Annotated in this window: 50 protein-coding genes and 2 pseudogenes (1 of these 52 running past the window's edge); 30 read left to right on the forward strand and 22 right to left on the reverse strand. The window is 71.6% G+C overall.

What is annotated here, in order from left to right:
- The 5 genes and pseudogenes from PV342_RS32750 to PV342_RS32770 form a co-directional block, all read right to left on the reverse strand.
- Nucleotides 1-352 (reverse strand): annotated as a pseudogene (locus PV342_RS32750) (hypothetical protein); the annotation flags it as partial.
- Nucleotides 353-411: 59 nt separating this feature from the next.
- Complete coding sequence (locus PV342_RS32755; protein ID WP_361007392.1) at nt 412-1,098, reverse strand: class I SAM-dependent DNA methyltransferase; 687 nt, start codon at nt 1,096-1,098, stop codon at nt 412-414.
- A 127-nt stretch (nt 1,099-1,225) separates the two neighbouring features.
- On the reverse strand, nt 1,226-1,909 hold the full coding sequence (gene fomD, locus PV342_RS32760; RefSeq protein ID WP_400798787.1) for a cytidylyl-2-hydroxypropylphosphonate hydrolase: 684 nt from the start codon (nt 1,907-1,909) through the stop codon (nt 1,226-1,228).
- A gap of 116 nt (nt 1,910-2,025) precedes the next feature.
- Entirely contained in the window at nt 2,026-3,435 is a 1,410-nt protein-coding gene (locus tag PV342_RS32765) for a class II fumarate hydratase (protein WP_500319865.1), read from the reverse strand.
- Between the two features lie 170 nt (nt 3,436-3,605).
- Nucleotides 3,606-5,264, reverse strand: coding sequence for a fumarate hydratase (locus PV342_RS32770; protein WP_500319867.1), 1,659 nt, complete (start codon nt 5,262-5,264; stop codon nt 3,606-3,608).
- A 129-nt stretch (nt 5,265-5,393) separates the two neighbouring features.
- Between PV342_RS32770 and PV342_RS32775 the strand changes: the two genes are divergently transcribed.
- Complete coding sequence (locus tag PV342_RS32775) at nt 5,394-6,071, forward strand: DUF1707 SHOCT-like domain-containing protein (RefSeq protein WP_386994188.1); 678 nt, start codon at nt 5,394-5,396, stop codon at nt 6,069-6,071.
- Between the two features lie 230 nt (nt 6,072-6,301).
- Nucleotides 6,302-6,655: a WhiB family transcriptional regulator gene (locus PV342_RS32780; protein WP_018561404.1), complete on the forward strand. Its 354-nt coding sequence runs from the start codon at nt 6,302-6,304 to the stop codon at nt 6,653-6,655.
- An 82-nt stretch (nt 6,656-6,737) separates the two neighbouring features.
- On the opposite strand, the gene glpX is transcribed toward PV342_RS32780, so the two are convergent.
- The gene (gene glpX, locus PV342_RS32785; RefSeq protein WP_400798776.1) at nt 6,738-7,781 is read right to left on the reverse strand and encodes a class II fructose-bisphosphatase; all 1,044 of its coding nucleotides are present in this window, start codon (nt 7,779-7,781) and stop codon (nt 6,738-6,740) included.
- A gap of 163 nt (nt 7,782-7,944) precedes the next feature.
- Between glpX and PV342_RS32790 the strand changes: the two genes are divergently transcribed.
- Entirely contained in the window at nt 7,945-8,481 is a 537-nt protein-coding gene (locus PV342_RS32790) for a DUF4245 domain-containing protein (RefSeq protein ID WP_386994185.1), read from the forward strand.
- A 66-nt stretch (nt 8,482-8,547) separates the two neighbouring features.
- On the opposite strand, the gene PV342_RS32795 is transcribed toward PV342_RS32790, so the two are convergent.
- The 3 genes from PV342_RS32795 to xseA form a co-directional block, all read right to left on the reverse strand.
- Nucleotides 8,548-9,141, reverse strand: a complete 594-nt coding sequence (locus PV342_RS32795; protein WP_386994184.1) for a malonic semialdehyde reductase — start codon at nt 9,139-9,141, stop codon at nt 8,548-8,550.
- Between the two features lie 141 nt (nt 9,142-9,282).
- Entirely contained in the window at nt 9,283-9,522 is a 240-nt protein-coding gene (locus PV342_RS32800; protein WP_018561408.1) for an exodeoxyribonuclease VII small subunit, read from the reverse strand.
- A gap of 53 nt (nt 9,523-9,575) precedes the next feature.
- The gene (gene xseA, locus PV342_RS32805) at nt 9,576-10,784 is read right to left on the reverse strand and encodes an exodeoxyribonuclease VII large subunit (RefSeq protein ID WP_400798771.1); all 1,209 of its coding nucleotides are present in this window, start codon (nt 10,782-10,784) and stop codon (nt 9,576-9,578) included.
- A 485-nt stretch (nt 10,785-11,269) separates the two neighbouring features.
- Here xseA and PV342_RS32810 point away from each other — a divergent pair, with 485 nt between their 5' ends.
- Nucleotides 11,270-12,265, forward strand: coding sequence for a 4-hydroxy-3-methylbut-2-enyl diphosphate reductase (locus PV342_RS32810; protein WP_026251424.1), 996 nt, complete (start codon nt 11,270-11,272; stop codon nt 12,263-12,265).
- A 29-nt stretch (nt 12,266-12,294) separates the two neighbouring features.
- Nucleotides 12,295-13,038: a polyphosphate--glucose phosphotransferase gene (gene ppgK / locus PV342_RS32815; RefSeq protein ID WP_329185945.1), complete on the forward strand. Its 744-nt coding sequence runs from the start codon at nt 12,295-12,297 to the stop codon at nt 13,036-13,038.
- A gap of 85 nt (nt 13,039-13,123) precedes the next feature.
- Here the strand turns inward: ppgK and PV342_RS32820 are convergent, their stop codons facing one another.
- A complete protein-coding gene (locus tag PV342_RS32820) occupies nt 13,124-13,669 on the reverse strand; it encodes a DUF6542 domain-containing protein (RefSeq protein WP_361007409.1) in 546 nt (181 codons plus the stop codon).
- 191 nt (nt 13,670-13,860) lie between these two features.
- On the opposite strand from PV342_RS32820, the gene ychF reads away from it, so the two are divergent.
- The 3 genes and pseudogenes from ychF (at nt 13,861) to PV342_RS32835 (ending at nt 15,902) form a co-directional block, all read left to right on the forward strand.
- The gene (gene ychF / locus PV342_RS32825) at nt 13,861-14,949 is read left to right on the forward strand and encodes a redox-regulated ATPase YchF (protein WP_018561413.1); all 1,089 of its coding nucleotides are present in this window, start codon (nt 13,861-13,863) and stop codon (nt 14,947-14,949) included.
- A gap of 126 nt (nt 14,950-15,075) precedes the next feature.
- Nucleotides 15,076-15,316: pseudogene (locus PV342_RS32830) on the forward strand (DNA-binding protein); the annotation flags it as partial.
- A gap of 178 nt (nt 15,317-15,494) precedes the next feature.
- Complete coding sequence (locus PV342_RS32835; protein WP_500319873.1) at nt 15,495-15,902, forward strand: hypothetical protein; 408 nt, start codon at nt 15,495-15,497, stop codon at nt 15,900-15,902.
- Nucleotides 15,903-15,915: 13 nt separating this feature from the next.
- Here PV342_RS32835 and PV342_RS32840 read toward each other — a convergent pair whose 3' ends face one another.
- The gene (locus PV342_RS32840; protein WP_500319874.1) at nt 15,916-16,407 is read right to left on the reverse strand and encodes a hypothetical protein; all 492 of its coding nucleotides are present in this window, start codon (nt 16,405-16,407) and stop codon (nt 15,916-15,918) included.
- A gap of 211 nt (nt 16,408-16,618) precedes the next feature.
- Between PV342_RS32840 and PV342_RS32845 the strand changes: the two genes are divergently transcribed.
- Nucleotides 16,619-17,701 (forward strand): DUF4190 domain-containing protein, encoded by a 1,083-nt coding sequence (locus PV342_RS32845; protein WP_500319875.1) that lies wholly within the window; start codon nt 16,619-16,621, stop codon nt 17,699-17,701.
- On the opposite strand, the gene PV342_RS32850 is transcribed toward PV342_RS32845, so the two are convergent.
- Both PV342_RS32850 and PV342_RS32855 read right to left on the reverse strand, forming a co-directional pair.
- Nucleotides 17,640-18,344, reverse strand: a complete 705-nt coding sequence (locus tag PV342_RS32850; RefSeq protein ID WP_500319876.1) for a response regulator — start codon at nt 18,342-18,344, stop codon at nt 17,640-17,642. The two genes, PV342_RS32845 and PV342_RS32850, sit on opposite strands and share 62 nt — an antisense overlap.
- Entirely contained in the window at nt 18,341-19,546 is a 1,206-nt protein-coding gene (locus PV342_RS32855) for a sensor histidine kinase (protein ID WP_500319878.1), read from the reverse strand. Before PV342_RS32855 ends, PV342_RS32850 begins: the two co-directional genes overlap by 4 nt.
- A 212-nt stretch (nt 19,547-19,758) precedes the next feature.
- On the opposite strand from PV342_RS32855, the gene PV342_RS32860 reads away from it, so the two are divergent.
- The 9 genes from PV342_RS32860 to PV342_RS32900 all read left to right on the forward strand — a co-directional run bounded on the left by PV342_RS32860 (nt 19,759) and on the right by PV342_RS32900 (nt 31,417).
- Complete coding sequence (locus PV342_RS32860) at nt 19,759-20,787, forward strand: carboxymuconolactone decarboxylase family protein (protein ID WP_500319880.1); 1,029 nt, start codon at nt 19,759-19,761, stop codon at nt 20,785-20,787.
- Nucleotides 20,788-20,950: 163 nt separating this feature from the next.
- The gene (locus PV342_RS32865) at nt 20,951-21,916 is read left to right on the forward strand and encodes an LAETG motif-containing sortase-dependent surface protein (protein ID WP_400798752.1); all 966 of its coding nucleotides are present in this window, start codon (nt 20,951-20,953) and stop codon (nt 21,914-21,916) included.
- 217 nt (nt 21,917-22,133) lie between these two features.
- Complete coding sequence (locus PV342_RS32870) at nt 22,134-23,420, forward strand: M14 family zinc carboxypeptidase (RefSeq protein WP_400798749.1); 1,287 nt, start codon at nt 22,134-22,136, stop codon at nt 23,418-23,420.
- Between the two features lie 90 nt (nt 23,421-23,510).
- Complete coding sequence (locus PV342_RS32875; protein WP_018561422.1) at nt 23,511-24,266, forward strand: GntR family transcriptional regulator; 756 nt, start codon at nt 23,511-23,513, stop codon at nt 24,264-24,266.
- 290 nt (nt 24,267-24,556) lie between these two features.
- Complete coding sequence (locus tag PV342_RS32880; RefSeq protein ID WP_329185935.1) at nt 24,557-24,994, forward strand: RpiB/LacA/LacB family sugar-phosphate isomerase; 438 nt, start codon at nt 24,557-24,559, stop codon at nt 24,992-24,994.
- Nucleotides 24,991-25,158 carry an SPOR domain-containing protein gene (locus tag PV342_RS32885; protein WP_018561424.1) on the forward strand — a complete coding sequence of 56 codons (168 nt, stop codon included), beginning with the start codon at nt 24,991-24,993 and terminating at the stop codon, nt 25,156-25,158. Before PV342_RS32880 ends, PV342_RS32885 begins: the two co-directional genes overlap by 4 nt.
- Before the next feature lie 297 nt (nt 25,159-25,455).
- Nucleotides 25,456-25,875 carry a (deoxy)nucleoside triphosphate pyrophosphohydrolase gene (locus PV342_RS32890; RefSeq protein WP_400798743.1) on the forward strand — a complete coding sequence of 140 codons (420 nt, stop codon included), beginning with the start codon at nt 25,456-25,458 and terminating at the stop codon, nt 25,873-25,875.
- 144 nt (nt 25,876-26,019) lie between these two features.
- The gene (locus PV342_RS32895; protein ID WP_500319883.1) at nt 26,020-28,653 is read left to right on the forward strand and encodes a SpoIIE family protein phosphatase; all 2,634 of its coding nucleotides are present in this window, start codon (nt 26,020-26,022) and stop codon (nt 28,651-28,653) included.
- Between the two features lie 145 nt (nt 28,654-28,798).
- Complete coding sequence (locus tag PV342_RS32900; protein ID WP_386994167.1) at nt 28,799-31,417, forward strand: SpoIIE family protein phosphatase; 2,619 nt, start codon at nt 28,799-28,801, stop codon at nt 31,415-31,417.
- 45 nt (nt 31,418-31,462) lie between these two features.
- On the opposite strand, the gene PV342_RS32905 is transcribed toward PV342_RS32900, so the two are convergent.
- From PV342_RS32905 to PV342_RS32920, 4 genes are read right to left on the reverse strand one after another with little or no spacing between them, the layout of a single operon-like run.
- A complete protein-coding gene (locus tag PV342_RS32905) occupies nt 31,463-32,230 on the reverse strand; it encodes a succinate dehydrogenase/fumarate reductase iron-sulfur subunit (protein ID WP_400798737.1) in 768 nt (255 codons plus the stop codon).
- On the reverse strand, nt 32,227-34,182 hold the full coding sequence (locus PV342_RS32910) for a fumarate reductase/succinate dehydrogenase flavoprotein subunit (protein ID WP_386994163.1): 1,956 nt from the start codon (nt 34,180-34,182) through the stop codon (nt 32,227-32,229). Before PV342_RS32910 ends, PV342_RS32905 begins: the two co-directional genes overlap by 4 nt.
- Nucleotides 34,182-35,027: a succinate dehydrogenase subunit SdhC gene (gene sdhC, locus PV342_RS32915; protein WP_500319885.1), complete on the reverse strand. Its 846-nt coding sequence runs from the start codon at nt 35,025-35,027 to the stop codon at nt 34,182-34,184. Before sdhC ends, PV342_RS32910 begins: the two co-directional genes overlap by 1 nt.
- A 10-nt stretch (nt 35,028-35,037) precedes the next feature.
- Nucleotides 35,038-35,331 carry an Rv0250c family protein gene (locus tag PV342_RS32920; protein WP_018561431.1) on the reverse strand — a complete coding sequence of 98 codons (294 nt, stop codon included), beginning with the start codon at nt 35,329-35,331 and terminating at the stop codon, nt 35,038-35,040.
- 351 nt (nt 35,332-35,682) lie between these two features.
- Between PV342_RS32920 and PV342_RS32925 the strand changes: the two genes are divergently transcribed.
- The 7 genes from PV342_RS32925 to PV342_RS32955 all read left to right on the forward strand — a co-directional run bounded on the left by PV342_RS32925 (nt 35,683) and on the right by PV342_RS32955 (nt 46,264).
- Nucleotides 35,683-37,446, forward strand: coding sequence for an ABC transporter family substrate-binding protein (locus PV342_RS32925; protein ID WP_500319886.1), 1,764 nt, complete (start codon nt 35,683-35,685; stop codon nt 37,444-37,446).
- A 365-nt stretch (nt 37,447-37,811) separates the two neighbouring features.
- Nucleotides 37,812-39,707, forward strand: a complete 1,896-nt coding sequence (gene typA / locus PV342_RS32930; protein WP_018561433.1) for a translational GTPase TypA — start codon at nt 37,812-37,814, stop codon at nt 39,705-39,707.
- A gap of 708 nt (nt 39,708-40,415) precedes the next feature.
- Complete coding sequence (locus PV342_RS32935) at nt 40,416-42,050, forward strand: peptide ABC transporter substrate-binding protein (RefSeq protein ID WP_400798729.1); 1,635 nt, start codon at nt 40,416-40,418, stop codon at nt 42,048-42,050.
- A gap of 154 nt (nt 42,051-42,204) precedes the next feature.
- The gene (locus PV342_RS32940) at nt 42,205-43,137 is read left to right on the forward strand and encodes an ABC transporter permease (RefSeq protein ID WP_400798726.1); all 933 of its coding nucleotides are present in this window, start codon (nt 42,205-42,207) and stop codon (nt 43,135-43,137) included.
- Nucleotides 43,130-44,092, forward strand: a complete 963-nt coding sequence (locus PV342_RS32945) for an ABC transporter permease (RefSeq protein WP_500319889.1) — start codon at nt 43,130-43,132, stop codon at nt 44,090-44,092. The genes PV342_RS32940 and PV342_RS32945 overlap by 8 nt, the downstream gene beginning before the upstream one ends.
- 11 nt (nt 44,093-44,103) lie before the next feature.
- Nucleotides 44,104-45,159 carry an ABC transporter ATP-binding protein gene (locus PV342_RS32950; RefSeq protein ID WP_400798720.1) on the forward strand — a complete coding sequence of 352 codons (1,056 nt, stop codon included), beginning with the start codon at nt 44,104-44,106 and terminating at the stop codon, nt 45,157-45,159.
- The gene (locus PV342_RS32955; protein WP_018561438.1) at nt 45,152-46,264 is read left to right on the forward strand and encodes an ABC transporter ATP-binding protein; all 1,113 of its coding nucleotides are present in this window, start codon (nt 45,152-45,154) and stop codon (nt 46,262-46,264) included. Before PV342_RS32950 ends, PV342_RS32955 begins: the two co-directional genes overlap by 8 nt.
- 143 nt (nt 46,265-46,407) lie before the next feature.
- Here PV342_RS32955 and PV342_RS32960 read toward each other — a convergent pair whose 3' ends face one another.
- Nucleotides 46,408-46,866: an ABC transporter permease family protein gene (locus tag PV342_RS32960; protein WP_500319891.1), complete on the reverse strand. Its 459-nt coding sequence runs from the start codon at nt 46,864-46,866 to the stop codon at nt 46,408-46,410.
- A gap of 410 nt (nt 46,867-47,276) precedes the next feature.
- On the opposite strand from PV342_RS32960, the gene PV342_RS32965 reads away from it, so the two are divergent.
- From PV342_RS32965 to PV342_RS32985, 5 genes are read left to right on the forward strand one after another with little or no spacing between them, the layout of a single operon-like run.
- Nucleotides 47,277-48,902 carry a peptide ABC transporter substrate-binding protein gene (locus PV342_RS32965; protein WP_500319893.1) on the forward strand — a complete coding sequence of 542 codons (1,626 nt, stop codon included), beginning with the start codon at nt 47,277-47,279 and terminating at the stop codon, nt 48,900-48,902.
- Between the two features lie 5 nt (nt 48,903-48,907).
- Nucleotides 48,908-49,831 (forward strand): ABC transporter permease, encoded by a 924-nt coding sequence (locus PV342_RS32970; RefSeq protein WP_386994143.1) that lies wholly within the window; start codon nt 48,908-48,910, stop codon nt 49,829-49,831.
- Entirely contained in the window at nt 49,824-50,825 is a 1,002-nt protein-coding gene (locus tag PV342_RS32975) for an ABC transporter permease (RefSeq protein WP_400798703.1), read from the forward strand. Before PV342_RS32970 ends, PV342_RS32975 begins: the two co-directional genes overlap by 8 nt.
- On the forward strand, nt 50,825-51,853 hold the full coding sequence (locus PV342_RS32980; protein ID WP_400798700.1) for an ABC transporter ATP-binding protein: 1,029 nt from the start codon (nt 50,825-50,827) through the stop codon (nt 51,851-51,853). Before PV342_RS32975 ends, PV342_RS32980 begins: the two co-directional genes overlap by 1 nt.
- Nucleotides 51,837-52,886, forward strand: a complete 1,050-nt coding sequence (locus PV342_RS32985; protein WP_386994136.1) for an ABC transporter ATP-binding protein — start codon at nt 51,837-51,839, stop codon at nt 52,884-52,886. Before PV342_RS32980 ends, PV342_RS32985 begins: the two co-directional genes overlap by 17 nt.
- A 145-nt stretch (nt 52,887-53,031) precedes the next feature.
- On the opposite strand, the gene PV342_RS32990 is transcribed toward PV342_RS32985, so the two are convergent.
- From PV342_RS32990 to PV342_RS33005, 4 genes are all read right to left on the reverse strand, one after another.
- Nucleotides 53,032-54,102, reverse strand: coding sequence for an ABC transporter ATP-binding protein (locus PV342_RS32990; RefSeq protein WP_386994253.1), 1,071 nt, complete (start codon nt 54,100-54,102; stop codon nt 53,032-53,034).
- A 35-nt stretch (nt 54,103-54,137) separates the two neighbouring features.
- Nucleotides 54,138-55,229 (reverse strand): ABC transporter ATP-binding protein, encoded by a 1,092-nt coding sequence (locus PV342_RS32995; protein ID WP_391577561.1) that lies wholly within the window; start codon nt 55,227-55,229, stop codon nt 54,138-54,140.
- Between the two features lie 37 nt (nt 55,230-55,266).
- Nucleotides 55,267-56,244: an ABC transporter permease gene (locus PV342_RS33000; protein ID WP_018561446.1), complete on the reverse strand. Its 978-nt coding sequence runs from the start codon at nt 56,242-56,244 to the stop codon at nt 55,267-55,269.
- Between the two features lie 80 nt (nt 56,245-56,324).
- On the reverse strand, nt 56,325-57,245 hold the 3' portion of the coding sequence (locus tag PV342_RS33005) for an ABC transporter substrate-binding protein (RefSeq protein WP_329185908.1). 861 nt of this gene lie beyond the right edge of the window; the window shows 921 of its 1,782 coding nt (coding positions 862-1,782); the start codon falls outside the window, past its right edge; it ends in the stop codon at nt 56,325-56,327.

Here is a 57,245-nt window from a genome sequence, read left to right on the forward strand (position 1 = left end):
GCTGTGGCCCGATCTGGTCGAGCCGGACGAACTGGAATCGGCCTACGCCGTGGACGCGGGCGCGCAGGAACTGGTCTTCATCGGCAGCCCGCGCACCCGCACCCCCGTGGCGGCGGTCTGGCTGGCGGCGGGCGGCGCGCTGCTCCCGCGCCGCTTCCCGTGGCGGCCGGCGGCGGCAGCCGCGGCGGGCCGCCGCGGACGGGGGCGCGACCGCCTCGTCGCCCGGGGCGGGGTCCGCGGGCAGCCGGAAGCCGGCCCGTGGATCCGGTACCGGTTCGGTGTCGCCCGGACGTGCCGGGCCTGCCGTCGTCTCCTGGACGGCGGCCTGCTCAGAAATGCGCTCCGTGCTCACGCTGGTCGTTCCATCCGGTCGGGTGCGTCACATGCCGGGCACGTGGCGGGGCGGCCGCGTCAGGCGGGTCGTCGGCAGTGCAGGAAGAGCTGCTCCTCCGGCGGCACTTCGGTGGTGTGCGGCGCGTACGCGTACGAATCCTCCTCAAGGACCGTGAATCCCGCTTCGGCGACCACCTGGCGCAATTCGTCCCGTAGATAACCCGATACCCGGATGGTGTTACCAAGGAACGGAATCGCGAAGTCGTCCACGTCGGCTTCCACCATCGAAAGGGTGAACATACCGCCCGGGAGGAGGAGGTCGTGGACGCTTCGGAGGGCCAGCGGGATCTCCACCCGAGGCAGCATCAGCAGCGAGAAGAAGGCCACGACGGCGTCGAAGCGGCCCAGGTCCTCGGGGCCGCCCGGCCCGTAGCGGCCGCCGGTCCGCAGGTCCGCGATGTCGGCCCGGTGGAAGTCCGCCCTCGGCACGTGCCGGCGGGCGAGCGCGAGCATCCCCGCGGAGAGGTCCACACCCGTCACCTTGTGCCCGGCCTCGACCAGCTGACGGCTGGTCGGCAGCCCCGTGCCGCAGCCCAGGTCCAGGACCCGGGAGCCCGCGGGGAGTCGCGTCAGGAGCCGTTCACCCGCGGTGACCTGGCCCTCCTTGTGCGGGAAGGCCTCGTCGTAGCGGTCACCTATGGCGTCGAACCCCTCGGCCTGGCCGGTGCGGTCCAGCCGTATGTCCTCGTAGCCGCCGACTCCCACAGCCCGGGCCTCCCGTATGACCTTGGTGACGTAGCGTCAAACTCTAGTGTGAGCCTGTGTTTTGTGCAGCACTATGGGCCACGATCTTACGATTGGGGCAGGGGTCCCCGGCAAGCCGCTCACGCGGTCACCTTGCCGGACGATCCCAGTCAACCGGAAGGGCCGGTACCGGCCACGCCGGATTCGGACGCCAGTGCTCCCATCCGTCCCGGAAGGGCCGCCCCCAGGCGCCGATCACGTCGACCGCCCGGCGGCCGGCCTCCCGCACCCGCTCGGCCGTCGCGGCCGTCATCAGGCCGGCGGCCTGCGCCTGGGCGAACTCGTCCTCGTCCCGCCACTGCCAGTCCCGGTCGGGGGTGACGTGGATGTCCAGGAAGTGGTCCTCCGAGTCGACCCCGCCCGACCAGCGGCGCAGGGGCTCCTCCAGGTTCACGTACCAGTTCTTGAAGCGCCAGCCCTGCTCCCAGAACAGCCACACCGACCAGGGCTCGTCCGGCCGGGCCAGCTTGAGCACGCCCGCGCCCCACCAGCGGTCGACGCACGTCGTGCGCGGCCTGAGGTAGCGGGTCTCCAGCGGCTCGTGGTGGATCGGCGAGCCGTCCGCGAGGACCGGCTTGACGCACTCGGTGCCCGGCGCCATCCACACCGCGAGCAGTTCCGGGTCGTCGCGGACCACGGTCACCGGACGGCAGATGTGCACCGCGTCGCTGCCGTTGCCGCGGTAACGCCACAGCACCTGCTCGCCGGCGGCCCAGTGGCCCGTGCCACCGTCCCGGCCCGCTCCCTGGGAAAGAAGGATGTCCGCTGTCATGAACGGATCTTACGGACCCCGTGTTACGGAGGCGTCACCCTTGAGCCGAGCGTTCGTCACGCCGGACGTGCGTCACGCCGGACGCGGGACGGCCGGGGCGGCGGCGTGCCGCGCCGTCAGGGCCGGGTCATCCGCAGCACGTCCAGCGCCTCGTCCAGCTGCTCCAGGGTGAGCAGCCCGCGCTCCACGTAGCCGGTCTCCAGCACCACCTCGCGGATGGTCTTCCGCTCGGCCAGCGATCGCTTGGCGACCTTGGCCGCCTCCTCGTAGCCGATGTACTTGTTGAGGGGGGTGACGACCGACGGCGAGGACTCCGCGTACTCGCGGGCCCGCTCCACGTTCGCCGTGATCCCGTCGACCGTGCGGTCCGCCAGCAGCCGGGAGACGTTCGCGAGCAGCCGGACCGACTCCAGGACGTTCCGGGCGATCACCGGGAGCATGACGTTCAGCTCGAAGTTGCCCGCGGCGCCGGCCGTCGTGATCGTCACGTCGTTGCCGATGACCTGCGCGGACACCATCAGCACCGCCTCGGGGATCACCGGGTTCACCTTGCCCGGCATGATCGACGAACCGGGCTGCAGGTCCGGCAGGGCGATCTCGGCGAGACCGGTGCGCGGCCCGGAGCCCATCCAGCGCAGATCGTTGGCGATCTTGGTCAGGCCCACGGCGATCGTGCGCAGTTGCCCGGAGGTCTCCACGACGCCGTCGCGGGCGCCCTGCGCCTCGAAGTGGTCCCGCGCCTCGGTCAGCGGCAGCCCGGTCGTCCGCGCCACCTCGGCGATCACCGCCGCCGAGAAGCCGGGCGGGGTGTTGATCCCCGTGCCGACCGCGGTGCCGCCCAGCGGCAGCTCCGCCAGCCGGGGCAGCGAGGCCCGCAGCCGCTCCACCCCGTACCGGACCTGGGCCGCGTAGCCGCCGAACTCCTGGCCCAGCGTCACCGGCGTGGCGTCCATCAGATGCGTACGGCCGGACTTCACCACGGCACCGAACTCCGAGGCCTTGCGCTCCAGCGAGGCCGCCAGGTGCTCCAGCGCCGGGATCAGGTCGCCGGTCACCGCGGCGGTCGCGGCGATGTGCAGGGAGGAGGGGAAGACGTCGTTGGAGGACTGGCTCGCGTTGACGTGGTCGTTGGGGTGCACCGCGCGGCCGAGCCGCTCGCTCGCCAGGGTCGCGATGACCTCGTTGGTGTTCATGTTGGAGGAGGTGCCCGACCCGGTCTGGAACACGTCGATCGGGAAGTGCCCGTCCCAGTGCCCCTCGGCCACCTCGGCGGCGGCCTCCTGGATCGCCTCCGACACGTCCTTGTCCAGGACGCCCAGCTCCGCGTTGACCTTGGCCGCCGCCGCCTTGATCCGGGCGAGCGCCTCGATGTGGGCGCGCTCCAGCCCCCGTCCGCTGATGGGGAAGTTCTCCACCGCCCGCTGCGTCTGCGCGCGCCACTTGGCGTGGGCCGGGACGCGCACCTCGCCCATCGAGTCGTGCTCGGTGCGGTACTCGTGCTGGTCCCCTGCGTCCTGCTCGGGCATGGCCGGAATTCCTTCCATCGCGGACATCGTCGGGTGTACCGGGCACTTCCCAGTAGAACCCGGATCCCTCGGTAGGACAGCGGCGCGGGAGGTTTCATTCCCCCGGAGCGGGCCCGCGGAGACAGGACGGCCCGGCACCGCGCACGCGGTGCCGGGCCGTCCCGGAAGGGTCACGCCCCCGGGCGCACCGGGATGCTGGTGAACGTCGGCGCGGGTGCCGGATCGGTGAAGAAGTCGTTGCCCTTGTCGTCGACGACGATGAAGGCCGGGAAGTCCTCGACCTCGATCCTCCAGACCGCCTCCATGCCGAGCTCGGCGTACTCGACGACCTCGACCTTCTTGATGCAGTCCTGCGCCAGGCGCGCCGCCGGGCCGCCGATCGAGCCGAGGTAGAAGCCGCCGTGCGCGGCGCACGCGTCGGTGACCTGCTTCGAGCGGTTGCCCTTGGCGAGCATGACCTTGGAGCCGCCCGCGGCCTGGAACTGCTCGACGTAGGAGTCCATGCGGCCGGCGGTGGTGGGGCCGAAGGAGCCGGAGGCGTAGCCCTCGGGAGTCTTGGCCGGGCCCGCGTAGTAGACCGGGTGGTCGCGCAGGTACTGCGGCATCTCCTCGCCCGCGTCCAGCCGCTCCTTGATCTTCGCGTGCGCGATGTCGCGGGCGACGACCAGCGGGCCGGTCAGCGACAGCCGGGTCTTGACCGGGTACTTGGACAGCTCCGCCAGCACCTCGTCCATCGGGCGGTTGAGGTCGACGCGTACGACGTTGTCGTCCGACAGGTGCTCGTCGGTGGTCTCGGGCAGGTACCGGGCGGGGTCGGTCTCCAGCTGCTCCAGGAAGACGCCCTCGGCGGTGATCTTCGCGACGGCCTGGCGGTCGGCGGAGCAGGACACGGCGATGGCGACCGGCAGAGAGGCGCCGTGCCGGGGCAGCCGCACCACACGCACGTCGTGGCAGAAGTACTTGCCGCCGAACTGGGCGCCGATGCCGATCCGCTGCGTCAGCTCGAAGACCTTCTCCTCCAGCTCCTTGTCCCGGAAGCCGTGGCCGGTCGGGGAGCCCTCGCCGGGCAGCTCGTCCAGGTAGTGCGCGGAGGCGTACTTGGCGGTCTTCAGCGCGTACTCGGCGGAGGTGCCGCCGACCACGATCGCCAGGTGGTACGGCGGGCAGGCGGCCGTGCCGAGTGAACGGATCTTCTCCTCCAGGAACTTCATCATGGAGGCCTCGTTCAGGACCGCCTTGGTCTCCTGGTAGAGGAAGGACTTGTTGGCGGAGCCGCCGCCCTTGGCCATGAAGAGGAACTTGTAGGCGCCGCCGTCGGTCGCGTACAGCTCGATCTGCGCGGGCAGGTTGGAGCCGGTGTTCTTCTCCTCCCACATGGTGATCGGGGCCATCTGGGAGTAGCGCAGGTTGAGCTTGGTGTACGCGTCGAAGATGCCGTGCGACAGGGCTGCCTCGTCGCCGCCCTGGGTGAGCACGTTCTGACCGCGCTTGCCCATCACGATCGCGGTGCCGGTGTCCTGGCACATCGGCAGGACGCCGGCCGCGGCGATGTTGGCGTTCTTCAGCAGGTCCAGGGCGACGAAGCGGTCGTTGGGGGACGCCTCGGGGTCGTCGAGGATCCGGCGCAGCTGGGCGAGGTGCGCGGGCCGCAGGTAGTGGGAGATGTCGTGCATCGCCTCGGCGGCGAGCTTGCGCAGCGCCTCCGGCTCCACCTTGAGGAACGTCCGGCCGTCGGCCTCGAAGGTGCTGACGCCCTCGGAGGTGATCAGACGGTACGGAGTGGTGTCCTCACCGAGGGGGAGCAGATCCGTATAGGCGAACTCGGGCATAAGGGACATCCTCACTGGCGCTGCGTCATAGAAGCCCAACAAGCGTAGAACGTTCGCGGGGTGCCGGATGTGTGAGGTGACCCTCACCGGGCCTAGTCGCGATCTATCGCGTTTGTGTACGGTAGTCGGGTGGATGAGTCGTCGCTCCAGAAGCGTGAACAGCACCCCGTGCGCCCCGTGGCCGAAGCCGATCTCCGCGCGTCCGACGCGGACCGCGACCGGGTGGCCGACATCCTTCGCGATGCCCTGGCGGAGGGCCGCCTGACCACCGAGGAGCACTCCGAGCGTCTCGACGGGGTCTACGCGGCCAAGACCGTCGGCGAACTGGAGCCGTACGTCCGAGACCTCCCCGCGGGGCGCACCGCCGGCGCGCCCGCCCCGTCGCCGGGGGCGCACCACTGGGTGCCCGACGGCTCCGGGGAGAACCCCAACCTGATCGGCATCCTCGGCGGCGCCGAGCGCAAGGGCCGCTGGCGGGTCGGTTCGAGGATCAACGCCGTCGCCATCCTTGGCGGTGTCGTCATCGACCTGACCGAGGCCACCTTCACCAGCCCCGAGCTGGTCATCAACTGCACCGCCATCATGGGCGGCGTCGAGATCAAGGTCCCGGAGAACGTCACCCTGCACGGCGGCGGCGTCGTGGGGATCATGGGCGGTTCCGACGTGAAGGCGTACGAGGCGCCCGACCCGAACGCCCCGGTCATCAAGGTGCAGGGCTTCGCCTTCTGGGGCGGCGTCGAGGCCAAGCCGCGCCGCGGCAAGCGCGTGAAGAAGAAGGGGCTCGGCCCCGCCGAACTCGACGGCTGACCGCTCCGCGGGCCAACTCCCGTGCCGCGCAAGGGGATCGGCGGCACACGGCACCGGCCCGGCGGGCGTCGCGCCCGGCGCTGTGCGCATGAACGCGCGTACAGCGGGTAGGGCAAGGGGACACGTCGCTCGCCGCAGCCCTCCTCACGCCGACAGACCCGTGGAGACGCACCGGCACCGCAGCGACGGGCAAGGGTGACACCAAGCCGAGCCGTCGTCAGGAGTATCCCGTGCTTCAACCGATCGAGCCCCCGGCAGCCTCCAGGTCCTCCCTGAGTCACCCCCGGGACCTGGGCGGCCCATGGCACTCGGAGGCGGCGTGCCGCAGTGACGAGGCGGGTCTGTTCTTCGCGCCGTCCAAGGAGCCGACAGCGGCGCGGCTGTCCCGGGAGGAGGCCGCCAAGCGGGTGTGCGCGCGCTGCCCGGTGATGCTGGAGTGCCGCGAACACGCGCTGCTCCAGCCCGAGCCCTACGGCGTGTGGGGCGGGATGACCGCCGCGGAGCGCAGGGTCGTACTGGCCCGGCGCCGCCGCCGGGAGGCGGAACTGCAAAGGCCCGGGACGCGGATCGCCGCGGCGGGCTGAACGGACGCACGAGGACGGGGACCCCGCCGCGCGGCGGGGTCCCCGTCCTCGTGCGCCGGTGCGCGGCGCGGGCCGCGGCGGCTCAGCGCGCGCGGTCGAAGTCGATGGTGCTGTAGGCGCGCAGCTTCGACAGGCGGTGCGTGGAGTCGATCTGGCGGATCGTGCCGGACTTCGAGCGCATGACCAGCGACTGGGTGATGGCGGTCTCGGCGCGGTACCGCACTCCGCGCAGCAGTTCGCCGTCGGTGATGCCGGTGGCGACGAAGAACACGTTGTCGCCCCTGACCAGGTCGTCCGTGTGCAGGATCCGCTCCAGGTCGTGGCCCGCGTCCAGGGCGCGCCGCTTCTCCGCCTCGTCCTTCGGCCACAGCTTGCCCTGGATCGTGCCGCCGAGGCACTTGATGGCGCAGGCCGCGATGATGCCCTCGGGCGTTCCGCCCACGCCCATCAGCATGTCGACACCGGTGCCCTCGCGGACGGCCATGATCGCGCCGGCCACGTCGCCGTCGGAGATGAACTTGATGCGCGCGCCGGTCTCCCGGACCTCCTTGACGATGCCCTCGTGACGGGGACGGTCGAGGATGACGACCGTGACGTCCTCGGGGGCGCTGCCCTTCGCCTTGGCGACCCGGCGGATGTTGACCGAGGGCGGGGCGGTGATGTCGACGTAGTCGGCGGCCTCGGGGCCGGTGACCAGCTTGTCCATGTAGAAGACGGCCGAGGGGTCGTACATCGTGCCGCGGTCGGCGGCGGCGAGCACCGCGATGGCGTTGGGCATGCCCTTGGCGGTCAGGGTGGTGCCGTCGATCGGGTCCACGGCGATGTCGCACTCCGCGCCGTTCCCGTCGCCGATGCGCTCACCGTTGAAGAGCATCGGGGCCTCGTCCTTCTCCCCCTCGCCGATGACGACGACGCCGTTCATCGACACGGTGGAGACGAGGGTGCGCATGGCCTTGACGGCCGCGCCGTCCGCGCCGTTCTTGTCACCGCGCCCGACCCAGCGGCCGGCCGCCATGGCGGCGGCCTCGGTCACCCGGACGAGTTCCAGGGCGAGGTTGCGGTCGGGGGCCTCGGGATTCACCTCGAGCTGCGGCGGCAGACTGTGGTTTTCGTGCTGCTCGGTCATCTCAGCGCACCTTTCTGTACGAGGACGGCCGGGATAAGAGGGTGTTACGACCTTATCCGGACCCCGCCAGGATGAGCAGGGCGCCCGTCACATGAGCGGACTTCCCGCCGGGTGCGACCCCCGGGCGGCCGGACGGCCCGGGGCATGGGGGACCATAGGGGGCGTGGCAAAGAAGCGCGGCACGGAAACACTGCGGGACATGGTGCTCTCGATGGCGGCGATCGGGGTCGTCGCCGGGGGCATCTGGCTCTTCATCCCGCACGATGAGAACCACGACCCCGTCAAGCCCGTCGGCTACCGGGTCGAACTCGACCAGGCACGGCGCGACGCCCCCTACGGGGTGGCGGCTCCGGAGGGGCTCGGCAAGGACTGGCGGGCGACCTCGGTGACGTACGAGTCCACCGACCCGGAGGCCGTGCGGTGGCACCTGGGCTTCGTCGACCCGAAGAACGAGTACGCGGCCGTCGAGCAGAGCAACGAGGCCACGGAGAAGTTCGTCGCGATCAAGAGCCACCAGGCGAAGCGGGTCGGCACCCGCACCGTCGACGGTGAGACCTGGCAGCGCTACGAGGGCGACAAGTACGACGCGCTCGTGCGCGAGAAGGGTGGGGTCACCACGATGGTCACCGGCACGGCCCCGATGGCCCGGCTCGCGGAACTGGCGGCCGCGCTCGACGAGCGGGGCGGCCGGCAGGACTGAAGCGCGTCACCGCCGCCGGCCTCGGGCCGGCGGCGGTGACGGTTTCGGTGACGGCGGCGGGTCCCGTCAGACGGTGGTGACGACCTCGTCGTACGCCAGGCGCGGCCCGCGCTCGCGCCAGGCGTTCTCGCCCGGCTTGCCGATGTTGACCACGGCCAGCACGGAGTGGTCGCCGTCGGGGAAGAACTCCTTGTCGATGGCACCGGCGTCGTAACCGGTCATGGGGCCGGCGGCCAGGCCCGCGGCCCGCACGCCCAGGATGAAGTAGCCGACCTGCAGCGCGGCGTTGAAGCCCGCGGACGCCTCACGCGCCGGGCGCTCGCCGAAGAGCACCTCCTTGGCCTGCGGGAAGGCCGGGAACTGGGCCGGCAGCTCCTCGTGGAACTCGTTGTCGGCGGCCAGGACCGCGACCAGCGGCGCCGCGGCGGTCTTCGCGCGGTTGCCCTCGTTCATGTGGCGCACCAGGCGCTCGCGGGCCTCGGGGGAGCGCACCAGCACGATGCGCAGCGGCTGCTGGTTGTAGGCGGTGGGGGCGTACTTGACCAGGTCGTACACGTCCTGGACCTGCTCCTCGGTCACCGGCTCGTCGGTGAACGCGTTGGCGGTGCGCGCCTCGCGGAAGAGGAGGTTCTGGGCGGCGGGGTCCAGCTGGAGCGTCATGGGGTACCTCGGTGGGGGTGTGGAGCAGCGCCCTGGGGACAGGCGCGTCGGAACTCCCTCTCACTATAGATGAATTTTCAACCAAACTTTCAACTATCGCCCCGTGAAGCGGGTCACGCCGCCCGCGCCCCGCTCACCCGCTCACTCCTCAGCGGCGGCCTCCGGACCCTCCCCGGCCCCGCCGGACTCCTGCGCCAGGGCCGCGTCCAGCCGGGCGCGAGCGCCCTCCAGCCAGTCGCGGCACACCTTGGCGAGCTGCTCCCCCCGCTCCCACAGGGCGAGGGACTCCTCGAGCGTGGAGCCGCCGGCCTCCAGACGGCGAACGACGTCGACGAGCTCGTCGCGGGCCTGCTCGTACCCCAGCGTGTCCTGATCTGCCATGGCACCAGCCTAGGGCCGCCCTCCGACACGGCGGCCGGGCACGCGGCGCCCGGTCAGCGTGTGACGCGGACGGCGAACTCGCCCTCGGCCACCCGGGCGCGCAGCTTCTCCTCCTCGGCAACCTCGTCCGCGGCGCGCACCACCTGCCCGTCCTCGCGCTGCAGCACCGCGTACCCGCGCTGCAGCGTCGCGGCGGGGGAGAGCGCGAGGACGCGGGCCCGGGTGTGCGCCAGCTCGTCGTCCGCCCGCTCCAGCCGGTGCCGCAGATGGCGGCGGGACCGCTCCAGCAGGGCGGCGACCTGCTCCTCGCGCTCGTCCACCATCATGTGCGGCCGCGCCATGCACGGCCGGCTCACCGCGGCGGCCAGCCCCCGCTCCTCCCGGTCCAGCAGCCCGCGCATCACCCGCAGCGACCGCTGCCGCAACTGCTCGACCCGGGCCAGCTCCTCGCCCACGTCCGGCACGACACGCTTGGCGGCGTCGGTCGGCGTCGAGGCGCGCAGATCCGCCACCAGGTCCAGCAGCGGGGTGTCCGGCTCGTGCCCGATCGCCGACACCACGGGCGTACGGCACTCCGCCACCGCCCGCACCAGCCGCTCGTCCGAGAACGGCAGCAGATCCTCCACGCTGCCGCCGCCCCGCGCCACGATGATCACGTCGACCTCGGAGTGGGCGTCCAGGCCGCGCACCGCCTCGATCACCTGCGGCACCGCGTACGCCCCCTGGACGGGCACGTTGCGCACCTCGAAGCGGACCGCGGGCCAGCGCAGCCGGGCGTTCTCCAGCACGTCCCGCTCGGCGGCCGAGGCCCGGCCGCAGACCAGTCCGATCAGCTGCGGCAGGAACGGCAGCGGCCGCTTGCGCTCCAGCGCGAACAGGCCCTCGCCCGCCAGCCGCTTCTTGAGCTGCTCCAGCCGCAGCAGCAGGTCGCCGACGCCTATCGGGCGGATCTCCGCCGCGCGCAGCGACAGCTGGCCGCGCGGCGCGTACCACTCCGGCTTGGCGTTCACCACGACCCGGGCGCCCTCGCCGACCGCCCCGTCGAAGGCGTCGAAGACCGCCCGGCGGCACGTCACGCCGATCGAGATGTCGTGCGACGGATCGCGCAGCGTCAGGAACACCACGCCCGCCCCCGGGCGCCGTGACAACTGGGTGATCTGCCCCTCGACCCACACGGGGCCGAGCCGGTCGATCCAGCCGCCGATCAGCCGGGACACCTCGCCGACCGGGATCGGCGTCTCCGCGGACGTGTTCACAGCCATACGCCGAGACTAGCCCCCGCCACGGACAGTGACGCCCTCCCGTCCGACCCGAATGGCGCGCCCGGCTGTCCTCCCGGCGCGCCGCCGCGCAGGCTGGGCAGGAGTGTCGCCGGTGACGCCCGCGTCGCCGGCAGGTGTCCTGGGAGGTCCCATGCGCCGACCCGGCCGGCACGGCTGCCCGCCGTCCGAACGACCGCCGCGCGTCCACGCAGGGTTCCGCGTCGGCCGCTACGGTCCCGGCTGCGGCTGCTTCGCCTGCCTGCCCCTGGCGGGGGCCGCCCTCGCGGCCGGGTGGGTGCTCGCCGCCCGTCGTGCCGCCCGGGGCCCGCGGGGCTGCCGCTGAGCCCCGCGTCCCGCGCCCCGTCCGGCCCGTCCGGGCGGGTCCGTCGCGTGCGCCCCGGGACGCTCCGGCACCGCCCCCGCACCCCCGGCCGGGGCACCCGGGGCAGCGGTGGCGCCCCGTCCGGGCCCCGTACGATGGGCACATGACCGCTACGACTTCCCGCCGCGTCCTGCTCGCCGCCCCGCGAGGCTACTGCGCGGGTGTGGACCGTGCCGTGATCGCCGTCGAGAAAGCCCTTGAGCAGTACGGGGCCCCGATCTACGTCCGCCACGAGATCGTCCACAACAAGTACGTCGTGCAGACCCTGGAACGGAAGGGCGCGATCTTCGTCGAGCAGACGGAGGAGGTGCCGCCGGGGTCGATCGTCATGTTCTCCGCCCACGGCGTCGCCCCGGTCGTGCACGAGGAGGCCGCCAAGGGCCGGCTCGCCACCATCGACGCGACGTGCCCGCTGGTCACCAAGGTCCACAAGGAGGCCGTGCGGTTCGCGAACGAGGACTACGACATCCTCCTGATCGGCCACGAGGGCCACGAGGAGGTCATCGGCACCTCCGGTGAGGCCCCCGACCACATCACCCTGGTCGACGGCCCCGGCGACGTCGAGAAGGTCGAGGTCCGCGACCCGTCCAAGGTCGTCTGGCTCTCCCAGACCACGCTCTCCGTGGACGAGACCATGGAGACCGTCGACGCGCTCAAGGAGAAGTTCCCGCTGCTGATCTCGCCGCCGAGCGACGACATCTGCTACGCCACGCAGAACCGCCAGCTCGCCGTGAAGCAGATGGGGGCCGAGGCCGACCTGGTCATCGTCGTCGGCTCGCGCAACTCCTCCAACTCCGTGCGCCTGGTCGAGGTCGCCAAGCTGGCCGGCGCCCGCGCCTCGTACCTGGTGGACTTCGCCGACGAGATCGACCCGGCGTGGCTGGACGGCGTCTCCACGGTCGGCGTCACCTCCGGTGCCTCCGTGCCCGAGGTGCTCGTCGAGCAGGTGCTGGAGTGGCTGGCCGCCCGCGGCTTCGAGGACGTGGAGATCGTCAAGGCCGCCGAGGAGTCGATCACCTTCTCGCTGCCCAAGGAGCTCCGCCGGGACCTGCGCGCCGAGGCCGGCGAACTGATGCGGGGAGACACCTCCGAGGGGTGACCGACCGTGCCACGTCGTAGCGTTGGGGCATGAGCGTTTTCGGTGTGGACATCGGCGGATCGGGCATCAAGGGTGCCCCGGTCGACCTCGGGCGTGGTGAACTGGCGGAGGAGCGCTTCAAAGTGCTCACCCCCCATCCCGCGACCCCCGACGCCGTCGCGGAGTGCGTGAAGCAGGTCGTCGACCACTTCGGGTGGACGGGCCCGGTGGGGGCCACGTTCCCCGGAGTGGTGACGCACGGCATGACGCGTACGGCGGCGAACGTCGACAAGGGCTGGATCGACATGGACGCCGCGGGGCTCCTGTCCCAGAAGGTCGGCTGCGCGGTGACCCTGCTCAACGACGCGGACGCCGCGGGCATGGCCGAGATGGAGTACGGGGCGGGCCGCGGCCGCAAGGGCACGGTCATCGTGCTCACCCTCGGCACGGGCATCGGCAGCGCCGTCTTCGTCGACGGCAACCTGCTGCCCAACACGGAACTCGGCCATCTGGAACTGCACGGCCACGACGCCGAGAAGAAGGCCTCCACCAAGGCGAAGGACGACGAGGGCCTCACCTGGGAGCACTGGGCCAAGCGCCTGGACAAGTACCTGGCCCACGTCGAGATGCTCTTCTCGCCCGAGCTGTTCATCCTCGGCGGCGGGGTCAGCCGCAAGGCCGACAAGTTCCTGCCGCTGCTGACCGGCATCAGGGCCGAGATCGTGCCGGCCGCGCTGCAGAACAACGCGGGGATCGTGGGCGCGGGCATGGCGGCGGCCGCGGTCCGCTCCTGACCGCGGCGGCCGGCGGGAGACGGCCGGGGACCGGTGCCCTCTCGGGCGCCCCCCGGCCTCTCCGGGGCCGGGGGGCGGAGGGCGCTCAGCGGCGCCGTTCGCGCATCACATAGGCCACCTTCCGCCCGGCCGCGATCATCGCGGCACCGACCGTGCCCCCGTACAGCCAGCCCGTCAGGGTGGCGAGCCCGGTCAGCAGGCCCATCACATGGCCCGTGAAGCCCCCGCCCTCGCCGTCGGCCGTCACGGCCAGCGCGATGGTGAAGGCGATGGGCGCGCAGACCGGCGCCGCCGACAGGTCGTACGGCCGTACGAAGAGGCCGGCGGCGAGGCAGGCCAGCAGGAAGACGACCCCGAAGAGGGTGCCGGGCTCACCGGTGATCAGGGAGTCCGCGGCGCCTCCGGCGAGGGCGGCCAGCGTGATGAAGACCCCCGTCCCCAGTCCGGTCAGCCGGGGCTCCGTCCGGCGCAGCCGGGCGGCCCGCAGCAGCAGCGGCCCCCGGGGCAGACCGCCCCGGACGGCTGTCGCGCCCTGCGGGCGGCGCTGCGGGCGGGCCGGCCGCGGCAGCGGGGAGGCGGCGGTGGGGGCACCGCTGTTCTTGTGGGGTGTGCGCGCGCTGTGTTGCTCCACGCACCCAACGTAGGCGCCGGAGAGGGGGAAAACGGGGGCAGGACACGACTTTTCACCGCCTGAGGGGGCCGCTCGGGGCGCGGCCCGCCCGAGGGCCGGTGCGTTCCGTAGACTGGTGGATCGGTCCGCCGGTCGCCCCGCCCGGGCGCGGCGGCCCATTCCACCCACCTCTCGCCCTGGGAAGTCGTCACGTGTCGCTCACGATCGGAATCGTCGGCCTGCCGAACGTCGGCAAGTCGACCCTGTTCAACGCCCTGACCAAGAACGACGTGCTGGCGGCCAACTACCCGTTCGCCACGATCGAGCCCAACGTCGGCGTCGTCGGTGTCCCCGACCCCCGCCTGGACAAGCTCGCCGGGATCTTCGACTCGCAGCGCAAGCTCCCGGCGACCGTGGACTTCGTCGACATCGCCGGTATCGTCCGCGGCGCGAGCGAGGGCGCGGGCCTGGGCAACAAGTTCCTCGCGAACATCCGCGAGTCCGATGCCATCTGCCAGGTCATCCGGGCCTTCGTCGACCCGGACGTGGTGCACGTCGACGGCAAGGTGTCCCCCAAGGACGACATCGAGACGATCAACACGGAGCTGATCCTCGCCGACCTGCAGACCATCGAGAAGGTCCTGCCGCGGCTGACCAAGGACGCGCGGCTGCAGAAGGAGAAGGCGGCGGTGCTCGCCGCCGTCCAGGAGGCCCAGCAGATCCTCGAGGACGGCCGCACCCTGTTCTCCGCCGGCATCACCGCCGGCACGGAGAAGGCCGGCCTCCTGCACGAGCTGCACCTGCTGACCACCAAGCCCTTCCTCTACGTCTTCAACGTGGACGAGGACGAGCTGACCGACGAGGCGTTCAAGGCCGAGCAGCGCGCCCTGGTGGCGCCCGCCGAGGCGATCTTCCTCAACGCCAAGATCGAGTCCGAGCTGATCGAGCTGGACGACGAGGAGGCCCTGGAGCTGCTGCAGTCCATGGGGCAGGAGGAGCCGGGTCTGGCCACCCTCGCGCGCGTCGGCTTCGACACCCTCGGCCTGCAGACGTACCTCACTGCCGGGCCCAAGGAGGCCCGCGCCTGGACGATCAAGAAGGGCGCCACCGCGCCCGAGGCCGCCGGTGTCATCCACACCGACTTCCAGAAGGGCTTCATCAAGGCGGAGATCGTCTCCTTCGGCGACCTCGTCGAGTGCGGCTCCATCCCCGAGGCCCGCGCCAAGGGCAAGGCCCGCATGGAGGGCAAGGACTACGTCATGCAGGACGGCGACGTCGTGGAGTTCCGCTTCAACGTCTGATCGACTGACGTACCACCACGTCGCTGATCTGGTGGACACGAGGGTCAGGAAGGGCCCGACTCTTCGGAGTCGGGCCCTTTGCTCCTCCCCTGCCGGGTTGCGTGCCGCGTGGCGCGTCGCGGGCACATGGAAGCTCTCCATCATCGAGGCCGTCCCGCGCGTGCGAACACGTCCCGCCTGAACCGGTCCTCTCCGGATCGCGCGTCGTCCCGGTGGGCGACGAGGAGGCGAGGGCGGCCTCGAAGCTGCTGATGGACACCGGATTGCACCCGCGCTGCGACCGCACCGCCCTGTGGCCATGCCGACCTCCGACGTCGACGACATGGTCGAGTCTTGCGGCGATCGCGTCCGGCTCGTGGCGGTGTGATCTCCCTTGCGCCGCAGCACCGGAGCCCTGCTTCGGTGTGCCGAGATCGCCGGCGCGCCGATCCGCTCCGCCCTCAGCGGGGTGACGGTGCGTTGGGCGTCCTTCCGTAGGTCACAGCACGGCGACGGAAACAGCGCACCGGCGGGGGCCGGGCGTGCCGCGGGCCACCATGGCGGGCATGCGTACTCGCCTCAGCACCGCAGTGCTCCTCGCCGCCGTGCTCCTCGCGGTCCCCGCCTGCAGCTCCGGCACCGGCGACGCCGGCGGCAGGCCCGGGGGCGGCGCCACGCCGTCCACCGGGGCGCCCGGCTCGAAGGTGCCGGACATCAGCGAGGGCATCCCGGAGGAGCCGACCGGGGTCGAGCGCGCGGCGCTCCTCGCCGCGCTCAAGGCCGTCGACCCGGCCCTGGCCGCCGACGCGGACAAGGCCGTCGCCAACGCGCGCCAGCAGTGCGCCACCATCAACGGAGGCGGCAACGCGGTGGCCGCCGCGCAGTCGCGCTTCGGCAGTGCCGACCACCAGGTCACCGAGGAGCAGGCCAAGGCCGTCAACGAGGTGCTGAAGCGGACGCTCTGCACGTCCTGACTCCCCGTTCCGGTCACGGCGACGGGGCGGCGGCCACCGGGTTGACGCAGTCGAAGCAGACCAGCCCCCGGGACCGGGACAGGAAGAAGGAGCCGCTGTAGGCGTCCGCGGTGATCTCCGCGTCGAAGGAGCCGCCGTGCAGCCACCCCGCGTCCGCCGGGAGGAGGGTGGCGAGACGGCCCGGGAGCACGGGCGGGCCGGCAGGGCGGAAGTCCCGCCGGGCGGTGAGCGCGGCGACCCGGCCCTCGGCGAGGGCCGCGATGCCGACCACCCGGATGTCCGACGGACCGGGGACCGACCTGCCGTCGTTGCCCGCGACCAGGTCGTACGCCAGCCAGTGGGCACCGTGGAGCCGCCCCAGCAGCGGGAAGCGCCGCTGCAGCGGGGCGGTGTCCGTCCGCACCGGGCCCTCCGCGGCCTCACGCCGCTCCTGCGGCCTCCGCGAGGCGCATCCGGCCACGAGCAGCGCCGCCCCCGCGGCCACCACCGTCCGTCGAGTCGTCATGCGCCCGCCCCCTGACGGCTCGGGTCGATCGCGCGGCTGCGCGGTGTCGTCCGGAACGTGCCGGCCGCCTCAGGGGGCACAGTGCTTCTCCTTCGGGTGCCGGCGCCCGACCCGGAGAACCCTAGCGGTGGCCGCCGACGGCGCGGGCCCGGGGCCGGGATATATTCGCGCGGCCGTTCGCCACGTTCGCCCGTTCGTGAGGAGCCGTTCCGTGCAGCCTCCGCCGTATCCCCCGTACCCCCACCAGCCCGCGCTGCCGAACGCGTTGCCGCCCGCGCCGCGGCGGGCGCCGCTGAACGGGTTCGCCGTGGCCGCGCTGGTGACCGGGCTGCTGTGCATGGTGCCGGTGGTGGGGGTCGTGCTCGGGGCGATCGCGCTCGTGCAGATCGGGCGGACGGGCGCGCGCGGCAAGGGCATGGCCGTGACCGGGCTGGTGCTCTCGGCCGTCGGCACGCTGCTGTGCACGCTCGTGCTCGTCGGCGGCGTCGGCGCCTTCGTCGAGGGCGTCAAGGAGGGCGCCAGGGAAGGGGCCCGGGACGGCGGCGCCTTCTCGCTGCGCCGGGGCGAGTGCTTCGACACCCCCGGCGGCGGCCTGCAGGCCCCGGCCGCCGGCATGGACACCGTGCCCTGCGCGCGCAGGCACACCGCCGAGGTGGTCGGGACGTTCCGGTTGCCCGGGTCGCAGGCCTACCCGGGCGACGCGGCGCTCCGGGACCGCGTGGAGGAACGCTGCCAGCGGCTGGCCGACGGCTACGCCATGGACGCCTGGGCGGTGCCGGCGGACGTCAAGGTGTACTACTACGCCCCGGACCGGCAGACCTGGAAGCTCGGCGACCGCCAGGTCACCTGCGTGTTCGGCAAGGAGAAGGGCACGCTCGAGGGCTCCCTGCGGCAGGACGCGAGCACGCTCGACGCCCACCAGGTCGCCTATCTGGAGGCCGCCAACGCGCTCAACGAGGCCATGGCCGCCGGGCCGGAGGAGGAGTACGTGGAGGACGACCTGGAGGGCTACCGGAAGTGGGCCGGCGAGGTCACGGTGGCCCTCGCCGTGGAGGCCCGGGCGCTGCGGGCCCACGACTGGCCGGCCGGCGCCGCGGAACCGGTCGCCGCGCTCGCGGCGGAGGCCGGGAAGGCGCGCGCCCACTGGGCCAAGGCCGCCGAGGCGAAGGACGCGGACGCCTACTACGAGCACTACGAGGACGCGGACGCGCACAGCGGCCACGGGGAGGCGGTCAGGGCGCGGGAGGCGCTGGGGCTGGCCACGACGGTCGCTGCGGCGAACCCTTCGGTGTGATCAGCCCGGACTCGTAGGCGTAGACGACCAGTTGGGCGCGGTCGCGGGCACCCAGCTTGGTCATCGCCCGGCTGACGTGGGTCTTGGCGGTCAGCGGGCTGATGACCATCCGCCCGGCGATCTCGTCGTTGGCGAGCCCGCGGGCGACGAGCGCGAGCACCTCGCGCTCCCGGTTGGTCAGCGCCTCCAGGCCCGCCGCGTGCGTGGCGTCGGGCGGCCGCGATACGAACTCGCCGATCAGCCTGCGGGTGATCGCGGGGGAGAGCAGCGCGTCGCCGCGCCGGGCGACGTGGATGGCCTGGACGAGGTCGGCGGGTTCGGTGTCCTTCAGCAGGAAGCCGCTGGCTCCGGCGCGCAGCGCGTCGAAGACGTACTCGTCCAGGCCGTAGTTGGTGAGGATGACCACGTGCACCCCGGCCAGCCGGGGATCGGCGACGATCAGCCGGGTCGCGCCGATCCCGTCGAGCACGGGCATCTGGACGTCGAGGAGCACCACGTCGGGCACGTGCCGCCGGGCGAGTTCGACGCCCTGCTGCCCGTCGCCCGCCTCGGCCACCACCTCGATGCCCTCCTCGGCGTCGAGGAGGGCGCGGAAACCGGCCCTCATCAGCGCCTGGTCGTCCACGATCAGCACGCGGATCACGACACCTCCTCCAGCGACGCCCCGGCGGCCCCGGCCGCCGTCCCGGCGTCGGCCGAGGGCAGGGGGTCCAGGGGGAGTTCGGCCCGTACGGAGAAGCCGCCCCCGGACCGCGGCCCGGCCCGCAGCCGCCCGCCGAGCGCGGTCACCCGCTCCCGCATCCCGGTCAGCCCGACCCCGGGCACCAGGCCGTCGCCGGGGGCCGCCGTGCCGTCGTCGTCGACCTGCACCACCAGCTCCCGGTCGCCGTACTCGATGCGGACGGTGGCCCGGGACTCCGGCCCGGCGTGCCGGGCGACGTTGGTGAGCGCCTCCTGCACGATGCGGTACGCGGCCCGGTCGACCGCGTCGTCCAGCGGCCGTTCGCGTCCGCCGACCGTGACGCCGGTCGGCAGCCCGGCCGTTCGCGAGCGCTCGACCAGGTCCTCGATCCGGTCCAGCCCGTGGCCGCCCCCGGTGCCGCGCAGCACCTCCAGGGTCGCGCGCAGCTCCCGCATCGCCTCCCCGCTCGCCTCCTGGATCGCCAGCAGCGCGTCGGGCACCTCCTCGCCGCGCTTGCGGGCCAGATGGACGGCGACCCCGGCCTGCAGCTTGATGATCGAGATGCTGTGGGTGAGCGAGTCGTGCAGTTCCCGGGCGATCCGCAGCCGTTCCTCGCCGGCCCGGCGCAACGCCGCCTCCTCGCGGGTGCGTTCGGCGTCCAGCGCGCGCCGCTCCAGCTGCTCCAGGTAGGCCCGGCGGTGCCGGCCCACCACGGCCATGGCGACCGAGGCCAGGAACCAGCCGAGCAGCAGCGCGGTGGACTGCGCCGACGTGGGCGCGGGCTGCCCGGAGGCGAGATAGCCGGCGAGGAACGCCAGCGCCGACAACTGCACCGGCAGCCGCTTCCCGCCCGCCCTGACCGCCATGTGGATCGCGACCAGCACGGGGAACGCCGCCGAGGGGCCGGGGTGCACCCGCAGCGCGTAGGCCAGCATGCAGCCGGTGCACAGCAGCAGCGCCGCCGCGGGCCGGCGGCGGCTCCCCGCCACCGCCAGCGCGCCCACCAGGCCCAGCGCGAGGTCGAGGGCGTTCGCGGGGCGCGGCACCCCGGGCAGCAGCAGGACGTCGACGGCGAGGACGACGCCGATCACCGTGTCGAAGGCGACGCCCCGCCACCCCCGCAGCCCGGCCAACCCCTGACGCCCGATCAGCGTGCCACCCATGCCCGCACCCTACGCCGCCGCCCCGGGCGGCACGTCCTCCCCGAAGACGGCTCCGCGGCTACTCCCGGTGGAGTAGTCCCGCCCGCGGCCCCGGTGCCCGGAGCAGTGCCGGACCCCTTCCCCCGGACGACGACCGGACGGCCCCCGGGCGGCCACGATCGACCCGACGCGAACACCACCGTCCACGAGCCGTCCAGCGAGGAGGCCCGGCCATGGCCACGCCCTTCCGTCTCACCACTCCCGCGCCGCCCGGCGACGCCACCGGCCGGACCGCCGAGGTCTACGCCCAACTCGCCGCCGACTTCGGCGTGGGCCACGCCCCGACCTTCGTGGCGCTGTCGGCCGCCCCCGACCTGCTCGCGGCGGCCTGGGCGGTGCTGCGCGAGTCCCTGCTCGCCGGCCGGGTCCCGCGCACCGACAAGGAGTTGGTCGCCCTGGGGGTGTCGGCCGCGAACCGCTGCCCCTTCTGCGTGGACGCGCACACCGTCCTGCTGCACGCCACCGGCGACCACCGCCTCGCCGAGACCGTCGCCCGCGGCGGCACGCCCGACGACCCCCGCCGGGCCGCGCTGGTCGCCTGGGGCAGGGCGACCGCGGCCCCCGGCCGTCCGGCGGCCGCGGAGCGCCCCTTCGGCCCGCGGGACGCGCCGGAGTTCGTCGGCACCGCCCTCGCCTTCCACTTCGTCAACCGGATGGTGTCCGCGCTGCTGACCGAGGACCTGCTGCCCGGCGGGCTGCAGCGGCTGCGGCTGGTGCGCAGCCTCGGCGGCCGGGCCCTGGCCCGCACCGTCCGCAGGCCGCTGCCGCCCGGGGCCAGCCTGCCGCTGCTGCGCGGTCCGGCCGGGCCCGCGCCGCAGTGGGCCGAGGACGCCCCGGTGGGCACCGCCTTCGCCGCGCTGCGGCGGGCCGCCGCCGTGGGAGGGCGACGGCTCGGCGACGCCGCCCGGGAGGCGGTGGTGGCCGCCGTGGACGCCTGGGACGGTACGCCCGAGCCGCTCGGCGGCGACCGGACCGCCGCGGCGCTCGCCGGGGTGCCCGCCGCCGAACGGCCCGGCGCCCGGCTGGCGTTGCTCGCCGCCCTCGCCCCGTACCGGATCACCGAGGCGGACGCGGAGGCCTGGCGGATCGCCGATCCGGACCCCTACGACGCCGATCTGGTGCGGGTGCTGGCCTTCGGCGCCATGGCCGCGGTGCGCCGGATCGAGACCTCGGTCACGAGTCTTTGCGTCGCCCCAGGTTGACAGCCCATTGACAGAGCCACGACGATGCGTGGTGCCACTGGGGCCGATGAGCCCCGTGTGCACTTCGACCACTCGCCCGGTGACGCCTCGGCCTGCTCACATACGGGGAGAGCCGCCGTCAGCCGCGCCCGCCGGGCCACGCAACGCCAAGATTGGGTTCTGCATGTCCATATCGCGACGTGTCACCGTCGGACGGCTGCTGGGCGTGAGCGCCGCGGCCGTCGCCCTCTCCGCCATGGGGGCCACCTCCGCCTGGGCCGGCGACTGCCCTGGCGGCAAGGGCTGGGACAAGGGCGGCCACCACGGGTACCAGCCCGGCCACGGCGGTGGCACCAAGACCTCCACCGACCGCTGCGAGTTCTCGCTCGACGGCACGGCCTGGTACCCGTCGGTCAAGGTCGACGACGTCAACCTCAAGCCCGGCGAGGACGGCAAGGTCCACGTCAAGGTCCGGGTCGCGGACGGCTCCGCGTCCTGCACCGTGTCCCTCGCCTCCTACCGCACCCACGGTCCCACCTTCCAGACCTCGGGCAAGCAGGTGTTCCACGACTGGGACACCGTGAAGATCACCACCGGCACCGACACGCTCGACGTGGCCGTTCCGGACGTCACCTGCTTCGCGCAGGTCGACCTGTACTACGGCAACAAGAAGTACGACGGCGTCCTGGACGCCAACGACGGCTACGAGCACGGCGACCTGCCCGAGGGCCCGAACCACGCGGTCATCGGCGACAAGAAGATCGCCTGGTGGAACGGCGGCACGAAGGACTGCACCACGCAGACCGTCCCGTCCACCCCCGCCACCTCCACCCCGACCACCCCCTCGGGCGACGAGACCACCCCCGCCGGTGACGAGACCACTCCGGCCGGCGGCGAGGAGACCACCCCCGCCGCGACCGAGACCCCCTCGGCCACCGCCCCGGCCTCGGAGTCGGCGCCGGCCTCGGCCGCGCCGTCCGAGTCCGTCGAGGCCGAGACCTCCGAGTCCCCCAACGGCGGCTCGGGCGACCTCGCCGAGACCGGCAGCAGCAACGTGGGCATGCTCTCGGCCGCCGCGGCCGTGCTGCTGGCCGCCGGTGGCGGTGTGGTCCTCGCGACCCGTCGCCGTCAGGCCGCCCGCCGGCACTGACACGCGCCGAGCGCAGGAGGGGTACGGCCGCGTCGGCGGCCGTACCCCTCCGTCGTGCCGGGCCGGACCGCCGCCCGACGCGCTCGAGGCCCCCGTGGTCGAAGTGGCTCCCCCGGCCGCATGCCGGGGGAGCCACTTTGACGACAGGGCCTAGCCCCGGCTCCGTACGGATTGGAACAATCCGAACCTGACCACAGGGACCGATGCGGGGGGCTGCATGACATCTCCGGGGGAGACCGCTGTCGGCGAGCGCTACCCGACCGTGGACGAGGTCGCCGCGGCGGCCAGGGCCCTGGCGCTCCGCCGTCCCGACGTCTGCCGGCTGCGGACGGTGGGCCTGTCCCGTGCCGGGGAGCCGCTGCTGCTGCTCTCGGTCGGGCACGGTTCCCGCAACGTCCTGGTGGTGGCCGGCCCGCACGCCAACGAGATGGTCGGCGGCGCCACCGCGCTGGTGCTGGCCCGGCGGATCACCGCCGACCCCGTGCTGCGCGACGGCACCGACGCCGCCTGGCACTTCCTGCTGTGCGCGGACCCGGACGGCGCCCGGCTCAACGAGGCGGTCCCGGACGCCCGGTTCACCATGCTCGGCCACTACCGGCACTTCTTCCGCCCGCGCGCCGCGGAGCAGCCCGAGTGGCTGCCGGACGACGGCACGCTGGACGGGGCCCTGCCCGAGACCCGGGCGCTGATCGGGGTCATCGACGAGCTGCGGCCCGTGCTGCAGTGCTCGCTGCACGGCATCGACGTCGGCGGCACCTTCATCCAGGTGACCCGGGACATCCCGCGGCTCGCGGAGCGGATCGCCAAGTCCGCGGCCGAGTTCGACATCCCCCTGGAGGCCGGGTCCTCCGACGCCTTCCACTGGCCGAGCCCCGGCCCCGGCGTGTACGTGCTGCCGCCGCCGGGCGGCCCGCGCGAGGACGCCTCCAACTCCACCTGGACGTACGCCCACCGGTACGGCGGTGTCACCGCGATCGCCGAGGTGCCCATGTGGGCGTGCGACCGCGCCGCCGACACCTCGCCGCATCCGAGTGCCGAGCGCGCGCTGCGCACGGCGGGGGAGGCGCTGCGCAGTGCCAGCCTGCTGGTCGGCGGGCTCATCGGGCAGGTGCGGCCGCACCTGCCCGACGACGGCGGGCCGTTGCTGCGCGCCGCGCAGGAGATCGTCGCGGTCGGCCCGGTGCTCGCCGCGGACTGGGACCCGGCGCTGCGCACGGCGGCGGCTCCGCCGCTGCCCGCGATGACCCGGGCCCGGGTCAGCAGTGTCGAGATCTACGCGCAGCGACTGCCGTTGCGCGCCGCCGCGATGCTGCTGCGGGTGGTCCGTGCCGCCGAGCTCCCGCCCGTCCCGCTGGCCGCCGTCCGGGAACTGCTGGAGCGGCTGGTGGCGGAGTGGTGCGAGGCGTACGAGACGGCGCACCGGGCCCGCTGGATCCCGGTGCGTCAGCAGGCGGAGCAGCACGCGAGGGTGGTTCTGGCGGCCTTCGATCTGCTGCCCGGGTGACGCGACACGGGTAAAGCCTTGCGGAAGGCTTGCGGGTGGCAACCCTGAGTTGTCAAGCTGTTGCACACAGTCAACCCGAGGGAGGGGCACGTGCCTTTCGGTGAGCAGCCCGCGTACCTGCGCGTCGCCGAGGATCTCCGCCGGAAGATCCTCGACGGCAGCCTCCCTCCGCACACCCGCCTGCCGTCGCAGGCCCGCATCCGCGCGGAGTACGGGGTGTCGGACACCGTCGCCCTGGAAGCCCGCAAGGTGCTGATGGCCGAGGGCTTCGTCGAGGGCCGGTCCGGCTCCGGCACGTACGTGCGCGAGCGCCCCGACCCGCGGCTGGTCGTGCGCACGGGCTACCGGCCGGGGAGCGGCCAGGCGACGCCGTTCCGGCAGGAGCAGGCCGACGAGGGCTTCAAGGGCACCTGGGAGTCCAACAGCTTCCAGGACACGGCCACCGCGCGCATCGCCGACAGGCTGGGCATCAAGCCCGGCGACCGCGTGATGCGCACGCGCTACCTCTACCGGACGGAGGGCGAGCCGATGATGCTCGCCACCTCCTGGGAGCCGCTGTCGGTGACCGGCCGCTCGCCCGTCCTGCTGCCGGAGGAGGGCCCGTTGGCCGGGCAGGGAGTGGTGGAGCGCATGGCCGCGCTCGACGTCGTGGTCGACAACGTGGCCGAGGACGTCGGTGCCCGGCCCGGGCTCGCGGAGGAGACCGCGGTGCTGGGCGGGGTGCCCGGGCACGTGGTCATCGAGATCCGCCGTACCTACTACGCGTCCGGTCTGCCCGTCGAGACGGCGGACCTCGTCATCCCGGCCGACCGCTACCGGGTGTCGTACCGGATGCCGGTGAAGTGACCCCGCCCGGACGCCGGGCGGTTCCGGCGGGGTGGGGCGGCCTGGTCCGGGCCCGTACCGCGGGCCGCGCCCCTTGTGCGCCCTCGCCGGCAAGCCCGCTGGTGGGCCGGGTGCCGGCGCGGTGCCGGAGGTGCGCGGGCCGTGTGGGGCGGCGCCGGGGCGCACGCCGATGCGCGAACGGCGCGGACAAGAGCCCCTTCTGAGTCAACTCCCAATCGAACATGGCCCGATCGAGTCGAATACTGCCCGAACGTGTCCGGCGCGTCACGTTCGGGCGTAGGCTCCGGCATATGCGCATCGCCGTTTCCTCGGACATGGACGAGCCGGTTGCGCGGCTGCTCGTCGACGAACTGCGCCGCCGCGGCCACACCGTGATCGCCCACGGAGCCCTGCGCGCCGGCGACCGCGAGGACTGGGCCTGGAGCGCGGAGAGCGCCGCCCGGGACCTCGCGGAGGGCCGCGCCGACCAGGCCGTCGTGTGCTGCTGGACGGGCACGGGAGCGTCCATCGCCGCCAACAAGGTGCCCGGCGTCCGCGCCGCCCTCTGCGCCGACGCGTACTCCGCGGACGGCGCCCGCAAGTGGAACGACGCCAACGCCCTCGCCCTGAGCCTGCGTCTGACCAGCGAGCCCCTGCTCAGGGAGATCCTCGACGCCTGGTTCGCCGGCGCCCCGAGCGGCGAGGACGACGACCGGGCCAACGTGGCGCACCTGGAGGAGATCCGATGAGCGAGCTGGTCTGGGTCGTCATACGCCAGGACGACAACGGCAACCGCTACCGGGTCGGCCGCTACGCCACCCGGCAGGAGGCCGAACAGGTCGCCGACACCCTCGACGCGCGCGGCCACAAGCAGCTCTACCTCATCGAGCGCATCGACCGGCGCGCCTCTTAGGCCTTGTCGTCACATGAGCTCCCCCGGCTGACGCAGGTGCGGTGCATCGGAAGGCGGAGGATCGTCCTCGTAGGGGGCTCCTCGGACGATGCGACAACGCAGCGTTGGGGCACTTCCCAGCGGAGCTGGGGGAGTGCCGTGCCAGGCGCCGCTGAGTGGGGGCACCCCGGCCGAAGGCCGGGGGAGGGCATGTGACGACACGACCCAGCCGTCAGCCGCGCAAGCCCCCCCCGGGGCCGCCGGCGACGGCGGCCGCGGAAGCCGCCGGGGACGGCCGCCCCGGATAGGGTGCCGCCCATGACGACGCACGACGTGACGGTGGTGGTCGGCGCGGCCGTGCTCGACCGCGGCAGGCTGCTCGCGGCGCGGCGCAGCGCGCCGCCGGAGCTGGCGGGGCGCTGGGAGCTGCCCGGCGGCAAGCTCGAGGCGGGTGAGACGGCGCCGCAGGCGCTGATCCGGGAATTGCGCGAGGAACTGGGTGTGGAGGCCGAGGCGCTGGAGCGGGTCCCCGGCGAATGGCCGCTCAAGCCCGGTTACGTCCTGCAGGTGTGGACCGCGCGCATCCTCTCCGGGGAGCCCCGGCCCCTGGAGGACCACGACGAGCTGCGATGGCTCACCCCCGACCGCCTCGACGAGGTCGACTGGCTCGACCAGGACCGTCCCGCGGCCGCCTGGGCGGCGGCCCGGGCCGCCGCCCAGGACCCGGCCCGGGGCTGACCGCGGCGCGGACGGCCCGGGACCGCCCCCGCGGCACGCCAGGACGGATATGTGGCGCGGAATATCGGGTATGTGGGGATTGATCCGAAGACGGTCGCCCGGCCCCGAGCCGGCCGGCCCTGCACTGGTCTGGGGTCCCCACACGTGAGCGGGAGCGAGGACGGCACTGCGAAGGGCGAGGACCCGGGGCACCCCGAGTCCCCGGCCGCGCACGAGCGCGCCCACGCCTGGCTCCGGCCCGGATCCGCGGGACCGGCGCCGGGCGCGCCCACCGCCTCCGGCACCCTGATGGACACCCTGCGGCCGGCCGTCGTCGTCCTGGACACCTCGGGCAGGGTCCTGCTCTGGAGCCCCCTCGCGGAGGAGATGCTCGGCTGGTCGGGCGAGCACATCGTGGGCCGCCGGGTCTCCGCCCTGATCGACCCCGCCGAGGACGGCGTACGGGCGGGGCGGCCCGGGAAGGCCGCGCCCGCCGGGCGCCGGACGGCCTCCGCGCAGCGCCCCGGACCCGTCGAGCCGATCCTGGCCGAACTGCTGCGTACCGGACGCTGGGACGGCGTCCTCGGCGTCCGGCACCGCGACGGCCACCGGGTGCGGGTCGAGGCACGGGCCTCGCTCCTCGTGGACGGCGACGGCCGGTCCTTCGTCCTGGTGTCGATCGCCGAGACCAGCCGGATCCGCAGCATGGAGCACGACCTGGCGGCACTGGACTCGCTCTTCGACTCCTCGCCCCTGGGCGTCGCGATCTTCGACACCGAGCTGCGCTACGTCCGTGTCAACGACGCCCTGACGCGGATGAACGAGGTCCCCGCCGCGCAGACCCTCGGCCACCGCGTTGAGGAGATCGTGACCGCCGGAGCCGCCGACGAGCTCACCACCCTCCAGCGGCACGTGCTGGCCACCGGCCGCCCGGTCATCGACGTCGTCGTGCCCGGACCGTCCGGCGGCTGGCGCTCGGTGTCGTACCACCGGCTGGAGGACCGCGCGGGCCGGGTGCTGGGGATCAGCTGCAGCGTGATGGACGTGACGGAGCGCCAGCACAGCGCAGAGAAGATCGAGCGCACCCGGCGCCGGCTGGCACTGCTCAACGACGTCGGCTCGCGCCTGGCGGACCTGCTGGACGTACGGCGCATCGCCGAGCAGCTGGCCGAAACCGTCGTCCCGCGGTTCAGCGACTACAGCGGGGTGATCCTGCACGCGGCCGTGCCGGACGGCGGGGAGCTGCCCGGCGCCCCGTACGGGGAGCGCACGCGGATGCGCCAGCTCGGCATCGGGGCGATCGAGGAGGGCCCCCTGGTCGACCGGATGATCGGCATCGGCAAGGTCATCGAGGTGGACCGGGCGTCGGTCTTCGGCTCCGTGCTGCAGAGCGCGCGGCCCGCCCTGGTGCGCGGCGCGGACGAACTGCGCGACACCGTCGCCACCTTCCCCGGCGACCCCAAGGTGCAGGCCGCCCTGGACCTCGGCATCCACTCGCTGCTGGTCGCCCCGCTGCGCGCCCGCGGCATCGTCCTCGGGCTGCTGGTCGTCAGCCGCGCCGGCGGCCGGGACCCCTTCGACCAGGACGACGTCGAGCTCGCCATGGAACTGTGCGACCGCTCCGCGGCCGCCCTGGACAACGCCCGCCTCTACATCCGCGAACGCGAGGGCGCCCTGATGCTGCAGCGCAGCCTCCTGCCGCGCAGCGTGCCCGAGCCGCCCGGTGTCGACCTCGCCTTCCGCTACGTCCCCGGCAGCAGCGGGGCGGCGGCGGGCGGCGACTGGTTCGACGTCATCCCGCTCGCCGGCGGGCGGGTCGCCCTCGTCGTCGGGGACGTCGTCGGCCACGGGCTGCGCGCCGCCGCCACGATGGGCCGGCTGCGCACCGCCGTGCGGACCCTGGCCGCGCTGGAGATGGCGCCGGAGGAACTGCTGCGCCGCGTCGACGACCTCGGTGACGACCTCGCCGCGGGCACCGCCGAGGGCTGGACGGCCACCTGCGTGTACGCCGTCTACGACCCCTCCACCCGGCGGCTCGCCGTGGCCCGCGCCGGGCATCCGCCACCCGTCCTGGTGGAGCCCGCCATTCGCGGGGGCGGCCGGGCCCGGCTGCTGGAGTCCCCGGCCGGGGTGCCGCTGGGCGTCGGCGGCGTCGACTTCGAGTCCGTCGAGCTCGACGTGCCCGACTCCTCCGTCCTCGTGCTCTACACCGACGGGCTGGTCGAGGCGCGCGGCGAGGACATCGGGGTCGGCATGGACCGCCTGCGGTCGGTGCTCGCCCGCCGGCCGCTGCGCTCCCTGGAGCAGGCCTGCGACGACCTGCTGGCCACCCTCGCCCAGGGACGCGAGCCCGACGACGTGGCCCTGCTCGTGGCCCGCCTCGGCGGCCTCCCGGAGGGCAGCACGGCCCACTGGGTGTTCACGGCCGAGCCGAGCGCCGTACGCCGTGCCCGGCGCAACGTGACGGAGACCCTGGCGCAGTGGGGGCTGCGCGAGCTCACCGACGTCACCGCGCTGCTCGTCAGCGAACTCGTCACCAACTCCGCGCGGTACGCCCGCGGCCCCATCGGAGTGCGCATGGTGCGCGGCACCTCGCTCCTGGTCGAGGTCTCCGACCCGCTGCCCGACCCGCCCCGCCGGCGCGCCGCCGGCGAGGAGGACGAGGGCGGCCGCGGGCTGCACCTGGTCGCCCACACCTCCCGGCGCTGGGGCACCCGGTACGGCGCGCAGGGCAAGACGGTCTGGTTCGAGCTCGCGCTCCCCGCCGCGGCGAACGCCGCGGGCGGCCCCCGCGGATGACCGGTCACGCACGGTTCGGCGGGCCGGAGCAGGGTAGTTGAAGTGGGGCGTCGGCGGAATTCGTACGCCTCGAGATGATGCTGTGATCGACAAGTGCATGTGCGGAACGGGGGTAATGCTGAATACTCGGCACCAGCCGGTCCGTATGTGTGAGCTGGAGGGGTCGGGCGTGAGCGATGAGCCGTCGGGGGTTGTTGGGCCCCGGAACGCTGAGGCCGTGACACAGAGCGCCTGGCAGTCCAGTCCGCCCGGCTCCCTCTACGACTACATCCGGGTGGCCTCGTTCTCCCTCGGCCCCGACGGGCGGATCGAGCAGTGGAGCGAGCGCGCCGAGGAGTTCTTCGGCGTATCCGCGTCCGAGGCGCTCGGCCAGGACCCCATCACCGCCTTCGTCCCCGAGGACCAGCGCACCCGGGCGCACGAGCGGGTCGCGGAGATCCTCGACGGGCGCGAGTGGATCGGCACCGTGCCGTACCGCGACAAGGCCGGCCAGGAAGGCCTGGCCGAGGTCTACGTCATGCCCTCGCGGAGCGAGACGGGCCGGCGCGGGGCACTCTGCATCGCCGTGGACGTCCGCGTGCTGCGCCAGATCGAGACCGATCTCGCCTCCTCGCAGGCGGTGTTCGGCCAGTCGCCGATGGGCTTCATCCTCTTCGACACCAACCTCAAGCTGCTCCGCGTCAACCAGCGCTTCTCCACCGTCTTCGGCCGCAGCCCCGGCGACCACCGCGGCCGCACCCCGCACGACTTCCTCTCCCGCGTCGAGGCCGACCGGCTCACTGCCGCCCTCAAGCAGGTGCTGGACAGCGGCGACCCGGTCCTGGACATGACGATCGTCGGTACCGTCCCCTCGGGGTCCGGGACCAACAACCGCAGGCGCTGGGCGATCTCCCTGTACCGGCTGCACAGCGGCAGCGGACGGCCCATCGGCGTCGCCGGCGTCGCCCAGGACGTCACCGGACGCCAGCGCGCCGAGCGGGAGGCCGCGCACACCCGCCGCAACCTCGCCCTGCTCAACGAGGCCAGCCGGCGCATCGGCAGCTCCCTGGACCTGGAGACCACCGCCCGCGAGCTGCTCGACGTCGCCGTGCCGCACTTCTGCGACCTGGCCTCGGTCGACCTCTACCAGGCGCTCCTGGTCGGCGAGGAGGGCCCGGTCGGCACCGCCGACGGCAGCGGCGAGGTCCGCCGGGTCGCCTTCGCCAGCGCCGTCTCCGACGCGCCCGTCACCCCCCTGGACGGCGGCCACGCGGGCGGCCCGGTCTCGGTGGGCGCCGTCCACCGCTACCCCTTCAACTCGCCCTGGGCGGGCGCCCTGCGCACCGCCCAGACCCAGGTCATAGGCGCCGACGGCGGCGACGGGGAGGTGGAGCTCGGCGAACTCGGCGGTGGCCTGGTGCAGTCCACCCTCGCGGTGCCCGTCGTCGCCCGCGACACCGTGCTGGGCCTGGTCCAGTTCGCCCGCGCCAAGGGCAGTGAGCCCTTCTCCGAGCGCGACCGTATGCTCGCCGAGGAACTCGCCGCGCGCGCCGCCGTCTTCATCGACAACGCCCGGCTGTACCGGCGCGAGCACGAACGCGCCCTCATCCTGCAGCGCAGTCTGCTCCCGCCCGGCAACCCCGAGGCCGCCGGACTCGACATCGCCTGCCGCTATCTGCCCGGCAACATGGAGACCGAGGTCGGCGGCGACTGGTTCGACGTGATCGAACTCCCCGGCCACCGCACCGCGCTCGTCGTCGGCGACGTCATGGGCCGCGGTCTGCGCGCCGCCGTCGCGATGGGCGAACTGCGCACCGCCGTACGCACCCTGGCGCTGCTGGACATCGAACCCGCGGACGTGCTCTCCGCCCTCGACGAGGTCGCCCGCGGGCTCGGCGGCAGCGGCGACGGCCGCAGCAGCCGGCGCGGCAAGGGGGGCGACACCTCGGACCTGTCCGAGGTCTACCTCGCCACCTGCGTCTACGCCGTCTACGACGCCATCACCCGCCGGGTCACCATCGCCAACGCCGGCCACCTGCCGCCGGTCCTCGTCGAACCCGGCGAGCAGGCCATGATGCTGGAGGTGCCCACCGGCATGCCGCTGGGCGTCGGCGGAGAGCCCTTCGAGGAGGTCGAGGTCGACCTGCCGGACGGCGCCCTCCTCGCCCTCTACACCGACGGCCTCGTCGAGTCCCGCAACCACCCGCTCGACGAGGGCCTGCGCGCCTTCCGCGCCGCGCTCGACGAACCCCAGCGCCCGCTGGAGGACGTCTGCGACCACATACTCGCCCGGCTCGACACCGCCCACGGCGAGGACGACATCGCCCTGCTCATGGCCCGCGTCCACGGCCTGCCCGCCGACTCCGTCGGGGACTGGACGCTGGAGCCCAACCCCCGATCCGTGGCCCGCGCCCGCGAGCTCGCCCGCGACTGCCTGGTGTCCTGGGACCTGGGCGCGCTGGTCGACACCACCGAACTGCTCGTCAGCGAACTGGTCACCAACGCGCTGCGGCACGGCCAGGGCGACATCCGGCTGCGCCTGCTGCGCGACCGTACGCTGGTCTGCGAGGTATGGGACGACGCCCTCGCCCAGCCGCGCCGCCGAAGGGCCCGCGCCACCGACGAGGGCGGCCGCGGACTGCAACTGGTCTCCCTGCTCAGCACCCGCTGGGGCTCCCGCCGCACCCACCGCGGCAAGACCGTCTGGTTCGAGCTGGACCTGCCCTCGGACGGCGGGGGCAGCACGGGCGAGGACACGATAGAGGCGCTGCTCAGCCTCTTCTGAGGCCTCTTTCGAGCAGCGCCTCCACCACGCGGGAGAACCGGCGGCTCAGGTCCTGCGGCGGATCTTGTCGCCGAGCCAGACCAGCGGGTCGTACTTGCGGTCCACCGCGCGCTCCTTCAGCGGGATGAGCGCATTGTCGGTGATCTTGATGTGCTCGGGGCAGACCTCGGTACAGCACTTGGTGATGTTGCAGTAGCCGAGCCCGTGCTCGTCCTGGGCCGACCGCTTGCGGTCCAGGCCCCGCTCCTGCGCAGCGTCCAGCGGGTGCATGTCCAGCTCCGCCACCCGCATCAGGAAGCGCGGACCCGCGAACGCCTTCTTGTTCTCCTCGTGGTCACGGACCACATGGCAGGTGTCCTGGCACAGGAAGCACTCGATGCATTTGCGGAACTCCTGCGAGCGCTCCACGTCCTCCTGCAGCATCCGGTACTCACCCGGCGCCACGCCCTCGGGCGGGACGAAGGACGGCACCTCCCGCGCCTTGTCGTAGTTGAAGGACACGTCCGTCACCAGGTCCCGCACCACGGGGAAGGTCCGCATCGGCGTGACCGTGATGGTCTCGTCCCGGCCGAACACCGACATGCGGGTCATGCACATCAGCCGCGGCCTGCCGTTGACCTCCGCGCTGCACGAGCCGCACTTGCCGGCCTTGCAGTTCCAGCGCACCGCCAGGTCGCCCGCCTGGGTGGCCTGCAGTCGGTGGATGATGTCGAGGACCACCTCGCCGTCGTGGACCTCGACCCGGTAGTCCCGCAGCCCGCCGCCGTCCGCGTCGCCGCGCCAGACCCTGAAGTGCGCCGTGTACGTGCTCACCGGTCCAGCTCCTCGTCCGTCAGGTACTTGAGCAACTCGTCCTTCTCGAAAAGCGCGAGCAGGTCGGGCCGGATCGGGTCCATCTCGCGCCGCCCGACCGACACCTCGCCGAACGCGTCGGCCGGATCGGAGAGTTCGCAGACCAGGTTGAGCTTGCGCCAACGGCGGTCCATCTCCGGGTGGTCGTCCCGGGTGTGACCGCCCCGCGACTCCGTGCGCTCCAGCGCCGCCCGGGCCACGCACTCGCTCACCAGCAGCATGTTCCGCAGGTCGATGGCGAGGTGCCAGCCCGGGTTGAACTGCCGGTGCCCCTCGACGCCGGCCCGCCTGGCCCGCACCCGCAGCGCGTCCAGCCGGGTCAGCGCCTCCTCCATCTCGCCCTGCCGGCGGATGATGCCGACCAGGTCGTTCATCGTCTGCTGCAGCTCCTGGTGGAGCGTGTACGGGTTCTCCGGGACGCCGTCCGGCACGGCCCCGGCCTCCGCGCTGAACGGCCGCAGCGCCTCGGCGGCGGCGGCGTCGACCTGCCACTCCACGACGGCCGGACGCGCGCCGGCGAGCCCGGCCGCGTACTCGGCCGCGTGCAGGCCCGCCCGGCGCCCGAAGACCAGCAGGTCGGACAACGAGTTGCCGCCCAGCCGGTTGGAGCCGTGCATGCCGCCGGCCACCTCGCCCGCGGCGAACAGCCCCGGCACCCCGGTCGCCGCCGCCGTGTCCGGGTCGACGTCCACACCGCCCATCACGTAGTGGCAGGTGGGGCCGACCTCCATGGCCTCGGCGGTGATGTCGACGTCCGCCAGCTCCTTGAACTGGTGGTGCATCGACGGCAGTTTGCGCCGGATGACCTCGGCGGACAGCCGGGTCGACACATCCAGGAACACCCCGCCGTGCGGGGAGCCACGCCCGGCCTTGACCTCGGAGTTGATCGCGCGGGCCACCTCGTCCCGGGGGAGCAGCTCGGGCGGCCGGCGGTTGTTGTCCGGGTCCTCGTACCAGCGGTCGCCCTCCTCCTCGCTCTGCGCGTACTTCTCCTTGAAGACGTCCGGGACGTAGTCGAACATGAACCGCTTGCCCTCGGAGTTGCGCAGCACCCCGCCGTCGCCGCGGACCGACTCGGTGACGAGGATGCCCTTCACCGACGGCGGCCAGACCATACCCGTCGGGTGGAACTGCACGAACTCCATGTTGATCAGCGGGGCCCCGGCCAGCAGCGCCAGCGCGTGCCCGTCGCCGGTGTACTCCCAGGAGTTCGACGTCACCTTGAAGGACTTGCCGATGCCGCCGGTCGCCAGCACCACGGCGGGCGCCTCGATGACGAAGAAGCGGCCCGACTCCCGGACGTAGCCGAAGACGCCGGAGACCTTCCCCCCGCGCCCCCCGCCGGGGGACTCCTCCGTCCCGCTTCCCTCGTCCTCCTTGAGCACCCGGGTGACCGTGCACTCCTGGAAGACCTTCAGCCGTGCCTCGTAGTCCCCGTGCTCGCGGTGGTCCTCCTGCTGCAGCGAGACGATCTTCTGCTGGAGGGTGCGGATCAGCTCCAGGCCGGTGCGGTCGCCGACGTGCGCCAGGCGCGGGTACTCGTGGCCGCCGAAGTTGCGCTGGGAGATCCTCCCGTCCTTCGTGCGGTCGAAGAGCGCGCCCCAGGTCTCCAGCTCCCACACCCGGTCCGGCGCCTCACGGGCGTGCAGCTCCGCCATCCGCCACTGGTTGAGGAACTTCCCGCCGCGCATCGTGTCGCGGAAGTGGACCTGCCAGTTGTCGTGCGGATTGACGTTGGCCATGCTCGCGGCGATGCCGCCCTCGGCCATCACGGTGTGCGCCTTGCCGAAGAGCGACTTGCAGATCACGGCGGTACGCATGCCCTGCTCGCGCGCCTCGATGGCGGCGCGCAGCCCCGCCCCGCCCGCGCCGACCACGACGACGTCGTACGCGTGCCGTTCGACTTGTGCCATCAGAAGAACCTCGGATCGTCGAACGCCCCACTGGCGACCAGGTAGACATAGAGATCGGCGAGCGCCACGCTCACCAGCGACAGCCAGGCCAGCAGCATGTGGCGGGAGTTGAGCTTCCCCACCCAGGTCCACATGCGATACCGCACCGGGTGCTTGGAGAAGTGCCGCAGACGGCCGCCGACGATGTGCCGGCAGGAGTGGCACGAGAAGGTGTACGCCCAGATCAGGACGATGTTCACCAGCAGCACCAGGGTGCCCAGGCCCATGTGGCCCCACGCCCCGCGCTCGTCCCGGAAGGCGAGCACGACGTCGTAGGACAGGATCACGGCGACCGGGATGGCGAAGTAAAAGAAGTACCGGTGGATGTTCTGCAGGATCAGCGGGAACCGCGTCTCACCGGTGTACTTCTCGTGCGGCTCGGCCACCGCGCAGGCGGGCGGCGAGGCCCAGAAGCCGCGGTAGTACGCCTTGCGGTAGTAGTAGCAGGTCAGGCGGAAGCCCAGCGGGAAGATCAGCACCAGCAGGGCCGGGGACAGCCCCCACCACTCGCCGAAGAGCGGCCAGCGGGCGCCGAGGGGCATGTCCACGCAGTTCGAGCCCAGGCAGGGCGAGTAGAACGGCGAGACGTACGGCTCGGCGTAGTAGTGCGCGTTCGCGAAGGCCCGCCAGGTCGAGTAGACGACGAAGGCGCTCAGGCCGAGCGCGGTCAGCAGGGGCTGCAGCCACCAGCGGTCGGTGCGCAGATGTCGTGCCGCAATGGCCGCGCGCCCGGCGGAAAGGACGCCGTGGCGCGCGGGTGGAGCGGGTGGAGTCGGTGGAGCGGGGGGTTGTGTGTCGGTGGCCAAGGACTACTCCCTAGGGCGCTCGGCGGTCCGGCGCCCCCAGCCCTTCGTCTTCCGCGCCGGACCAGAGACTGGGGTCGTACGGCGTATCCGGGATCGTCACCATCTCCTGCCGCGGCTTCTGCCCGGCCGGGGTGGTGCCGACGCTGTCGCGCAGCAGCGCGAGATCGTCGCTGAGGTGCTTGGTGTCGGCACGCACACGCCTCATGTCCAGGCTGTCGCCGACGTGCTGCTCCAGCTTGGACACGGCCCGGCCCAGTTCATCCAGCCGGCGCTGTACCGAAGCAAGTTCGTCCTGCAGGGACATGGCTGTCCTCACCTCCGCCACGTTGCGGGTGCACGACGCTGGCGCCAAGCGAGTGTCGCGCGTCACAGTCGCGCTTGGGAAGAGATCTGCAGGGATTCTCCCACCTACGGGTGGCGCGCGCCCGGTGCGAACGCGCCGCGGCGCGCGATTCCCCCGAAGGCCGCGCACCCGTGCGGGGCGCTCTGCGGTGCTCGGGCGCGTGAGCCCGCGAAGGGCGTTGCGCCGGGCGGGTGGGAGGGCGGGGGCACGCGACGTGTCGAGGGCGTGCGGATCGCGAAATGGCTTTCAGTAGGTGCGATAAGCGGCAAATAGACCGCCCGTGATCATGGCCCCTCGCGGAGGTACGCACGCATGGCCCGCAGCGCCACCTTGATCCGCTCCGCGACCGCCGTGGCACTCGCCGCCGTGGTCGCCGCCTCCGCCGGGTGCACGGCCGGCAAGGACGACCCCCTCGCAGGGACCGACCTCGCCTCGGCGCCCCGGGACGGGGTACGCGACGGAGGCACCCTGCGCTGGGCCGTGGACGCGGCCCCCGGCACCCTGAACGCGTTCCAGGCCGGGGCGAACGAGACCACCTCCCTGGTCGCCGGGGCCACCCTGCCGGCCGCCTTCCGGCTGGACGGCCAGGGCCGCCCGCAGCTGGACACCGACCTGCTGCGGTCGGCGAAGGTGGTGCGCACCGAGCCGCAGCAGGTCGTGTCGTACCAACTGAACCCCAAGGCGGTCTGGAGTGACGGCCGCGCGATCGGCGCCGCCGACTTCACCGCCCAGTGGAAGGCGCTGCGCGGCGCCGACGACGCGTACTGGACCGCGCGCAACGCCGGGTACGACCGGATCTCCTCGGTCACGGCCGGCAAGGACGCGCACGAGGTGAAGGTCACCTTCAAGAAGCGGTACGCGGACTGGCAGTCGCTGTTCACCCCGCTCTACCCCAAGACCGTCACCGGCACCGCCAAGGCATTCAACGAGGGGGCGCGCCGCGCGCTGAAGGTGTCCGGCGGCCCCTTCTCCGTGCGCAGCGCGAGCGACAAGTCCGTCACGCTGGTCCGCAACACCAAGTGGTGGGGCGACCGCGCCAAGCTGTCGCAGCTGGTCCTCACCGCCACGCCCGCGCACCGGCGGGCCGCCGACCTGGCCTCCGGCGCGCTGGACGTGGCGGAGGTCGACCGCGACGTGAGCGGCAAGAACGTGGCGGTCTACCGGACGCGCGCCGCCTCCTACACACAGCTCGCGCTCAACGGCTCCACCGGGCCGCTCGCCGACGAGGAGGTGCGGCACGCCGTGGCCCGCGCGGTGGACCGGCGGGCCATCGCCAAGGCGGTGCTGGGGCCGCTCGGTCTGCCCGACGAGCCGCTCGGCAACCATCTGCTGCTGCTCACCCAGTCCGGGTACGCCGACCACAGCTCCGCTCTGGGCACCTCCGACACCAAGGCCGCGCGCGCCATGCTCGCCGCCGCGGGCTGGCAGCGCACCGCCCTGGACCCCGGTTCCGGGGCAGCGGCCGGCAGCGGCGCCGGGGCCGCGGAGCGCAACCAGGCGGCGCCCGCGCACAAGGTCGAGGTCAGTGTCGTCGAACCGGCCAAGACGGTGCTGCGCAAGGACGGCAAGGCGCTGACCCTGCGCTTCGTCCTTCCCAAGTCCTCGGCGACCCTCAATGCGGTCGGCGACCGGATCGCCACCATGCTCTCGGGCATCGGCGTCCGCACCGAGCTGCAGCGGGTCGCCGACGACAGCTTCTTCCGCGACCACGTCGCTGCCGGTGACTTCGACCTCGCCCTCTACGGCTGGCCCGGCACCCCCTTCCCGGCGACCGACACCCGCCCGATCTTCGCCAAGCCCGAGCCCGCGCCGGACGGCTCCCTGGTCGTCGAGCAGAACTACCCCCGGGTCGGCACCGACCTCATCAACCAGCTCTTCGACCAGGCCGCCGGCGAGCTCGACCCGGCCAAGGCCCGCGACTACGCCGCCCGCGCCGACGCCCGCATCTGGTCGGCCGCCGGCTCCATCCCCCTCTACCAGCGCCCCGAGCTGGTGGCGCTGCGCAACGACGTCCTCAACGCGGGCGCCTTCGGCTTCGCGACGCCGCGCTTCCAGGACATCGGCTTCAGGAAGTGAGCGGAGCGCCGTGGGGCGCGGCACAGGGCCGGGGCCGTGACGACGACGTCACGGCCCCGGCCCTGTGCCGCGCCCCACGCCTGTGACCTCCGTCATGGGCGTCATGGCCGGGACCGGCCCGGGACGATCCGTGCGGTGGACGGACGCGGACGCCGTCGAGCGGACGGGCCGACGGCCACTGGCCCTCCACGCCCGGGCGAGGGCCTCACGGACCGTGGCCGGAAGCCGGACGATCATGCCCGGGCAGTCCTTGCCGCGCGGGCCCCGTACCATGGGGTGAGGCCGCGGCTTGACTCGCCCGGCGGGCTAGGTGTGCCGACGAGGGCACGCCGCCCCACCTACCTACCCGGGAGAAGCGCCCCAGTATGCCCACGCGTAACGACATTCGTAATGTCGCCATCGTCGCCCACGTCGACCACGGCAAGACGACGCTGGTGGACGCCATGCTCAAGCAGGCCGGAGCCTTCGCCGCGCACCAGCATCTGGACGACCGGATGATGGACTCCAACGACCTGGAGCGCGAGAAGGGCATCACCATTCTCGCGAAGAACACGGCCGTGAAGTACCACCCCAAGGGTGGCGGCGAACCCATCACGATCAACATCATCGACACCCCCGGCCACGCCGACTTCGGCGGCGAGGTCGAGCGCGGCCTGTCGATGGTCGACGCGGTCGTGCTGCTGGTGGACGCCTCCGAGGGCCCGCTGCCGCAGACCCGCTTCGTGCTGCGCAAGGCGCTGTCCGCGAAGCTGCCCGTCATCCTCTGCATCAACAAGACCGACCGCCCGGACTCCCGGATCGACGAGGTCGTCAACGAGACGTACGACCTGTTCCTGGACCTGGACGCGGACGAGGACCAGATCGAGTTCCCGATCGTCTACGCCTGCGCGCGTGACGGCGTGGCCTCGCTGACCAAGCCGGAGAACGGCACCGTCCCGGCCGACAGCGACAGCCTGGAGCCGTTCTTCTCCACGCTGCTGGAGCACGTCCCGGCCCCGGTGTACGACGAGGCCGCCCCGCTGCAGGCGCACGTCACCAACCTGGACGCCGACAACTTCCTGGGCCGTATCGCGCTGCTCCGCGTCGAGCAGGGCGAGCTCAAGAAGGGCCAGACCGTCGCGTGGATCAAGCGCGACGGCTCGATCGCGAACGTCCGCATCACCGAGCTGATGATGACCGAGGCGCTCACCCGCAAGCCCGCCGAGAAGGCCGGCCCGGGCGACATCTGCGCGGTGGCCGGTATCGCCGACATCACCATCGGCGAGACGCTGGCGGACCCGGAGAACCCGATCGCGCTGCCGCTGATCACGGTGGACGAGCCGGCGATCTCCATGACCATCGGCGCGAACACCTCGCCGCTGGTCGGCCGGGGCCCCGGCGGCAAGGGCGCCGACAAGTCGGCGGTCAAGGACCGCAAGGTCACCGCCCGCCTGGTCAAGGACCGTCTGGAGCGCGAGCTGATCGGTAACGTCAGCCTCCGCGTGCTGCCGACCGAGCGCCCCGACACCTGGGAGGTGCAGGGCCGCGGTGAGCTGGCGCTGGCCATCCTGGTGGAGACCATGCGCCGGGAGGGCTTCGAGCTGACCGTCGGCAAGCCGCAGGTGGTCACCCGCGAGGTCGACGGCAAGGTCCACGAGCCGGTCGAGCGCATCACGATCGACGTGCCCGAGGAGCACATGGGCGCCGTGACGCAGCTCATGGGCACCCGAAAGGGCCGGATGGACAACATGTCCAACCACGGCTCCGGCTGGGTCCGCATGGAGTTCGTCGTGCCCTCCCGCGGTCTGATCGGCTTCCGCACCGAGTTCCTGACCGGCACCCGCGGCACGGGCATCGCCCACTCCATCCACGAGGGCCACGAGCCGTGGTTCGGCCCCCTGGTGACCCGCAACAACGGCTCCCTGGTCGCCGACCGCGCCGGTGCCGTCACCGCCTTCGCGATGACGAACCTGCAGGAGCGCGGCGTGCTCTTCACCGAGCCGGGCACCGAGGTGTACGAGGGCATGATCGTCGGCGAGAACTCCCGCGCCGACGACATGGACGTCAACATCACCAAGGAGAAGAAGCTCACGAACATGCGGTCCTCGTCGGCCGACTCGTTCGAGGCGATCGTCCCGCCGCGCAAGCTCTCCCTGGAGCAGTCGCTGGAGTTCTGCCGCGACGACGAGTGCGTCGAGGTGACCCCGGAGACCGTCCGTATCCGCAAGGTCGTCCTGGACCAGAAGGAGCGCGGCCGCACCGCGTCCCGCGCCAAGCGCTGAGGCGGTCCCGGTCCGCGCCCGGCCGGGCGCGGACCGGGCTCCCGGCGGTGGAGACACCGGCCCGGCCGTCCCCGGTCCCACGGGGGCGGCCGGGCCGCTTCACGGCCGCTCACGGTCAGTGGTGACGGATGTACGACATGGCGGCACATCTGTGGTGATTCCGGAGCGGCCGGAGCGCCGATCTCCGTGAAGCCGGTCACATCGGGGGCCCTTTCCGGGGTCCGATGTGACCGAACTCACCGGCGCGGCGCGCGCTGCGCGAGGCGCGGCCGCCAGGGTGCCGATGTGTCGCGGTTGCGCCAGTGGCGTGGGCGCGACAGCTCGTTCCCTGTCGGCCCGTCAGGCACGTACATTCGCGTGGAATCTACGCGCTTTGAGGGCAACCGGATTTCAGTCCGGCGACGTCCGGATACCGGACGGCGTTCACCGGTACTTGTGTTACAAGTCCGTTTCGTCGGTGTCTGTCTACAATCCAAATGTCCGAATTGCGGGATTGTTTTGGACCGGTTGTGACCAAAACGAGATCGTAAGTGTGTGGTTCGTAGGCCCAACGTGACCGATAGTTGGAGCCGTTGAGCTCGGGTCAATGGGTCCAAGCGCTTATGGGGAGCGCCGACTCACGAGCACAGGTGACCGGAATCACTGTCAGGGGTGTCAGTGAGGCCGGCCCTTTCACGTAAGAACAGTGACTCCTGAGGAGGCAAACCCATGCGCGGTGCCAAGAGCGCCACTTGGGTCGCAGGTGCGATCATCGTCGCTATGGCTGCTACCGCTTGCGGTGGCGGCGGCGGCGACAAGGGCAGCAAGAACGACGCTGGCGGCGTCAACCCCAACGGCAAGTTCTCCGTCGAGGTCGGCGAGCCGCAGAACCCCCTGCAGCCTGCCAACACCATGGAGTCCAACGGCAGCATCGTCGTCCGCTCGCTGTTCTCGCAGCTCGTGGACTACGACCCCCAGGGCAAGATCGTCATGGTGAACGCCCAGTCGGTGGACACCAAGGACAACAAGACCTACACGGTCACCCTGAAGGACGGCTGGACCTTCCACGACGGCACCCCGGTGACCGCGGAGTCCTACGTCAAGGCGTGGAACTGGGCCGCCAACATCAACAACGCCCAGACCAACGCGTCGTGGTTCGCCGACATCAAGGGCTTCTCCGACGTCCACCCGGAGAAGGAGGGTGCGAAGCCGAAGGCCGACACCATGTCCGGCCTGAAGGTCGTCGACGACAAGACCTTCACGATCGAGCTCACCACCCCGATCCCGTACTTCGTGTACAAGCTCGGCTACGAGGTGTTCTCGCCGCTGCCGGAGTCCTTCTACAAGGACCCGAAGGCCGCGGGCGAGAACCCGGTCGGCAACGGCCCGTACCAGTTCGTCAAGTGGGACCACAAGAAGCAGATCGAGGTCAAGCGCTTCGACGGCTACAAGGGCCCGGACAAGGCGAAGAACGGCGGTGTGATCTTCAAGAACTACACCGGCCTCGAGGCTGCGTACGAGGACCTGAAGTCCGGCAACGTCGACGTCCTGCGTCAGATCGCGCCGAAGGACCTCCCGGTCTACCGCGACGACCTCGGCGACCGCGCCGTGGACCAGGCGTACTCCGCCATCCAGTCCATCGTCCCGGCCTTCTACTCCAAGCAGTGGAAGAACGTCGACCCCAAGGTCATCCAGGGTCTGTCGATGGCGATCGACCGCGACACCATCACCAAGACCGTTCTCCAGGGCACCCGTGAGCCCGCCACCGGCTTCGTCGCCAAGGGCGTTCTCGGCTACCAGGACAACGTGGGCGGCGACGTCTTCAAGTACGACCCCGCGAAGGCCAAGGAGCTCATCAAGGCCGGTGGCGGCGTCCCCGGCAACAAGATCTCCATCCAGTACAACGCCGACGGTGGCCACAAGGAGTGGGTGGAGGCCGTCTGCAACAGCATCACCAACGCGACCGGCATCAAGTGCGCCGGCGACTCCAAGGCCGACTTCCAGAGCGACCTGGACGCCCGCGAGGCCCACGAGGTCAAGTCGATCTACCGCAGTGGCTGGGTGCTCGACTACCCCGTGAACGCCAACTTCATCCGTGACCTGTACGGCACCACCTCGGCGGGCAACCAGTCCGGCTTCTCCAACAAGGAGCTGGACGCGCTGATCAAGAAGGCCGACACCGCGCCCTCGCTCGAGGACTCGGTCAAGGACTACCAGGACGCCGAGAAGAAGATGGTCGAGCTCATGCCCGCCATCCCGCTCTGGTACTACAAGGTCAACGCCGGCTACTCGGAGAACGTCTCGAACGTCCAGTACGCCCAGAACGGTGACCCGATCCTGACCGGCGTCGAGGTCAAGAAGTAACCATCGCGTAGTGAGCACGCCGGCGCGGGGCTGACGGAGACGTCGGACGCGCAGGGTGCAGGCAACGGCTGGGGGGCCCTTCTCCCGTCTTCCCGAAGAGGAGGACGGGGGAAGGGCCCATCTCTGCTGCCATAGCGACTGACATGGAGGCACGATGGGGCGTTACGTCGCGCGGCGACTGCTCCAGATGATCCCGGTTTTCATCGGGACGACTCTGCTCATCTTTCTCATGGTCTACGCCCTTCCCGGCGACCCCGTACGGGCGCTCTTCGGTGACAAGGGCGCGGATCCGGCGACCGTGGCGCGGATCCGTCACGACCTTGGGCTCGACCAGCCGATCCTGAAGCAGTACTGGGATTACATGACGGGCATCATCCTGCACTTCGACTTCGGCAACCAGATCGCCAGCGGTCGGCCGGTGCGGGACGTGCTCGGCGAGGCCTTCCCGGTGACGATCCGGCTCGCCTCGCTCGCCTTCGCGATCGAACTGGTCGTGGGCATCGCCCTCGGTGTCTGGGCCGGCATGCGTGCGGGCAAGCTCGCCGACTCGATGGTGCTGATCTTCACCCTGCTGCTGATCTCGGTGCCGGTCTTCGTCCTCGGCTTCATCTTCAAGCTGGTCTTCGCCTTCCAGCTCGGATGGATGACACCGAACGTCCAGGACGACAGCAACTACAGCCAGCTGCTGATGCCGGCCATCGTGCTGGCCGCCCTCTCGCTGGCGTACGTGGCGCGTCTGACCCGTACCTCCATAGCCGAGAACCTGCGTGCCGACTACATGCGGACCGCCGTCGCCAAGGGCCTGCCCCGGCGCCGCGTGATCGGTGTGCACCTGATGCGCAACTCGATGATCCCCGTCGTCACCTTCCTCGGCACCGACATCGGCGCTCTGATGGGCGGCGCGGTCGTCACCGAGGGCCTGTTCAACATCCACGGTGTCGGCGGCACGATCTACGAGTCCATCCTGCGCCGTGAGGGGACGACACTGGTCGGCCTCGTCACCGTCCTCGTGCTGGTGTTCCTCTTCACCAGCCTGCTCGTCGACCTGCTCTACGCGGTCCTGGACCCGAGGATCCGTTATGCCTGACGTCACCAAGACCGCCGTCGAGAACGCGGACCCGATGGCCGCCACGGCCGCGGACGCCGCTGCCGCCACCGGGCCCGCGCCCCAGGCGGAGAAGGCGCGCAGCCTGTGGGGCGACGCCTGGCGGGACCTGCGCCGCAACCCCTACTTCGTGGTCTCCGGCATCCTGATCCTGCTCCTCCTGCTGATCGCGGTCTTCCCGGGCCTGTTCACCAGCGCCTCGCCGACCTACGCCGACCTGCGGAACCACTACCTGGGCAAGCCCGAGTACGGCAAGGTCTTCTCCGAGGGGTGGCTCGGTTACGACGGGCAGGGCCGCAGCGTCTTCGCCCGTGTGATCTACGGGACCCGGGCCTCGATCACGGTCGGCATCAGCGTGACCGTCCTGGTCACCGTGCTGGGCGGCTTTGTCGGCATGATCGCCGGCTACTTCGGCGGCTGGGTCGACACGATCCTGTCCCGGCTCACCGACATCTTCTTCGCGGTCCCCTTCCTGCTCGGCACGCTGGTCGTCCTGAACTCCTTCACGGACCGCACCGTCTGGGTGGTGTCGGGTGCCCTGGCCTTCCTCGGCTGGACGCAGATCGCCCGCGTCATGCGCGGTTCGGTGATCACGATCAAGCAGGCCGACTACGTGCACGCGGCCCAGGCTCTGGGTGCGAGCACGACTCGGATCCTGATGAAGCACATCCTTCCGAACGCCGTCGCCCCGGTGATCGTGGTCGCCACCATCGCTCTCGGCGGCTACATCTCGGCCGAGGCGACCCTGTCCTACCTCGGCCTCGGTCTGCCCACGTCCGTGGTCTCCTGGGGCCAGGACATCTCCGGTGGTGCCGCGCAGATCCGTACGGCTCAGCACATCATGCTGTACCCGTCGATCATGCTGAGCATCACGGTCCTGGCGTTCATCATGCTCGGCGATGCGGTCCGCAACGCCCTCGACCCCAAGCTGCGCTGAGGGAGGCGTACGTGACCATCATCGACAAGAACGCGGACGTGCCCGCGCCCCGTACCGGGGACGCCGCCGCTCCGCTGCTGGAAGTGCGCGACCTGCACGTGGAGTTCCACACGCGGGACGGCGTCGCCAAGGCCGTCAACGGCGTGAACTACACGGTGTCGGCCGGTGAGACCCTGGCGGTGCTGGGTGAGTCCGGCTCCGGCAAGTCCGTCACCGCGCAGGCGATCATGGGCATCCTCGACATGCCGCCCGGGAAGATCCCGCAGGGCGAGATCCTGTTCCAGGGCCGGGACATGCTCAAGATGTCCAACGAGGAGCGCCGGAAGATCCGCGGCCGCAAGATCGCGATGATCTTCCAGGACGCGCTGTCCTCGCTGAACCCGGTGCTCACCGTCGGCTACCAGCTGGGCGAGATGTTCCGGGTCCACCAGGGCCTGTCCAAGAAGGACGCGAAGGCCAAGGCCATCGAGATGATGGACCGGGTCCGCATCCCGGCGGCGAAGGAGCGGGTCAACGACTACCCGCACCAGTTCTCCGGCGGTATGCGCCAGCGCATCATGATCGCGATGGCGCTCGCCCTCGAGCCCGAGCTGATCATCGCCGACGAGCCGACCACCGCGCTCGACGTCACCGTGCAGGCGCAGGTCATGGACCTGCTCGCGGACCTGCAGCGCGAGTACAACATGGGCCTGATCCTCATCACCCACGACCTCGGCGTGGTCGCCGACGTCGCGGACAAGATCGCCGTGATGTACGCGGGCCGGATCGTCGAGACCGCGCCCGTGCACGAGATCTACAAGCGCCCGGCGCACCCGTACACCAAGGGCCTGCTGGAGTCGATCCCGCGCCTGGACCAGAAGGGCCAGGAGCTCTACGCGATCAAGGGCCTGCCCCCGAACCTGCTGCGCATCCCCACCGGCTGCGCCTTCAACCCGCGCTGCGAGATGGCGCAGGACATCTGCCGCACCGAGGTTCCCGCGCTGCACCGGGTGACCGAGCAGGACGGCAGCGAGCTGCCGGGCCGCGGCAGCGCGTGCCACTTCTGGAAGGAGACGATCCATGGCTGACGTCACCAAGAACGACGAGGCCGTCTCCGACGAGGTGGCGGCGGTGGAGGCCGCGATCGCCAAGCCGGTCGAGCGCGGCGAGCCGATCCTCCAGGTGCGCAACCTGGTCAAGCACTTCCCGCTGACCCAGGGCATCCTCTTCAAGAAGCAGATCGGCGCCGTCAAGGCGGTCGACGGGATCTCCTTCGACCTGTACCAGGGCGAGACCCTGGGCATCGTCGGCGAGTCCGGCTGCGGCAAGTCCACCGTCGCCAAGCTGCTGATGAACCTGGAGCGGGCCACCGCGGGCGAGGTCTTCTACAAGGGGCAGGACATCACCAAGCTGTCCCGCCGCGCCCTGAAGGCCGTGCGCCGGAACATCCAGATGGTCTTCCAGGACCCGTACACCTCGCTGAACCCGCGCATGACGGTCGGCGACATCATCGGCGAGACCTACGACATCCACCCCGAGGTGGCCCCGAAGGGCGACCGGCGCCGCAAGGTGCAGGAGCTGCTGGACGTCGTCGGCCTCAACCCGGAGTACATCAACCGGTACCCGCACCAGTTCTCCGGCGGTCAGCGGCAGCGCATCGGCATCGCCCGCGGCCTGGCGCTCAACCCGGAGATCATCATCTGCGACGAGCCGGTCTCGGCGCTGGACGTGTCGGTGCAGGCGCAGGTCATCAACCTGATGGAGAAGCTGCAGGACGAGTTCAACCTGTCCTACATCTTCATCGCGCACGACCTGTCGATCGTCCGCCACATCTCCGACCGCGTCGGCGTGATGTACCTGGGCAAGATGGCCGAGATCGGTACCGACACCGAGATCTACGACCACCCCACCCACCCGTACACCCAGGCGCTGCTGTCGGCCGTGCCGGTGCCGGACCCGGAGGCGCGCGAGCACCGCGAGCGCATCATCCTCACCGGTGACGTCCCGTCGCCGGCCAACCCGCCGTCCGGCTGCCGCTTCCGCACCCGCTGCTGGAAGGCCCAGGACCGGTGCGCCACCGAGGAGCCGCTGCTGGCCATCCCGCAGCGCTTCGCGGGTGACGACACCCCGGCCGCGCACGAGTCGGCGTGCCACTTCGCCGAGGAGAAGGACGTCGTCCACGCGGTGAACTGAGCACCACCCGCACCACCCATGAGGGGCGCCCGCGAGAACACCGCGCGGGCGCCCCTCGGGCGTTCGGCGCCCCTTCGCGGGAACGCGTCCGCCGCGTCACCGGGCGGTGACGGGGCGGACGCGGTGCCGGGAGCCGGTGCGGACTACTTCAGGTAGCCGATGTTCTCGTAGCGCAGGTCCTGGAAGCCGAAGGCGCCGATGTTGACCAGGTTCTCCTTCACCGCGTAGATGTCGGGACGCTGGTACCCGACCAGGACACCGCCGATGGAGCCCAGGACGGTGGCGATCAGCAGCAGGCGGGTGCTCACCCCGACGCGCCGGGCGAACTCGTCGTTGACCTCGCCTCCGGTGACGGTCCGTCCGAGATCCCCGGGGGCCACGCCGTTCGCCCAGCGGGCGAAGCGGACCACGACCGGGGTGTCGGGGTTGAGGTTGTAGTCGTTCAGCGTGGCCGTCCCCGAGGAGGCCGCCACCGGAGGGTTCCGGCCGGCGAAGTTGGCGCGCGGGTTGAGGCTGATCGCAGCGAGGAAGTACGTGAGTGAAGCCGCAATGAGAACCAGCGCCACATGGTTGATCAGTCGGCGCAGCAGGTAACGGCCCACGGCTCACACTCTCAGTCGGTTCGGTCGAACGAATAACAAGATTGAACCTTTTCTTCGCCGGCCGCTTCTGACATGCTCGCGTAGCACGGCCGAAACATTTACACCCGGGCCGTCTGCGCAGGTCGTGCGTGTTCCCGGCCGGGCTTGACGGGTTGATGGGACTTTCGCAACCGAATTATGGCCGCGTCAACGAGCGCCGGTTCGTCGTGATGGATCCTTTATTATTTTGGTCGAAATTTAACCTGACTATCGGGATGGTCCCTATTGACTGCCCGGCGCATGGCGAAAACCCTCTGTCCGTCTCGGGGCGGCCCGCGGGCCGGTGAGCCGCTGTGCAATATGTCAGGGTTTGCGATGTCATGGTGAGCCTCGTGTCCTTCATGGCGTAGAGCTCCCCGAGGAGGCATCCGATGCGACGGAGCGCGGCGAGGTGGGCCGTCGGCGCGGCCGTGGCCGCCCTGGTGGCGACGGGCTGCGGAGGTGGGGACGGCGGCGGTGTGACGGACGGCTCCGGGGTGCTCAGCGCCTCGTGGACCGACCCGCAGAATCCGCTGGAGCCCGCCAACACCAATGAGGTGCAGGGCGGCAAGGTGCTGGACATGATCTTCCGCGGCCTGAAGAAGTACAACCCGAGGACGGCCGCCGCGGAGAACGTCATCGCCGACTCGATCGAGACCACCGACCAGCGGACGTTCAGGATCAGGCTCAAGGACGGCTGGACCTTCGGCAACGGCGAGAAGGTCACCTCCGCCTCGTTCATCGACGCGTGGAACTACGCGGCGCTCGTGACGAACAAGCAGATCAACGCCTCCTTCTTCCGGTACATCGAGGGCTACGACAAGGTCCATCCGGTATCCGGGAAGCCGGTCGCCCGGAAGCTCTCCGGCCTGACCAGACAGGACGACCTGAACTTCACCGTCGAGCTCGACCAGAAGTTCTCCACCTGGCCCGACACCCTCGGCTACGCCGCCTTCATGCCCCTGCCGCGGGTCTTCTTCACCGACCACGCCGCCTGGCTGAGGAAGCCCGTCGGCAACGGGCCGTACCGCGTCGAGTCCTACACCAAGGGCCAGGGCATGCAGTTGCGCGCGTGGGACGGGTACAAGGGCGACGACGCGGCCGTCAACGGCGGCGTGGACCTCAAGGTCTACACGGACAGCAACACCGCCTACACCGACCTGCAGGCCGGCAACCTCGACCTGGTCGACGACGTCCCCGCCGCCCAGTTGAAGAACGTGCGGGCCGATCTCGACGGCCGCTACCTCAACACCCCGGCCGGCATCATCCAGACCCTCGCCTTCCCGCTCTACGACAAGGCCTGGTCGGGCGAGGACTCGGAGAAGCTCCGCCAGGGCATCTCCATGGCGATCAACCGCAAGCAGATCACCCGGAAGATCTTCCAGAACACCCGCATCCCCGCGCGGGACTGGACCTCACCCGTGCTCGGCGCGGAGGGCGGCTTCGACGACACGCTGTGCGGCCGGGTCTGCGAGTACGACCCCGCCCGGGCCAGGCAGCTGGTCAAGGAGGGCGGCGGCCTCCCCGGCGGCACCATGAGGATCACGTACAACGCGGACAGCGGCTCCCACCGGGACTGGGTCGACGCGGTCTGCAACAGCATCAACAACGCGCTGGGCAAGGACGACGCCTGCGTCGGCGACCCCGTCGGCACCTTCGCCGACTTCCGCAACCAGATCGTGGGCCGGCAGATGAGGAACCCGTTCCGGGCCGGCTGGCAGATGGACTACCCGCTGATCCAGAACTTCCTGCAGCCGCTCTACTACACCGGCGCCTCCTCCAACGACGCCCACTTCAGCGACCCCCGCTTCGACCGGCTGATCGACCGGGCGAACGCCGAGAGCGACCGCGCCAAGGCCGTCGACACCTTCAAGGAGGCCGAGCGGATCCTGCCGCAGCAGGTCCCGGCGATCGCCCTGTGGTACCAGAACGGCAGCGCGGGCTGGTCGCAGCGGCTCTCGCGCGTCGCCCTCAACCCCTTCAGCGTCCCCGTCTTCAGCCAGATCAAGGTCGGCTGACGCCCATGGGACGGTACGTCATCCGCCGTCTGCTGCAGATGATCCCGGTCTTCGCCGGCACCACCGTGCTGATCTTCGTCATGGTGTACGCGCTCGGCGACCCGGTCCAGGCCCGCTGCGGGGACCGCGCCTGCGACCCCGCCACGGCCGCGCAGATCCGCCACGACCTCTACCTGGACCACCCGCTGTGGCAGCAGTACCTGCACTACATGGGGCAGATCTTCCGGGGTGACTTCGGGGTCGCCTGGAACGGCCGGCCGGTCACCGAACTGCTGGCCTCCGCGCTGCCCGTCACGCTGCGGCTGACGGTCCTCGCCATCCTCATCGAGATCGTCATCGGCATCACCCTCGGTGTGCTCACCGGGCTGCGCCGCGGCCGTCCCGCGGACACCGCGACACTGCTCGGCACCCTCGTGGTCATCTCCGTGCCGACCTTCGTCACCGGCTACGTGCTGCAGTATCTGCTCGGCGTCAAGTGGAACCTCATCGCGCCCTCGGTCTCCTCCGAGGCCCGGTTCGACGAGCTGATCGTGCCGGCGCTCGTGCTGGCCCTGACCTCGCTCGCCTATGTCACCCGGCTCAGCCGCGCCTCCGTCGTGGAGAACGTCCGCGCCGACTACGTCAGGACCGCCGTCGCCAAGGGGCTGCCGCGCCGCCGGGTGATCACCCGTCACCTGCTGCGCAACTCCCTCATCCCGGTGGTCACCTTCATCGGCACCGACATCGGGGCGCTGATGGGAGGGGCCATCGTCACCGAGCGCATCTTCAACATCCACGGCGTGGGCTACCAGCTCTACCAGGGCATCCTCCGGCTGGACTCGGCCACCGTGGTGGGCTTCGTGACCATCCTGGTCATCGTCTTCCTCCTCGCGAACCTGCTGGTCGACCTCCTCTACGCCGTCCTCGACCCGAGGATCCGCTATGCCTGAGCCGCGCAACCACCCCGACGAGGCCGTGGAGCCGGCGGGCGGGACGGGGGCCGCCATGGGGCTGGGCCAGGACGAGGCGCGCAGCCTGGAGCGGGCGCCCGGCCCCGGCACGGCGCCGGTCGTCCCGGTCGACCGGCCCGGCGCGGACCGGCCGCGCAGCCTGTGGTCGGACGCCTGGCGGGACCTGCGCCGCAACCCGGTCTTCGTGATCGCCGCGCTGGTCATCCTCTTCCTCGTCGTCATCTCCGTCTGGCCGCGGCTCATCGCCCCCGGCAACCCGCTCAGCTGCAACCTGGACAACTCCCAGAAGGGCTCCGCGCCCGGCCACCCCTTCGGCTTCGACACCCAGGGGTGCGACGTGTACACCCGGGTCGTCCACGGGGCGCGCGCCTCGGTGACCGTCGGCGTCTGCGCCACCATCGGCGCCGCCCTGCTCGGCGCGCTGCTCGGCGGCCTCGCCGGCTACCACGGGAGCTGGGCGGACGCGGTGCTCTCACGGGTGAGCGACATCTTCTTCGGCATCCCGATCGTCCTCGGCGGACTGGTCTTCCTGTCCGTCGTCACCGGCACCACGGTCTGGCCGGTGGTGGGCTTCATCGTGCTGCTCGGCTGGCCGCAGATCGGCCGTATCGCGCGCGGCTCGGTGATCACCGCCAAGCAGAACGACTACGTCCAGGCCGCCCGCGCCCTCGGGGCCGGCCACACCCGGGTGCTGCTGCGGCACATCGCGCCCAACGCCGTCGCGCCCGTCATCGTCGTCGCGACCATCGCGCTCGGCACCTACATCTCCCTGGAGGCCACCCTGTCGTACCTCGGCGTCGGGCTGAAACCGCCCACCGTCTCCTGGGGCATCGACATCTCCCAGGCCTCCACCCAGATCCGCAACGCCCCGCACATGCTGCTCTGGCCGGCCGGCGCGCTGAGCCTGACGGTGCTGGCCTTCATCATGCTCGGTGACGCGGTGCGCGACGCCCTCGACCCCAAGCTGCGCTGATGGACGAAGGAGCGACGACCGCCACCGCGGCCCGGGACGAGCCGCCCCTGCTCGACGTACGTGATCTGCACGTGGAGTTCCGCACCCGGGAGGGCATCGCCCGGGCCGTCAACGGGGTCTCCTTCGCGGTGCGCCCCCGCCAGACGCTCGCCGTCCTCGGCGAGTCCGGCTCCGGCAAGTCGGTGACCGCGCAGGCCGTCATGGGCATCCTCGACTCGCCGCCCGGGTTCGTCACCCGCGGCGAGATCCTCTTCCGCGGCCAGGACCTTCTCACCATGGGCGCCGAGGAGCGCCGCAGGGTGCGCGGCGCCAGGATGGCGATGATCTTCCAGGACGCGCTGTCCGCCCTCAACCCGGTGCTGACCGTGGGCGAGCAGCTCGGCGAGATGTTCCGGGTGCACCGGGGGATGTCCCGCAAGGACGCCCGGGCCAGGGCGGTGGAGCTGATGGACCGGGTGCGCATCCCCGCCGCCCGCGATCGCGTCGGGCAGTATCCGCACCAGTTCTCCGGCGGCATGCGCCAGCGCGTCATGATCGCGATGGCGCTCGCCCTGGAGCCCGAGCTGATCATCGCCGACGAGCCGACCACCGCGCTCGACGTCACCGTGCAGGCGCAGGTCATGGAACTGCTCGCGGAGCTGCAGCGCGAGTACGGCATGGGCCTGATCCTCATCACCCACGACCTCGGTGTGGTTGCCGACGTCGCCGACCACATCGCGGTGATGTACGCCGGGCGCATCGTGGAGACCGCGCCCGTGCACGAGATCTACAAGCGCCCGGCGCACCCGTACACCAAGGGCCTGCTGGAGTCGATCCCGCGCCTGGACCGCAAGGGCCGGGAGCTCTACGCGATCAAGGGCCTGCCCCCGAACCTGCTGCGCATCCCCACCGGCTGCGCCTTCCATCCGCGCTGCCCGCTGGCCCGCGACGTGTGCGCCACCGACGAGCCGGAGCTGTACCGGGTCAGCGCCCGGCGGGGCAGCGCCTGCCACTTCTGGAGGGAGTGCCTCGGTGAGCAGCAGCGGTGAGCCCGTGCTCCAGGTGCGCGGGCTGTACAAGCACTTCCCGCTCACCCAGGGGATCCTCTTCAAGCGGCAGGTCGGGGCCGTGAAGGCGGTCGACGGCGTGGACCTCGACCTGTACCGCGGCGAGACCCTGGGCGTCGTCGGCGAGTCCGGCTGCGGCAAGTCCACCGTGGCCCGGCTGCTGGTGCACCTGGAGCGGGCCACCAAGGGGCAGATCCTCTACAAGGGCGAGGACATCACCAGGCTGTCCGGCCGGGCGCTGAAGGCCGTGCGCCGGAACATCCAGATGGTCTTCCAGGATCCGTACACCTCGCTGAACCCGCGGATGACGGTGGGCGACATCGTCGGCGAGCCGTACGAGATCCACCCGGACGTCGCGCCCAAGGGCGACCGGCGCCGCCGGGTCCGCGAACTGCTGGACGTCGTCGGCCTCAACCCCGAGCACCTCAACCGCTATCCGCACCAGTTCTCCGGCGGCCAGCGGCAGCGCATCGGCATCGCCCGCGGCCTGGCCCTGCGCCCCGAGGTCATCGTCGCCGACGAGCCGGTCTCGGCGCTGGACGTCTCGGTGCAGGCACAGGTCGTCAACCTGATGGAGAGGCTGCAGGACGAGTTCGACCTGTCCTATGTCTTCATCGCGCACGACCTGTCCATCGTCCGCCACATCTCCGACCGGGTGGCGGTGATGTACCTCGGGCGGATCGTCGAGACCGGCGACTGCACCCAGATCTACGAGCACCCCACCCACCCGTACACCCAGGCGCTGCTGTCGGCGGTGCCGGTGCCGGACCCGGAGGCGCGCGAGCACCGCGAGCGCATCATCCTCACCGGTGACGTCCCGTCGCCCGCCGATCCGCCCTCCGGCTGCCGCTTCCGCACCCGCTGCTGGAAGGCGCGGGAACGCTGCACCCTGGAGGTGCCGGCACTGGCGGTGCCCGCGGTGTTCCGCGGTGTGGACTCCCCGGCGGCGCACGACAGCGCCTGCCACTTCGCCGAGGAGAAGACGGTGGTGCCGCCCGAGGCCCGGGGCGAGTGAGCCGAAGGGGCCCGGCCGCCGCGCCGGCGCCCGCCGGGGCGCCCCCGAGGCGAACCGGGCCCCGGAAAAGGACCCGGCCCGCGCCCGGTGGTGCAGGGGTGTGGGCGCGGGCCGGGCTCCGAACGGAGACGTCGGTCGGGCCGGGTCAAAGGGTCTTGTCGGCGGGCGTCTCCTCGAGCGCGGCCAGTGCGGGGTCGAGGACGATGTCCTCGCCCCGTGCCGCGGTCGTCGGCTCCTCGGGGAAGTGGCACGCACTCAGGTGTCCCTCCCGGTTCCCCTCCAGGCGGGCCAGGGGCGGCTCCTCGGTCGCGCACTTGTCCTGCGCCTTCCAGCAGCGCGTACGGAAGCGGCAGCCGGACGGCGGCGACACCGGCGAGGGCACGTCGCCGGCGAGGCGGATCCTCTCGGTGGCGTCCCGGTCGTCCGGGTCCGGCTCGGGGGAGGCGGACAGCAGCGCGTGGGTGTACGGGTGGCGGGGCCGCTCGTAGATGTCCCGGCGTTCGCCGACCTCCACGATCCGCCCGAGGTACATCACGGCCACGCGCTGCGAGAAGTGCCGTACCACCGCGAGGTCGTGGGCGATGAAGAGGAACGCGATCCCCAGTTCCCGCTGCAGGCGCTGCAGCAGGTTGACCACCTGGGCCTGGATCGACACGTCCAGTGCCGAGACCGGCTCGTCCGCCACGATGAGCTTGGGCTCCAGCGCCAGCGCCCTGGCCACCCCGATGCGCTGCCGCTGGCCGCCGGAGAACTCGTGCGGGAAGCGGTTGTAGTGCTCGGGGTTGAGGCCCACGGTCTCCAGCAGCTCGCGGACCCGCTTCTCGCGGCCGCCCGGCGGGTTGATCCCGTTGATCTCCAGCGGTGCCGACACGATGTGCCCGACGGTCTGCCGCGGGTTCAGCGAGGCGTACGGGTCCTGGAAGATCATCTGGATCTCGGAGCGGATCGGGGCCATCTCCCTGCGCGAGGAGTGGGTGATGTCCCGGCCGCGGTAGGCGATCCTTCCCGCACTGGGCTCCAGCAGCCTCGTCACCAGCCGCCCGGTGGTGGACTTGCCGCAGCCCGACTCGCCGACCAGCCCGAGGCTCTCGCCCTCGGCGATGGTGAAGTCGATGCCGTCGACCGCCCGTACGTCCGCCACATGGCGCTTGACCAGGAAGCCGCCCCGCACGGGGAAGTACTTGCGCAGTCCGGTCACTTCGAGCAGCGGGCTCATGGTCTCCCTCGGCGCGTGGTCCTGCTGCGGGGCGCTCACCGCGCACCCCCGCTCAGCCGCGGCTGGATCTGCCCGGTGAAGATCTCCCGCTTCCGTTCCCGGCCCAGATGGCAGGCGGAGCCGCGCCGCTCGTCCTCGGGTATGCCGGGCCGCACGGTCGTGCAGCGCCCGCCGCCGACCTCCTCGGTGAAGGCGCAGCGCGGGTGGAAGGGACACCCGGAGGGCGGGTTGAGCAGGCTGGGCGGGGTGCCGGGGATCGGGGACAGGGGCAGGTCCACCGGTGCCGACAGCCGCGGGATGGAGGCCAGCAGGCCCCAGGAGTAGGGGTGTTCGGGCGACTTCAGGATCTCGCGCACGGTGCCGCGCTCCACGCAGCGCCCCGCGTACATCACCATCACGTCGTCCGCCGTGTCGGCGACCACCCCCAGGTCGTGGGTGATGATGACGATCGCCGTGCCGGTCTCCCGCTGCAGGTCCTTCAGCAGGTCGAGGATCTGGGCCTGCACGGTGACGTCCAGGGCCGTCGTCGGCTCGTCCGCGATGACCAGCGCCGGGTCGCAGACCAGCGCCATCGCGATCATCGCGCGCTGCCGCATGCCCCCGGAGAACTGGTGCGGGAAGTCGTCCACCCGCAGCCGGGGCTGCGGGATGCCCACCCGGGCCAGCATCTCGATCGCCCGCTCCCGGGCGGCCTTGCGCGAGGCGCCCATGTGCTTCATGTAGGGCTCGGCGATCTGCCGGCCGACCGTGTAGTACGGGGAGAGCGCGGTGAGCGAGTCCTGGAAGATCATCGCCATCTTCCGGCCGCGCAGCCGCTCCAGGGTCCGCTCGGAGGCGCCCGTCAGCTCCTGCCCGTCCAGCACGATCTCGCCGCGGATGGTGGTGTTGCGCGGGTTGTGCAGACCGAGGACGGCCAGGTTGGTGACCGACTTGCCCGAGCCGGACTCGCCGACGATGCCCAGGGTCCTGCCCCGCTCCAGGTCGAAGGAGAGGCCGTCGACGGCCTTGACCACGCCGTCCTCGGTGGCGAACTGCACGTACAGGTCGCGGACCGACAGGAACGGCCCGGACGGCGCGGGTTCCCCGGGCCCGGGCGGCCCGGCCTCGGTCTTGGTGAGGATGCTCAACGGTGCTTCTCCTCTGCGTGCCGGCAGGCGTCCCGGCTCACGACAGCCTGATCCGCGGGTCGATGAGGGCGTAGGCGGCGTCGACGACGATGTTGCAGACGACGATGATCGTGGCGCCGATCAGCATCACGGCCATCTCCAGCGGCAGGTCGCTGCGGAGCACCGCCTGCACGGAGAGCAGGCCGAGGCCGTGCAGTCCGAAGGTGACCTCGGTGATGATCGCGCCGCCGAGGACGGAGCTCAGGTCGATGCCGAAGATGGTGATGATGGAGGCGGCGGAGCCGCGCAGCGCGTACCGCAGGAACACGTACCGGGAGGACATGCCCTTGGCGCGGGCGGCCCGGATGTGGTCCTCGGACATCTGCTCCACCATCAGCGAGCGTGTCTGGCGGCTGTAGTTGGACCAGAAGATCACCGACATCACCAGGCAGGGCAGGATCAGCCCCTGCACCGAGCCCCATGGATCGTGCGACCAGTCGGGGTCGTGTCCGCGGTCCAGCACGTGCCAGCTGGAGGCGAGCAGGCCGATGGCGATCGGGCCGAGGAAGTAGATCTGCACGGAGTTGCCGACCAGCGAGACGCCGCTGGCGATCCGGTCGAAGGCCCTGCCCTGCTGCCAGGCGGAGACGAGGCCGAGCCCGACGCCGACGCACAGGAAGACGGCGGCTCCGCCGATCGCCAGCGACAGCGTGGTCGGGTAGCGGTCGGCGATGGTGTCCCAGACGAGTTGCTGGTCGGCGAAGGAGTAGCCGAAGCAGGGCGCCGGGCAGTGGCCGATGGGCATGTCCCGGCCGGCGAAGATGCCGACCATGAAGTGCCAGTACTGGGTCCAGATCGGCAGGTCCAGGCCGAGGTTCTTGCGGATCAGGGCCACGTTCTGCGGGCTGCAGTTCTTGCCGCAGGACAGCAGCGCCGGGTCGGACGGCAGGAAGAAGAAGAGGAAGTACGTGATGGCGCTGATCAGCAGCAGGATGACCAGCGCGCCCAGCACACGGCGTACCAGGAAACGCAGCATGGGTCAGGCTCTCCGTCGGTTCCGTCGGGGCGCCGGTCCCGGCCCGGGGAGAGGCCGGGACCGGCGCGGGTGCGCTGTGGCTACTGCTTGACGAAGATCGTGTTCGGGTTGATGGTCCCGTAGACCTCGTTGTAGGTGACGCCGCCGAGGCCCGAGCCGTGGATGTTGAAGTACTTGTCGAAGATGAACGGGATCTGCGACGTGTCGTTCTTCAGCACGTACTCCGACAGGGTCCGCCACTCGTCGTTCTGCTTCTTGATGTCCGTGATCGCCAGGATCCGGTCGATCTCGGAGTTGACGTGCTCGTCGTTGAGGAACGAGTAGTTGTTGGTGCCGTCGGCGAGGTTGCGGCCGTCCATGGTCGGCGGGACCACGGTCGAGGCGCTGGGCCAGTCCGCGCCCCAGCCGGTGCGGTAGAGGTCGTACGGGGTGTCGAGCTTGCCGACGACCGTGTAGTACGAGGTCGGGTCGATGGCCTTGCGCTGGACGTCGAAGCCGGCCTTCTCCAGTGCCTTCTCGATGGTCAGCGACACGTTCTGCCAGCGCGGGGTGTTGGCGTAGGCGTAGGAGAGCTTGACCTTGCCGGTGCCGCCGGCCTCCTTGAGCAGCTCCTTGGCCTTCTCGATGTCACCGGTGGGCTTGTCGAGCTTGCCGAAGGGGTCGTACTTCTTCCAGCCGGCCACCGTCGGGCTGAGCAGGGTGGTGCCGAGCTCGCCCTGCGCGCCGCCGCCGAAGGCCTGCTGGACCTGGGTCATCGGGAAGGCGTACATGATCGCCTGGCGGACCTTCGGGTCGGTGATCCGCTTGGTGTTGATGTTGATGACCTCGACGTACGGCTGGTACTGGTTCACCGTCCGCGACTTGTACTGCGGGTCCGTCGTCAGGGTCTGCATCTTCGACGGGTCGGAGGAACCGGAGAGGTTCACCGCGTACTTGTCGTTGCCGTCCTCGGCCGCGAGCCGGTTGGTCAGGCCGGGCTCGGCGATGCCGAGCTGGAAGTT

Origin of the sequence: Streptomyces sp. PA03-3a, assembly GCF_033792735.1 — a bacterium.
In the GTDB taxonomy this organism is placed as follows: domain Bacteria; phylum Actinomycetota; class Actinomycetes; order Streptomycetales; family Streptomycetaceae; genus Actinacidiphila.

Bases quoted from the DNA above. Each gene is read 5' to 3' on its own strand.
- fomD (WP_400798787.1), bottom strand. From the start codon at position 1,909: ATGACAGCGGACATCCTTCTTTCCCAGGGAGCGGGCCGGGACGGTGGC.
- PV342_RS32765 (WP_500319865.1), bottom strand. From the start codon at position 3,435: ATGCCCGAGCAGGACGCAGGGGACCAGCACGAGTACCGCACCGAGCAC.
- PV342_RS32770 (WP_500319867.1), bottom strand. From the start codon at position 5,264: ATGCCCGAGTTCGCCTATACGGATCTGCTCCCCCTCGGTGAGGACACC.
- glpX (WP_400798776.1), bottom strand. From the start codon at position 7,781: ATGACCGAGCAGCACGAAAACCACAGTCTGCCGCCGCAGCTCGAGGTG.
- PV342_RS32795 (WP_386994184.1), bottom strand. From the start codon at position 9,141: ATGACGCTCCAGCTGGACCCCGCCGCCCAGAACCTCCTCTTCCGCGAG.
- PV342_RS32800 (WP_018561408.1), bottom strand. From the start codon at position 9,522: ATGGCAGATCAGGACACGCTGGGGTACGAGCAGGCCCGCGACGAGCTC.
- xseA (WP_400798771.1), bottom strand. From the start codon at position 10,784: ATGGCTGTGAACACGTCCGCGGAGACGCCGATCCCGGTCGGCGAGGTG.
- PV342_RS32810 (WP_026251424.1), top strand. From the start codon at position 11,270: ATGACCGCTACGACTTCCCGCCGCGTCCTGCTCGCCGCCCCGCGAGGC.
- ppgK (WP_329185945.1), top strand. From the start codon at position 12,295: ATGAGCGTTTTCGGTGTGGACATCGGCGGATCGGGCATCAAGGGTGCC.
- PV342_RS32835 (WP_500319873.1), top strand. From the start codon at position 15,495: ATGCGTACTCGCCTCAGCACCGCAGTGCTCCTCGCCGCCGTGCTCCTC.
- PV342_RS32840 (WP_500319874.1), bottom strand. From the start codon at position 16,407: ATGACGACTCGACGGACGGTGGTGGCCGCGGGGGCGGCGCTGCTCGTG.
- PV342_RS32855 (WP_500319878.1), bottom strand. From the start codon at position 19,546: ATGGGTGGCACGCTGATCGGGCGTCAGGGGTTGGCCGGGCTGCGGGGG.
- PV342_RS32860 (WP_500319880.1), top strand. From the start codon at position 19,759: ATGGCCACGCCCTTCCGTCTCACCACTCCCGCGCCGCCCGGCGACGCC.
- PV342_RS32865 (WP_400798752.1), top strand. From the start codon at position 20,951: ATGTCCATATCGCGACGTGTCACCGTCGGACGGCTGCTGGGCGTGAGC.
- PV342_RS32870 (WP_400798749.1), top strand. From the start codon at position 22,134: ATGACATCTCCGGGGGAGACCGCTGTCGGCGAGCGCTACCCGACCGTG.
- PV342_RS32880 (WP_329185935.1), top strand. From the start codon at position 24,557: ATGCGCATCGCCGTTTCCTCGGACATGGACGAGCCGGTTGCGCGGCTG.
- PV342_RS32885 (WP_018561424.1), top strand. From the start codon at position 24,991: ATGAGCGAGCTGGTCTGGGTCGTCATACGCCAGGACGACAACGGCAAC.
- PV342_RS32890 (WP_400798743.1), top strand. From the start codon at position 25,456: ATGACGACGCACGACGTGACGGTGGTGGTCGGCGCGGCCGTGCTCGAC.
- PV342_RS32900 (WP_386994167.1), top strand. From the start codon at position 28,799: ATGTGTGAGCTGGAGGGGTCGGGCGTGAGCGATGAGCCGTCGGGGGTT.
- PV342_RS32910 (WP_386994163.1), bottom strand. From the start codon at position 34,182: ATGGCACAAGTCGAACGGCACGCGTACGACGTCGTCGTGGTCGGCGCG.
- PV342_RS32920 (WP_018561431.1), bottom strand. From the start codon at position 35,331: ATGTCCCTGCAGGACGAACTTGCTTCGGTACAGCGCCGGCTGGATGAA.
- PV342_RS32925 (WP_500319886.1), top strand. From the start codon at position 35,683: ATGGCCCGCAGCGCCACCTTGATCCGCTCCGCGACCGCCGTGGCACTC.
- typA (WP_018561433.1), top strand. From the start codon at position 37,812: ATGCCCACGCGTAACGACATTCGTAATGTCGCCATCGTCGCCCACGTC.
- PV342_RS32935 (WP_400798729.1), top strand. From the start codon at position 40,416: ATGCGCGGTGCCAAGAGCGCCACTTGGGTCGCAGGTGCGATCATCGTC.
- PV342_RS32940 (WP_400798726.1), top strand. From the start codon at position 42,205: ATGGGGCGTTACGTCGCGCGGCGACTGCTCCAGATGATCCCGGTTTTC.
- PV342_RS32945 (WP_500319889.1), top strand. From the start codon at position 43,130: ATGCCTGACGTCACCAAGACCGCCGTCGAGAACGCGGACCCGATGGCC.
- PV342_RS32955 (WP_018561438.1), top strand. From the start codon at position 45,152: ATGGCTGACGTCACCAAGAACGACGAGGCCGTCTCCGACGAGGTGGCG.
- PV342_RS32965 (WP_500319893.1), top strand. From the start codon at position 47,277: ATGCGACGGAGCGCGGCGAGGTGGGCCGTCGGCGCGGCCGTGGCCGCC.
- PV342_RS32970 (WP_386994143.1), top strand. From the start codon at position 48,908: ATGGGACGGTACGTCATCCGCCGTCTGCTGCAGATGATCCCGGTCTTC.
- PV342_RS32975 (WP_400798703.1), top strand. From the start codon at position 49,824: ATGCCTGAGCCGCGCAACCACCCCGACGAGGCCGTGGAGCCGGCGGGC.
- PV342_RS32980 (WP_400798700.1), top strand. From the start codon at position 50,825: ATGGACGAAGGAGCGACGACCGCCACCGCGGCCCGGGACGAGCCGCCC.
- PV342_RS32990 (WP_386994253.1), bottom strand. From the start codon at position 54,102: ATGAGCCCGCTGCTCGAAGTGACCGGACTGCGCAAGTACTTCCCCGTG.
- PV342_RS33000 (WP_018561446.1), bottom strand. From the start codon at position 56,244: ATGCTGCGTTTCCTGGTACGCCGTGTGCTGGGCGCGCTGGTCATCCTG.